Here is a 56,993-nt window from a genome sequence, read left to right on the forward strand (position 1 = left end):
CCTCGAACAGCCCCTTAATATCATTTTCAGATTTAAAGCCCACAGCACTGCCCTCAATAGCTTTAAATATTTTGTCTAGATCTGTATTAAGGTTTTCGTTATCTTTGGCAGTTTTAACCACATTTTGAAACAATTGGCTCGGTAATATGAAAAAGCCTTTAGCGTCTACCGTATCAGGGCGAAAATCACAATCAGCTTCTTCATCTGAAATTTCAGCATAATCAAAGTCTACGTCACCAGCTTCACGCTCAGCTTGATTGAAAAATTCGGTAATATTCTCTGAAATAAAGCGATAGAACAGAATGCCTAAAACATATTACTTAAAATCCAATCCATCTACTGCGCCACGTACATCATCAGCAATTGCCCAGATTTTTCTATGTAATTCTGCTCTTTGTGCTGCTTCATTATTACTATTTGTTAATTCTGCCATACTCCTTACCTCTCCACATTGCTCATATTCCAAAACTGCTAATTCAAAATTGGCGACCTACAAAATACTTATAAAAGCATTTTAACTAAGCAGAAGTAAAATAGCCAGTTACAAGCTCGCTCTCTCCTACTGCTTAATTCCGCTCTGGGCCACACCCTCGATGAATTGCTTTTGGAAAATTGCAAACACAATTATCAACGGAATAACGGCTAAGACAGCACCTGCCATCTGCATCGGATACTGCGTTGAAAACTGACTCTGCAAAGTGGACAAGCCAGGGCCTAAGGTCATTTTGTCAGGGCTCGTGTTCACAATGAGTGGCCACATGAAATCATTCCAGGCAAACTTAATGACAAAGATTGCCAAAGCAACTAAGCCTGGTTTCACAAGCGGGGTCATCACATAAAGGAAAATACCAAACTGTGAACAGCCATCCAAGATTGCCGCCTCTTCTAACTCCTTAGGCAAAGACAAATAAAATTGTCTAAGTAAAAAAGTGCCAAACACACTAAACAAGTTAGGCAAAAACAAAGCGGGAATGCTATCTAATAAGCCTAGTTTCTGGACTATCAAGTATTGTGGGATGATGAAAATCTGGCCTGGAATCATCAAAACTGACAGCAATAGCATAAAGATAAAATTACGGCCAGGGAATTTGATCCGTGCAAAGGCATAGCCAGCCATGGCGCAAAAAATAAGTTGGCAGATGGTTGTGACGGCGGTTGAAATGAGCGTGTTTAGGAAAATTTTCACAAATGGTAAAGATTCAAAAATCGTCTCATACGCAACAACTTTAAATTCTTTCGGCCAAAAAGTCGGTGGAATTTGCACCGCTTCACCATTACCTTTGAATGACGTTAAAACCATCCAGAGAAATGGAAAGATAACTAAGCTAATTCCCAGCAATAAAACAATATGAACCACGATATTGGCATGTTGCTTTGTGCGCATTTTACGCCTCCCCTTTTCCAAATCTACTTTTTTTAATTTAGGCATAAGTCACCCACTTCTTTTGCAAGATCATCTGGATAATTGTCACAATTAAAATCACAAAGAAAATCAGTACCGAAATAGCTGCTGCATAGCCTTTGTAACCATATTCGAAGGCTGTCTGGTAGTACAACATAACTACGCTTTGGGTATCTGCAAAGGCTGGATTTTGTGGTCCTATCATCATGTAAATTACATCAAAGACCTGGAAGCTTCCGATAAAGCTCGTAATTGTCACGAAAAAGATCGTCGGGCTTAAAAGCGGTAAAGTTAGACTGAAAAACATGCGAATCTTGCCAGCGCCATCAATCTGCATACTTTCATAATAAGTCTTGGAAATATTTTGCATACCCGCTAGCAAAATAACCATGTTGTACCCAACGCCCATCCAAATACCTACTACAGCTATACAATACAAAGCTGTATCTGCATTAGTCAGCCAATTATGGCCTTCTAAGCCGAATGCTTGCAATATGGCATTCAAAATACCCATACGCTCGTTAAACATCCATTTCCAAATCATGGCCACTGCGGCTGACATTGTGACAGATGGCAAGAAATAAAGGATGCGATAAAGGCCTTGGCCCTTTATTTTGGTATTTAACAAGGCAGCTAAAGCAGTTGACAAGAATAGGCCAACTGGTACGACAATCAAAACATAACGCAAGGAATTATACAGACTCTGCCAAACAGTTTTGTCAGTTAATAGTTGTTTGTAATTTTCAAGTCCGACAAAGCTCGTCATGTTGAACTTGTTGACATCGTTGAAGCTGAACCAGATATTTTGGACAAAAGGCCAAAGATAAAAGATAAACAAGCCTAAGGTAACAGGGGCAATCATCAAATAAGCAACTGCCCATGTCTTAAGTTTGCCTGATAACTTTCTAGTCATAAAGTCCTTCCTTAGGTAAGTGAAAGGGAACTAGTTTGCCTAGCTCCCTTACATCATGAAAAAGTTACTTATTTTAGTAACTTGTCAGCTAAAGGTTTAAGTGCTTTACAAGCATCTTCTAGGCTCATTTCGCCATTATAGGCTTTGACCAACCACTCAGATTCGAGCTTATAAAGTTCAGCTGCTTTCTTGCAAACTGGTAATGGATAAGCTTTGTCTACATGCTCAATGTAGGCTGATAAATGATAATTTGGACTTGCTTTTTCAAACAAAGCTTTTGCATCATTACGAGCTGAGATAACTACGCCGCTCTCGCCCTGAATTTGCATAGCTTCTTTGCTACCTAACCAAATAGCAAATTTCGTAGCTTCTTCAGTATTTTTGCCCTTAGCATAAACAGCATAGCCTAAACCGTTAATACAGTTAGCTTCTATGCCATTAAAAGTTGGAATCTCTACGCAATCGATTTTTCCCTTAATTACTTCATTACCCGCATATTCAGGCAACATATATGAGCCAGCAAAATTCATGGCAATTTGTTCTGAGCCGAACATAGCGTCAGCATTTGTTTCAGAAAGGGTTGCAGCTGTTGGTGATAATTCTTGTTTGATGAGATCAATCCAGCACGCAATACCGCCTTGGGTCTTAGGATCCATATAGCCTGTTTCTGTCTTTTCTTTGTTGATGATGTAACCACCGTTAGCATAGATTGTTTGGTAATACCAAGTTTGGAAATCGACTGGGCAAGCAAATGGATAAACGCCCTTAGGCAGCTTGGCTTTGAGTTCTTTGCAAAGTTTGACGAAATCTTCGTATGTTAAATCGTCTGTTGGATATTTTACGCCTGCTTTATCAAATAAGCCTTTGTTATACCACAAAGCATTGGTATCAAAGTCCTTTGGCACAGCATAGTTTTTGCCGTCACGAACGTAGTTATTGAGCAAAGCAGCTGAATAATTTTCTTTGAAATCGCTAGCTTTGACAGCTTCTGTAATATCTTGTAGAATGCCACCTTCTAAGTAGCTATCTAAGTGTAAAACGTTGACCCAGAAAACATCAGGTGCAGTTCCGCCAGTAGCAGCTGCTTCTAGTTTGGTCCAATATTCTTTGTAAGGTGTCAATTGAATTTTAACTTTGACATTTGGATTACTTTTCTCATATGTTTCAACTAACTTGTCCATCGCGAGTTTCTGTTTTTTATCCCAGATACCAAATGTCAGTTCAACTTTTTCGCCGCCTGCTTTGGCTTTTTCAGACGAGTTTGTTTTGCCCTTTTGGCCACAAGCGCCTAGACCAACTAATAGTGTTGCGCTAAGCAAACTAGCTAATAATCTTTTATACTTCATATTAATCCTCCCCTTGAAGCTATTTCGCTCTTAAAATAGTTTGCCCCTTAAAACTAGAAGCTAAAACTCATTATTTTTGCATGGGTCTGTCTGCCTCCCTTACTGCTGTTTTTCCCCCCTCAGACGTAATCTTATAAGTACTTGTTGTAAAATCCACTAGCACTTTTGTTAGATCTTTATTTTTATTTTCCACTTCATTAGCAAACACGCTCACCTGCTTGCTACCAGCTTGGTTCAAGAAATGATGCTCTCGTAAAGGCATATAAGCAACTTGTGCATGTAAATCCGCCACCACTTGGCAGCGCTCACGCTGCATTTCTTCAGGCATAGCTTGGCTCTTAAATGCACCATCAATATTAGGATAAGCTGCATCACGAATATAATAAGGTGCTCCGCCGTTTAATAGAGCATACAGCATGTAGTCTTCTTTTTCGTGTTTTTCCATCATCCATGGAATAATTAAGCTGTCATGATAAACCAAGTTGAACAATGGTACTGGCAGGCCATATTTCGGGGCGCCTGGTTTTCTTAGCATGAAATCATAAGGCGCATAATGGCAGAAAACTAAGCTCCTCACAGCCCAATCGTTGACTTCTTCAGAGCTAGGAATGATTCCGTTAGCTGTTAGATAATCAAAGCACTCACAGCGATATTTGTAGCAATCGACTCGACTCATCAAATGTTCTGGATTGTAACATTCATCACCCTCATTACACGTAAATACATCCAAATATGCAGCGTCTAACGTTATACCAGCGTCTTTCAAGCGAGTAAAATTGCGGCGCACATATTGTCTAGCGACACTTGCACATAAGTAAGATTGGCGACCTCCAGCCCATCTTTTGTGTTCATAAATGCTGCCGTCAGATTGTTGACAGGCTTGATTTCTGTCAAAGCTAGGGGCTTTGAAGTAAAAGTCACGATACTGATCATGAATGCCGAATAGATAGCCTGCTTTATGCATAGCTTGAATTAATTGCCGCATGCCCTCAAATCCACCTGCTTTTTCACAAGCTGGATAGAAATCAGGATGTTCGTTGTCATAGCCAGGTTCTGCCCAACCGTCTAAGTGCATATATAGTTTTTTAATTTTACGCTTAACAAAATTTATAGCATCTTGTTCGCGCTCTTTAAATGTGACAAGTCGTTCGTTTTTGGTAGGGGCACTTGGATCATACATGTCAGATTCTGGCTGAATATGGGTCTTAATGCCGCAATGCACAAAGAAAGAACCCACTAAATCAGCAACTTTCTTATTTAGAGCAGCTTTGGCGCTTAAGGAAAGGAAGCGGCCCTCAGCTTTGGCTTGTTTGCGATAATAGGCACAAGCTGTGTTGTAATCGGCATTGGTAAAGAGTACCAACTGAACTACACGCTTATAGGCTAATTGGCCTAAACTTGGCTCAAAACTTAGTTCAACTTCTGTTGGCTCGTAAGCTTGGTGGGTAACTTTGTATTTAGCATTGGCTGCGGTTTTTACAATTGCCATGTAGGCTGTTTGGCCTTTAAATTGTGCAAACCAAGGTAAGTAAGCTGCCTCTGTACCAAAGCGTCCATCAAACGGTAAGTTAGGAAATGTTTCAGGCCAAGTATCTGGAATTAAAAGGCCTTGCATATAAGGGATAACAGTGTAATTAGCGCCTGTTGGTGGCGGGCAGAACTTGTTTGTGTTTGATTCTATTTCAGCTGCCGTCAGTTCCAGAGATGCTGGCCAGTTTAGCGCTTCCAATTTCAGTTCTTTGTCTAATTCACACTCAGGTATAAATTCTAAATAAAAAGTTTCGCTACTAAATTCAAGTGTTATTTTGGTGCTAAAGGTTAATTTCAGTTGTTTGCCATGCCATGCAATATTGCTATATGTCGATTTAACACCTACGCCTGTACCTGTTCGATAGCTTGTATGTTTAATCTGTCTGGCAGCGGTAAATGGTAGTTTCTCACCGTCAATGAGAAGATAAGGGCTTTCGTTATGGCACTGTGCTACTTGACAGCCATTTTGCCAAAATTGCAGGCTCAATGTGTTTTCATCCAGGCTAAAGCCACTTTGCTTATATTCAACCTCCATAAATGTATGCTCCTATACAGCTTCTTTTTTATTCACCTTGCATATAAATAAGATATCAGTCTCTGCTTAAAGTTTGTTATATATTCTGCTAAATAATGTATATAATTGAACAAAAGCGATGAAAGGAATTGGCTCATGACATACGTTGCAAGCTACCTACCAACTGAATTAGCTATTACGGCTATAATTACCGTTCACTATTTTGAATATAGCAAAGAGTTCAGCTTTGCTGGCGAACGACACCCATTTTGGGAATTTATGTATGTAAACAAGGGGCAAATATTAGTCAAAACAGATAATGAACAGCAAATTCTCAAATCAGGTCAGATTATCTTTCACAAGCCCAACGAATTTCACGCTTTGAAAGCCCATAATAATCAAGCACCGAGTATAGCTGTTGCTTCTTTCGTTTCAGCCTCGCCACTCTTAAAGTTTTTTGAGCACAAAGTGCTTTCTTTAAGTCAGGAAGAAAAAGAATTACTTGCCACGCTGCTCAGCAATGCTAAGCAGATTTTTCAAAGTCCGCTCAATATCCCTCAAGTAGAAAAAGTTTGTTTTAGACCGAATCTTTTGCCTGGTGAAAAGCAATTATTAAAAATCAGTCTGGAGTATTTTTTGCTGAAAATCAGGCAACGTAGTCTAGCCCAAGTTGTCGAACATTTGCCAAATAAAAAAAAGATTCAAATTCACACGCATCTAAGCAATTCCAAGCAAGCAATTAATGATGAGTCAGTATCAGCTCCCATTGATCTAATTTGTAGCTATCTGGAAGATCATATTTTCAGCAACTTGTCACTCAAAGAACTATCGACAATTTTTGCTTTTAGCTGTTCCAATATCGAAAGTTTATTTCATAAACACAAAGGTTGTGGTGTTTATGCTTATTTTACCTTGTTGAAGATGGAAAAAGCGAAAGAGTTGCTTAGAGAAAATCGCTTAAGTGTAGGACAAATTGCAATTTTGCTCCAATTTAGTTCCCAGCAGCATTTTTCCAAACGCTTCAAGCAATTGTGCCAGCTTACACCCAGTGCTTACCAACACTCTGTCAACGCTATCACAAAATCAATCAAAGGGGACGATATTTAAATTATCAGCCAGATCATTTTAAATAAAGCATCTGAATTAGCTTATTCAGCAATGAGATCTGCTAAGCATTTTTCATTTCTTCAAATTTTTTAGCACCTCTTGTTCTTAAGACTTCTTTATCTAGTAGATCATCTATTGAGAAAATTAGTTTTTTGGCATCCAACAACTTATTTACAATAACGCTTTCTGCACTTCCTTGGTATATGCAGGCTACTATCTTATCTTCAGCCCCATAAACTCTATGTCTCCCGTATTTTTCCTGAAATAATGGCTTCTTTTAACTGAATATAGGAGTCATAAGTAGGTACAGTTCCTCCAAGAAAATTGCTCTCGAAAGCTTCACTCTTTTTTATATCATTTTTTTGAAGAATCTCGCTAAGTTTCTGCGCATAAATACCATTTTTATTTCTAACAATATAGATTCCATCGTTGTGATCAAATTCATCAAGCAATTCTGAATAATGGGTTGAAAAAATTAATGTTGCTCCATTTTTATTTACCAGCTTATTCATAAAGAATCTTGTAAGTGTAGCTACAATTTCATGATTAAAATGATTTTCAATCTCATCAACAATTAAATATCCGCCCTCTTCAAATACCATCATGGCGTTAATAAATATGTTGATGCCTTTAATTGTCCCAGATGAAAGATATTGTTCAAAAAGAAGTGGATTTGTAACAACAATTGCTTATCGACCATAAAATTTTAATTTTGCTTCTCCAGTATTTTTATCAAAGGAAATGTTCTCAATGTTCGGATCCAAAAAAGCAATTAATTCATGCGGAAAGTTGCCAATTAGTCTCAATAAGTTTACGTTTGTTAACTTAATTAAATCCTTCAAGTAAAAGCGTTGGTTCCTATTAATAGACAGTATGATACTGGTATCATCTTTCAAAAATTCGGCCTTATTATCTCTTTTTTTAGCCAATTGATCAGAATTAAACTTAAACAAATCTTGTTTTGTTTTTACCTTAGATTTTTTCTTTACCCATAAGCGTTCATCGTTGATAATATATCTACTTTCAATTTTATTATCTTTTGTTCTGCTAATTTCTGATTCAAGCTTGCATACACCATTTTTAGGGTCAAAGAAATAGGCTATAATTTCTACATTTTCTGAATCTCGTAAAATATCTTTATTGCTAATATTATTGATAGATTCGTCATTGATAAATTCGATAACAAAAGAAATTACTTTCAGTAAAGATGTTTTACCTGATGCGTTAATGCAACAATCGAAATGACATTATTAGTATAAATACTGTTAAAACATGGCGATACCATTTCGTTATTGTCACTAGAAACTCTCTGTTCTGCAAAGAAATCGATACCAACAGCTTCTTTAAATAACGGTAAGCCTTTCACAACAATTAGCCTTTTTCTTTCAATCTAGCAGTGTACTATCCTATTCCACATAATCTCTACATTCAGTCGAACTCATATGGAAGAAGCGACGGAAAGAAGCAGAAAAATACGCTAAAGACTGGTAGCCGCAGCGGAGAGAAATTTCTTCGATGCCCAAATTACTGGAAATCAGCAAATTCTCAGCTAAGCGCATTCTTTCCCGATAGATGAAATCCTTGATATTCTCACCCATCGTCTCTTTGAAGCTATGGGAAAGATAGGAACGGCTCATGAACACCTCATTGGCCATCTGTTCTAAGCTGAGTGCTGTATCCAAATTGTCCCTTATATACCTAATTACTTTGTAAATTGCTCCGTGATGCTTGGCATGAATACTGTGTACCGCCAGCGCATAATCATAAATAATTTGTTGACCAGTTCTAACAAAATCATCCCAATTTTTAATCTCATGGAACAGAATGCCGTGCTGATAGCATAGCTGGTGAAAAGACACATCAAAGGCGTTTAAGAATATATGATAATGCGCCTGATTCATCGCATTGAGAAATACTCTGCAAAGTCTCCCTTCATTGGGGTGGTCCTTAATGAACAGAGCCTGTTGCAGCATTTTTTTATAAGCTATGTCCACTTTGCCTAAGATCGACAGCTCGCATATTTCTTGAAATCTATATAGGCGTTCATCAGCAACAAAGCCCTGATTTTCCATCAATGAATCCTGTTCGTATTGTTCTGTCAGGCGTGGCAATCAACTCGGTACTCATGGGTTTCACGACTTTATTGCAACTTATATACAGTGATAGCTTGTCGGGTGTTTTAGCCTTTTTGAACGGTTCAATTTCAGCTTCGACTTGGTATGACGTGCGCTTGATTTTAGCTAAAGCGTTACAAGCAAAGTTCAACGTGCCTTATTTAGAGCTGAATTTTTATGGCTATCAGGCTTGCTTAAATAGTTCGGAACAAATTGCTAAGTTGCTTGAGCTTAACATTAAGTCGAATTTTAGGGAAAAAGTTGATAGTCGTTGTGCGCGCCTAAAAATGCTGCCTTACTATCTTCGTCAAACGAGTAAACCGCTTCTCATCTACAGTGTAGCTAGAGAAGAAGTCAACTTGGGTTTAGCAGAAGCTCTCAAGCCATTTGGCTTGGAGTTTGCTGCGCAACTTGATTTAACGGCATCTGAAGAAGAACGCATTGCAGCTTGTCAAACGTGGCACGATGCGCTTGTCTTTGCCGATGAGGAGACTTTGGATTTACTTGATGCAAGTAATGAAAAGGTCTTAATCAGTTTCCCGTGGTATCACACAAGTATTTATGCTGAGCATCTTCCCTTCATGGGGCTAAGAGGTATGGATTACATCTTAGAAAAAGTGATGCATTACACAGCCAAACATTTTATTTTTTGAGATAATTAAAAAGTTCGCATACTTAAAAGCTAATAGTTAACGTCAACATGAAAGAGGTATAAAAATGAAATTCGCTATTATCTATAGTTCACTCACAGGTTGTACAAAAAGAGTTGCCGAGGCTTTGTATGCCGGACTTGACCAGCTTAAAGCTTATCCAGAAATTTCTCAAATTGCAAAATCGATCGACAATTTTCGCAATAAACCAGATGTAAGTGATGCCGATATTGTAGCACTCGGTTATTTTGTTTCCCAAGCTAGTATGGAAGATGATTTGAAAAAGTTCCTACCTAATCTCAAGGGTAAGCGCGTTTTCGTCTTTTGCACTTTGGCTTATTTTGCCGAATCTGAGCATGCTTTCAAGTCCATCCAAAGTGGTGTTAATTTGGTGAAAGCAGCAGGCGCTGAGGTGATTGGTAGTTATGTCTGTAACGGAGCCCTCGCCCCAGACATCATTGCGCGGTTTAAGTCAATTGCAGAAAGCAAGATGGAGGAAAATTGGCCGATGCATCATCACGCTTTTACGCCAGAAAAAGGGCTTCGCTATGAGTTATTCAAAAACCATCCTACTAAGTTAGAATGTGAGCTTGCAAGTGAGCGCTTCAATGAGCGTGTGATTTTGTCGGAGAAAATCCTAAATTTGCATAAGTGAGCTCATAATAAGTTTGTGTTTAATTAAAAAGCACAGCTGAATTTAACGAAATGTACCCTCTTTACTGCTATGTTTCCTGTTTAATGGGCAACGGTAAAGAGGGCATTTTGTATTAAAATATGATATTCCGCTACACATTAAAATTAAAAGTGACAGTTAAGCACCTATCAACACTTACATACTAAATAAATCAGCATGTGAACCCGTACGATTCAAAAACAAGACAAGGTTACATCCATCAATACGATAAACTAACATCCAATCTGGCTTAATATGGCATTCACGAAAGCCAAACAAATCACCAAACTGTTCATGATCTCTATATTTTTCGTCTAGTTTCTCACCATTAGCCAATTTATCCACGATTTTATTCAATAGATTGAGATCAAGCCCTCGCCGCTTTGCCAGCTTCAAATCTTTTTTGAAGCGCTTTGACAAAACGATCTGTAAACTCATCCAAGAACATCTTCCATTGCTTCCTTAAAATTAGCGTAACGCTTATAATTTTCAGGGTGTGCTTGCATCTCAGCATATTCTTTCAAGGTTGCCATAGTGTCAGCATTAGGAACATCTCGGGTAATTTTGAATGGAATAGCCTGTTCACGAACAGCTTGCCTAAGAAAAATTGTCACCGCTGTTGTCAGATCCATACCCAAATCCTTAAGCAAAAGCTGCGCTGAACGCTTAAGATCAGCATCCAAATTGATATTGGTACTAACTTTAGCCATAATCTCTACTCCTTTGTCATGTATTATCATTCATGATCTGAAAGTTATAGTTAAAAGTCAATAATCACACGCTTATTGCGCATATATGGAGCATATTTTACGCATATATCAGCAAAATATCTACTCATCTAAAGCAGCCTGCAATTTCTTAATTAACTCCTGATCAAACTCGTTCTTAATCATATTCAACACTTTGTTGAAAGCTTTTGTTCCCTCAGCTTTGACCTTATAGGCTTGAACATCATCACCAATTTTAACAATCAGGCTATCATCACTAAAGGTTAGCGAATTAGCTCCGTCTATACTTTTTAATACATAAGAAATTACAACTGGCGCTAGTTCCGTTTGCTTGCTGAAATAAGTATTTTGCAATTCCTTCAATGCCCGTCTGAAATCAAAGGCCCTATCTCGAATTTGCTTGTGAATGCTGTTTAATTCCAATCTACTGCTATAAGTTATGGTCTGTGCTTCCTGTTTAATGTGACAATCAATACTTGCATCTAATTTCAGGAAATCAAAACCTAGTAGCATATCTTCTCGCTGTGCATAGGTTAGAGCTGGGGTTGGATTTGGCTGTGTGTTTGTAGTTTTAGGTAGCTTATTAGGCATTTGGCAAGCTGCTAAAGCTGAAACAAGCACTATTAAACTCAAGATTTTTCGTAACTGCATGGCTAACTCTCTTTCTTATGGCGCAGATTCTTATCAAAATAGGCTTTGGCAATCTGTTCTAGCTTATCAATGCGCCCTATGCTGACTACTTTTTTACGAATGAAGTTATTGAGTTGTTGTAAACTAGTTGAGCCGTTTGCTTTGAGCTTGTAACTGTGTAGCTCATCTGTCTGTTTATCTGCAAAGGCAATATATTTATTGTTGAATCCAAAGCTCGCACCATTTTCAAAATAAAGCTCATGCATTTCCCCACCATCAGGAAGCGAAGCAATCTCAAAGTCATTCTCTTTTAATTGCATAAGCACTTTTTTTAGTTCCTCAGCCTGTGTATCGCTAAGTCTAATTTTATAACTTATGGGTACAGGCGGAATTTGTAAGCCATATTCAAAAGCTTGAGCCTTACCATCTAAGCGAAAGCCATAAAATTCTTGTGAGTTTCTATGAGTACAAGCACTCAGACAGATTAAGCAAGCAATTAGCATCCAGGAAATTATTCTTTTCATAATTTTTAGCTCCGCATTCAGCATAATAAATAATAATTTAACTATAGCATAGTCTTAGATTCAGCTCTAGTGTTAAGCGTTTTTGCAAATAAATAATCTGTAAACAAGGCTGCAAAGTTTCAAGCAAATAGTAAAGTTAATAAACTATGTTATAACTACAACATACTTATAAGGGAGGCGCTGCAGGTGCTTGTATTTGAGTGGGACGAAAATAAAAACAAGTTAAATCAGAAAAAGTACGGCATCAGTTTTGACGAAGCTAGAACCGTTTTTTATGACGAAGCAGCTATCGTCTTTGATAACCCTTAGCATTCTGGTTTCAAAGAAAGATTCATTATCTTGGGCATTAATTCTGAGGCGTAAGTTTGCATTGTCTGCCATTGTTATAGAGAAGATGATGACGTTATCAGAATCATATCGGCTCGCAAAGCCACAAAGAAAGAAGGTATCACATATGCTAAACGAATATGATATTGAAAAATTAAATCCTCGGCAAAATCCTTACGCTAAGGAACTGAAAAAACAGGTTACTATCAAAATCTCGCCCAATGTGATTGATTACTTCAAACAAGAAGCTATGCAAACAGGCATTCCCTATCAAACTTTAATCAATTTGTACCTGTTAGATTGTATCAACAAAAATAAAAAGCTCAATTTAACCTGGGAAAGCAAACAAAAATCTGCTGATTAACCTAAAGCATGAACAAATATTAATGGCTTGAAATTCGTTATAGCCAAAAAGGCCGCACATATTCAAAAAGCATATGTGCGGCCTAGTCTTAGAAGAGCATTTTGCCTTAGCTTTTCCCTTACTTCTCAGCGCAAGAAAGGTTGATATTGCCAACATTTGTGTCTAAGTCAATATAGACTTTGTCGCTGCCTGTACCTTCTTGCATAAATTTAGGGTCAATATTGATTTTACCAATATCGCTGTCTTTATGTATGACGTATGTCTTAGTTGGGTCATGCACTAGGCTGGCTTTTATAGCACCTACATCAGCATGCAGTTTCAATTTTTTAGTAATTTGCAAATTACATAAATTAACTGCTCCGACATTACTGTCCACGCTTAAATCTTGAATAGCCATGTTTTCGATACTAACCAAACCAGCATTCATATTTAGATCAACTTTATCAAGTAAATGTGGCACCTCCAAAACAATCTTTGAACCCATATTGCGTTTAAGCTTCGGAATGTCAAAAAATACAAGCTCCTTAATTTCCAGTTTTTTGTTGCCTTGGGTTATTTTTAAGCCACGCTTGTTGCCGGAATACTTAACTTGATAAACATTAGAGCTAGAAGGTCGAATTTCGACACTTGCGGCATGAGCCTCTATTGCAATTTCATCTAAATAAGGTTTTATAGTATAGGTATCTACCTTCTCATAATCATGGTTAGAATCTGAATCGTTAATACGCATGTCATTCATTATTTCTAGGGGTAAACGTCTATATATACTAGAACCTCCATTAATCAAGCCAATTAAACAGCAGGCTATACCGATTACTAAAAGTGTTAATGCTATGCGAATCATCTTGTTGTTTACCACCTTTCGTGTCATTTGTTTTTCCTCACTTTCGCCATAAACGCTACTGTCAGTCGGCGGCTAACAGTTCGTATCAACTGCCAAGCTTTCATTAGTAATGTGACCAAAAATAGCACACAGCTAAGTCCAATCAAGCCTAATCCGACAACGATAGCAATTTCTGCATATGTCGAACTGAAAATTCCAAGTACGCCATAATAAAAGATGCTAGCTAATACCCAAACAACAGCCACAATGCAAGCTAGAATTAACGCAATAATCGAAAAGCTGATAATGCAAGCTAAAAGTGCTATCAAAATGACCCCGATAGCAATAGGAATGCCGATGGGTGCTGCAACTAGGCAAGCTAGAATCAAACCGAAATGGCTTCTTCTACCTTCGATTCTAGTTTCGTGCTTGTTAATAAATTTCTTGCGCTTTTCTTTTTTCTCAGCCTGCTTGATGTCTTCAGTCAGCAATTTACTCAATATTTCAAAAGCTGCATCTTTCGGCGAACCTAATTCTTTGATTCTCTCTGCTTCGCCCTCTTTACCGACTGCATCAAAGCCTTCCTTGAAATAATTCAGCGCATCTTGATAATCAGGTTCTGGCAATTTACGAAGATAACGGGCCAGTTCCGCCATATATTCTTCTCTATTCATCATATGTTTTACCCTCCACAATAATAGCATCCAGTACGCTTCTATACGTTTTCCATTCGCTTCGAAGCATAGCCAATTGCCCTTGGCCCTCTTCCGTTAAATGGTAGTATTTACGGCGTCTACCTTGAATTTCCTCTTCATATGTAGTCAAAAAGCTACTATTGACCAAACGCTTCAGAATTGGATACAGGGTTGATTCTTTGATGTCGGCAACTTGCTTAATTGAGCGGCTGATTTCATAGCCGTAGGAGTCAGCTTTAGCAACTATGGCTAAAATCATGCATTCAATCAGCTGTGCCGAAACACTGTAATACATGCCTGTTTTATCTCCTCCCATATATTTCTTTTCTATATATAAAAAATTTATATATAGAATTTATGCATATAGTATGCCTGTGTCAAGAAATTGTCAAGCCCAAAAAAGAGGACATTTTCATGTCCTCTTTTAACTTATACTTTGTTTTTCTTAATAAATTTCTCGGCTGCCTTTGAATATTTAACCTTGTAGGAGCTCATCTAAAGGTAATTCCTTTCCCTCCCAATCAGCGAAATTAATATTTAATGCTTCAATTTCTGTTTGTTCCTGTTTGCAAATATATCCACAGTTGGCATTGAGATATTACAACAAACTTGCATTTTCACTTCTGGCAATTTCTTTTAAAGCTGTGTCTCGCAAAAATTCAGGAAATGACATTCCCTGTTTCTTAGCATAATCATTGATAATTTCATAAATTGGAGCGGTCAAAGTAATACTTTTTCTAATCGTACTCATAGTTAACCTTTAGCCTCCTTAATACACACTATACTTATGGTGTGCATTAAACAATTTACTAATCCATAAATCCACGCCAACAGTTTGCGCTCAAATCACAGCAAATTTCCCACTATCGTGCCTAAATAATTGCCAATGATATAGCCAAACAGGCCTACAAAGATACCTGGGCCAATCAAGGAAGACCAACCTTGCGAAATTGCCATGGCTGAAGCTGTAGCAGGACCTCCGATGTTAGCATTGGATGCGATAATTGCCTCTTCCAAACTGAAATTAAAGAGCTTGGCTGCACCGAATGAAAAAAGCATATTGAAGCAGACCATGATAAAGCAAAATACCAACAAAAGTGGCGCTGTTTCGACAATCACCTGCAAACTAGCTGGTACACCAATCACCACAAAGAAAATCTCAATTAAGAAATTGCCAACTTCTGGCGCGCCTTTGATGCTTGCACAATATTTTGGGAAAATAGTTGCTAACAGCATCGTAATTGTCGTAATCAAAAGATAGGTATTGCCAAGTAGTTGCTGCAACAAATTACTCGCAAAAGTAGTAGTTGGAATTGTCTTAGCAAAATAATTAGCTAAGCTGTCACTGAAAGCCACAATTGTAACAGATACGGCAAATAATCTGGCTAAGTCTATGGCGTTAATTGATACTTTAACTTTATTAACTGTTTCATTCTGTTCAGCTTTTAGATGGGAAAAATGGCGCTTAAAAAAGCCAATGCGAGGAATGGTCACCAGGATAATAAAATACAAGGCCATATTGAAATTGTCCGCAACTGTCGTAGCTGACACTAACGTCTTATCTAGCTTAAACACTTGCGCCAAAGCTACGAAATTGACGCCACCACCGATATATGAGCCTGTCATCATACCAGCGATATGATTTAATTGTGGGATAAAAGCCTGTAAAAGCACATGGCCCACAACCGCACCTACTATCGTACCAAGGGCGCCAACTATGAACAATAGTAAGCTTCGCCCAGCTTCTTGAAAGATACGGCGTAAATCACTTTGAAAAAGCAGCATCGGTATGGATAAGGGTATGACATAGGTCCAGATATTGTCGTATACCGTTGATTCTAAAGGTAAGATACGCAAATTAGTCAGTAAGGCTGCACCTAATAAGCCAATCACTGCCGCTGAAAGCTTTTGCGCCCATTTGTAGTTTTTTTCTAATTGCAGAGCGATTAAAGTTAAAATTAAAAGTATGGCCCAAATTAGCCAAGTTTGTTCGGCTTGAATTACTGTCTGCATATCTTTCTCCATATTGAAATAATTAACTTGCAGCTAAAATACAAATATTGTCTAATTATATTGATTCTTGTATCCTCTAGCAAGTTACAACTTTGTTAAAGGTCAAGTATTCACCTTTTTGTTTCGCTCGTTACAAATCTAAACTATCCTTGTTTAACAAAAAGTCAAACAAATTTATGGTAAGTATGCCGTTCTCATCCCAATATGGTTTTATGCGATCTTTTACAACTAGAATTTTTTTGAACGAATCAGCGATATTTAGCAAAGATGCTTTTTCTTGATTTATTTTTTCGACGTCAGGAAGACTATATGCTGACTGGACATAATATCTTTTACTGCCACGATTAACTACAAAGTCAACCTCAAGCTGTTTCTTAACATCACAACCATTAGAATTTTCTCTTTTTACGACCATTCCTACATCAACCATATAGCCACGGTATCTTAGTTCGTTATAAATAATATTTTCCATCAAGTGAGTTGCTTCAACTTGTCTAAAATTTAAGCGTGCATTTCTCAGTCCTATATCTTCAAAATATATTTTGTAGGGTGTTCCAATATATTTTCTACCTTTTACGTCATATCTATACACTTTGTTCAGCATAAATGAATCTTCAAAATAGCCGATAAACTTATCGATTGTATTAGCTGAAATTTTTGTGTTTTTTATTGATTGGAAAGTAGCAGCTAGTTTGTTTGGGTTTGTAAGCGTGGAAATACCTGACGCCAAAATATTGAGTAAATCTTCTAATTCAGTAGTTATGCATATATCGTACCTGTGAACAACATCACGTAAATAGACATTTTCTAATTGCCCTTTCAGATAATTCATCTTATCTTCATCCGACTGCATTAAAACCTGTGCTGGTAAGCCGCCATACACCTGGTATTCAGCAAAGGCATCTTCCTTATCGCCAGCGTAAGCTTCGAGAAATTCAGAAAATACCAAAGGCATAACATGCACTTCATCTCCTCTGCCTGCAAATTCAGTGATGACATCTTTAGATAGAAATTTAGAATTACTACCAGTAACATAAACATCAAAATTAGCTTGACGTAAAAAGCCGTTTAATACTTGCTCAAACGATGCCAACAATTGAACTTCATCTAAGAGAATATAAAATTTTTCATTATCATTTGTTTCGCTCATGATATAGTTTAAAAACTTTTTGGGATCAACTAATCTTTCGCCACTGAGAACATCTAAGCTCATTAAATCTTCGCCGATTTTTAATAAATCTCGGCCTGAGTCAAAGGCAAATTTGATGATATGGCTTTCTTCAACACCGCTTTCAACTAAATGGTTATAAAAAAGTTTATTAAGTAGATAAGTCTTTCCACTTCTTCTGATTCCAGTAATAATCACGCTTTATTTCCATAGATACGCGCCTTTCCTATTTAGAATTATTTCCACAACGGAATAAATTCTAAACAAACTATACAAGATGTGGCATTTAAACTCAATCCTATTTATAGAGCGTGATGCTTCTCTTTATTCCATAAATCTAGGTCTTCTCTATTTAGAATTACTTCCATAACGGAACAAATTCTAAATAGCCTATATTACCATCAAAGGCAGGCCTCTAAAATCGCATCTTCAATTTGCTTTAAAGCTAAAGCTGGGAAGTCTTTACGTAGTCTAGGTTCAAGTTGAAATGTCTTATTTTCAACAAATATTTCATCCTGACCTGGCAAAATACGTTCTAAGACATGCACAATTTGCTTACAAAGCGGCAAAAAATCAGCATACCAATTAAGTTAAAGAGAAAATGTCCAACTACTACTGTCATTAATTTGTTCAAAGCGAAATAGTCACTGATACCAATCAGGCAATAAACAAATGGCTCAATTAAAATTAAGAAGAGCAATGAAACTATGACATTAAAAATTAAATGAAAGAGTGAAATTCGTTTAGCCGACAAACTAGCTGTACTTAAACAAGCTAACGCCCCTGTGACAGTTGTACCAATGTTAGCACCAAAAGTTAAACCGACAGCTGCATAAAGTGTAATAACCTCTTTGCTATATAAAACTTGAATAATACCAACAACTGCAGATGAAGATTGCACAACGCCTGTGATAAGCGCACCTGCTAAAGTAGCTAGTAAAGGATAAGCAGAGAACTTAACAATTAAGCTCTGAAATCCATCGACATATTGTAAATCTTGCAAAGCATTTCCCATCATTTCTAAGCCTGTAAACAGCAGGCTCACTATCGCGCCTAGAATCGGATTGGAGGTATATTTTTCGATGTAATAACGGAATTTGCTGCCGGCAAACTTCGTCAAGTTGTCGCCCATCAGATGCATACCATAGAGAAAAAGTGCTAAACCGCCAGCAATGTACTGCTAATTAATTTCTGCCAAGCTTATACCTGTCATATGAAACTCCTATACAATTTTCAAAACACCGACACCCTGTCGGCCAATACAATTTTTATATAAGAAAAAAGCAAATTTTTTCAGCACGTTTTTTCAACACTCTTTAGGTAAGCGTTCTAACAATTCAGCTTCTTCCATAACCTGCTTTAAGCGTTCTATGCAAACTTGATGTTCATGCTTTCTCGCCACGCACTGATAGCGCCCGAACAACAAGATTGAATGATGCGATTGGCGCCACAAGCTAGGTGGCAAAACTTTGGTCATTTTCTTCTCTACGTCTAAAACAGAAGCGTCCTTCTCAACAAACTGGAACCGTTTACAGATACGTTCCACATGTGTGTCCACCGCAAAGGCTGGGATATCGAAAGCATTGGCCAAAACAACGTTAGCTGTCTTTCTCCCCACTCCGCTCAATGAGGTAAGTTCTTCTCTCGTCTGAGGCACTTCACCATTAAATTTGCTAATTAGCTGGCTAGATAATTGTTTGAGATATTTCGCTTTATTTTTGTACAAGCCAATTGTTTTGATATATGCACTAATGCTCTCTTCACTCGCCTCACTCATGGCTTTAGCTTTCGGATAGGCATTAAATAGATCGGGCGTTACTTTGTTGACGGCTTTGTCGGTTGTTTGCGCACTCAAAACAACTGCACATAACAATTCAAAGCTGTTTGTAAAGTTGAGCTCGGAGCGATCTTGTGGATACAGAGTAATCATGGCGTCAACAATTCTACAAATTTCTTGGGCTGTGTACAATTTTGGCATAGCTTCTCCTTGGCTTTTCTGATAATTTTCTAATGTTGCTCTATGTTGTTAAGTTCTATTTCTGTGTCGTTGAGTTCTGTCTGCTTTGCCTAATTTCTAACTAAAAGCAATCAGTACAAGCGCATTAAGAGTAATTCTCCCTGGCCAACTTTAACTTCAGCTACCTGTCCTTTTAATACCTCATTACTGGTGGCATATTGTTCAGCACAATTAATGCAACCGTTAGTAAGTGGGAATTTGGCGCCCGTGATATTAATTTGGCTGGCATCGCCGTTTACAGTCAGTAACGAAAAGTAAGCAAATTTATCACTGATTTTACAGCCAGCTCGGCCAATAATTTCATACTCTGCATAGTCATCCACCAAAAGCACTTGGCAGCCGTGCTTGTATAAATAAAGCAAAAGCGCAATATTAGCCAGACTGTGATCCATGCGCTCACCAATCAAGCCTATCAAAACAAATTGGCGATAGCCTCGTTTAAGCATAATTTTGGCGGCATACATGCTATCAGTGTCATCTTTGGCTCTCGGCAATGTGATAATTTCAGAGGCATATTTTCGCGCAATAGCTATAGCTTCAGTTGCCTTAAAGCTATCAAAGTCGCCCACGATCAAATTAGGTTTAGCGCCTAATTGTTCTTGATGTCGCAAAGCGCCATCACAATAGGCATAAAAGTCTGTCTCAGCAAGATAAGTTTTGCAACTTGCATAATTTTTAATATTGGCTGCGCCCACTATAACGCAGCGCCTAGTTTCTTGCATAGTTTCCTCTCTATCCCATAAGCTGCTTTCAGTTTCTTTCAATTATAACGCATGCCTGTTTACGAAATTGTGATTTACTCCAAGAATTGTGCCTTTCTTGTATACTAACTCCGACGCAAGCTCTCACATTTTTAAGCCTGTCGCTAATAAAATAAGCTCAACCATCTTCAGAATGAAAACAGCTGAGCTATGTTTTACATTTATCTCTTAATGCATGGATTATTACATTTTGCGGCTACCTGGTTTAACGACTGGTAATTTGCCATCACGGCACAATGGGCACTCGCCTGCCTCATAAGCCTTAACTTGTAAGCTGATAGCTGGATATAAGGGTTTGGCTGTAAATTGGCCGTTACTGCGATCAACAATTGACGCAATGCCCACAACTTCGCCGCCTTGTTGAGCTACTACTGCTGCACTCTCCAACGAAGATTTACCCGTTGTGACTACATCTTCTACAATCAACACTTTTTCACCCCGCTTAACCTGGAAGCCACGGCGGAAGGTCATGATATTATTTTCACGTTCGGTAAACATAGCACGTACGCCTAAGCTGCGGGCTAATTCATAAGCCACAATTATACCGCCCATAGCTGGTCCTACCACACAATCCACCTTTACATTTGCTTCAGTCAAACGTTCCTTGATCACTTGGCAAATTGTGGCTAAACGCTCAGGGTACATGCAAACCTGCGCACATTGAATATAGCGATCGCTATGCTTACCAGAGGACAGCAAAAAATGTCCCTCCAACAAGCTATGACTTTGTTTTAATAATTCCAAAACTTGATTTTCCATATTTCCTCCGTTCAGGCACTAAATAATGCCTCTTATTTCACTTAAATCGTTAATTTTTTCCTGCCGCATAAAATTGGCAATGCCCTGAATGATTTTGGGCATAACTGTTAAATCCAAAAAATTAGCTGTGCCAACTTGCACTGCCGTTGCACCAGCCATGATAAATTCAATTGCATCGTTGGCATCCATAATGCCGCCCATACCAATAACTGGCACATTAACTGTCTTACAAACATCACGCACCATACGCAAAGCAATTGGTTTGATACAGGCGCCTGACAAACCCGCTGTCACATTATCAAAGACAGCACGGCGCTTATGTATGTCAATTGCCAAAGCATTGAACGTGTTTACTAAGGATAAGCAATCAGCTCCAGCTTCAACACAAGTGGCTGCCATCGCTTTTATATCCTCAGCATTTGGGGAAAGCTTCACCATGAGAATTTTGTTGGTATGCTGTCTAACTTGTTTGACAATTTCATAAGCACTGTCGCATTTAATGCCAAAAGCCATACCGCCTTCTTTCACGTTGGGGCAAGAAATGTTAAGTTCAATAATTTTAATCGCCGTTTTTTCCAACATATCGATTGATAACAAATAATCCTCAATTTTGCTGCCACCTACATTAGCGATAATCTCTGTCCCTAATGTCTGCATATACGGCAGCTCTGTCTGAACAAATGTCGGTACTGACGGATTTTGTAAGCCGATACTGTTCATAATCCCGCTACTTGTTTCGTAAATTCTCAGGCCAGTATTGCCAGGTTTGCCGTAGTATGTTAAGCCTTTAGTAGAAATACCGCCAAGTACACTCACATCATAGTATTCAGCATATTCACGGCCAAAACCAAAAGTACCAGAAGCAGCTATCACAGGATTTTTGAGCTTTACTTTGCAAATATCAACTTGCATATTCATAAGCACACCTCCTCTGCCGCAAAAACTGGCCCATCCTTGCAGACTCTTCGCATACCCAAATTCGTGACACAGCTACAAGCCAAGCAAGCGCCGATGCCACAAGCCATGCGATTTTCCAAAGATAGATAGACTTTGGCCCGTAAATGTAATTGTTGCAATGCTTTCATCATGACAGTCGGTCCACAACAATAAACATAATCATAAGTATCTGTAATTAAATCAGTGACAAAGCCACGCTGACCGACGCTACCATCATTCGTAGCAATGAAGGTCTGAGACACATAATCTGCACACTCAGCTACACCGTAAACAGTTTTGCGGAAACCTGCATACAGATCTATTTGCCACTTAGACTGTCGATTGGCAGCTTGAGCAGCTTTAGCTAAGTAGGGAAATGGTGCTATGCCAATGCCGCCTGCAACCAGTGCGATTTTGCAAGGTGTATTAGGATCTGGCAAGCGAAAGCCGTTACCCAAAGGTCCCAAAACGTCAACACCATCGCCTACTTTTTTAGTTGCTAACTCACTTGTGCCTTTACCAACCACAGCATATAAGAAAGTCAGTGTATCAGGCGTCCGATCGTAAATACTGATTGGTCTAGGTAACATATTGCGATCACTAAAGCCCTTCAGCATGAAAAACTGACCAGCCTTAACTTCCCGCTTACAAGCTACTGTCAGCGCATAAATTCCTTGGCTGACTGCCTGATTTTGCAAAATTTTGACTTGTTCGTATGCTTGTTTAAGCGCCATAAATATCCTCTCGCATTTTAACAACTGCTTCACGGGTATAGTTAGAGAACTTAGCTTCGCTCTCGCCACCATCTGGGAATTTTTGATAGTACTTTATGATGCCACGCGAGGAATTGACCACGCCGCCGTTAAAATCCTGTAAGTAAGTGCGAATATTTTCCGCCTTAGCACCTTGGGCGCCATAGCCTGGGAGCAGGAAGAATTGCTTAGGGTAGCGTTTGCGAATAGAAGCAGCTTCCTCCGCATGCGTAGCCCCGACCACCAAGCCTAAAGGTGAATAAGGTTCATTGTCTAATTCTTCAGTTAAGCGTAACAGGTCATCGCCAACTTTGTAGTACAAAGGTTCACCGTGGTAATCTAAGCATTCAATATCGCTAGCCCCAGGGTTGGAGGTTCTAAGCAAGACAAAGGCTCCTTTGTCACCACGCTTCAAGTAATCCAAATAAGGTGTTACGCTGTCTAGTCCCATATAAGGACTCAAGGTCACAAAATCAGCTGCAAATTCGCCTGTAAAGTGAGCTTTTGCGTATTCTTTGGCTGTGGCTGCAATGTCACCACGCTTGATGTCACCAATGCTGAGCAATTTATGTTCTTTTAAATATTGCAATGTGCGAATATAAGCACGTAAGCCGGCTAAGCCGTTAGCTTCATAGTAAGCAATTTGTAATTTGTAAATAGCAGCAATATCTTGCGTGGCCTCAATGATGGCCAGATTGTATGCTAAAAGTTGTTCCTCAACACCGCTATATTTTTGTTTGATATAGTCGGGTATATAGTCTAGATGGCTATCCAAACCGACACAGACAAAACCTTTTTTGGCAATTGCTTCATACAAGCGAGCTGTGATTAAACTCATAATTCAACACCCTTTCTATACTTTATGACGCCGTCTTTCATTGTCCAAACTACTTCACCCTGATAGCTCTTATTGATAAAAGGCGTATTCTTGCTCTTGGAATGCAAGTTGGCTGGTTCAATGGTTCGTACAGCATCTAAGTCAATTAAAACTAAGTCTGCCTGATATCCTAAGCACAGGCGGCCTTTTTTGATTTTTAAAATTTCAGCACCTTTCGCACTCATCAGCTCTGACAGCTTTTGCAAACTGATGCCGTGTTCAAGCACCAAGCTAGTGTAAAGTACGGAAAACGCTGTTTCTAAGCCTACTAAGCCAGGCGCGCCCTCTTGTTTGTCCTGTTCGCTATGCGGCGCATGATCAGTCCCGATAATGTCAACTAAACCATTCTTAATGCCCTCAATTAAAGCCAATCTATCTTTGGCATGGCGAATAGGTGGATGGACTTTGTAAGGATTATCTGAAAGCGCTAAGTGATGAGGAGTAACTTCCACAATCACGTCTGTCCCCTTAGCTTTAGCTTGTGCCACCAGCTCTAATGATTTAGCTGTACTCATGTGACAGAGGTAAAGTGACGCTTTCAGTTTTTCTGCCAAAAGTAAATCACGCACCAACATACTTTCTTCGGCTAAGCCGCTTTCATCTGGTGCAAAAGCTGGATTTTCCTCATGCACTTGCACTAATTTGTCGTTAGCTTTGGCAGCTTGCAAAGCCTTTAGCATCACTTGATCAGAGCTAATGCCACGTCCATCATCAGATAATAGGAGACCATGGCAATTAGCAAAATCTGTTAATTCTTTTCCCTCTAAGCCATAAGTCACTGCCTGTGCTTGATAAACATCGATCAAGTCTAATGCTTTAGCCCGTTTCATGATTTCCAGCTGTTTCTCTGCTGTATCACAAACTGGCTTAGTATTGGCCATCAAATTGACTGTGGTGTAGCCACCAGCTAAAGCAGCTTTAGAACCTGTTTTTAAATCCTCTTTGTAAGTCAGACCTGGATCGCGGAAATGGGCATGTAAATCGACAAAGGCTGGCAACAGTGTTAAGCCATTTACATCAATTATCTCTGCCTCTAGGTTATCGAAAGCTGTTACAGATCCGATAGCCAAAATTTGACCGTCTTTTAAGAGTAACGAGCCAGCCATATTCATTACGGCATCTACTAAGTGGGCATTTTTAATGACAGTTAGCACTCTTGGCCTCCACATTTATATAAGTTGTCGCAATAGTGGCAACGGTAAATTACGGTTTTAGGATTCATTAGGTGGAAATGTTGTTTAATATTTTGATGATTGCTTATGCAACGTGGATTTTTGCATTTGATAAAGTCGTAAACTTCGTTCGGAAATTGTACTTTGTATTTGTTGACTACCTGCTCATCTTTGATTTCATTAATGGTAATTTGTGGATCTAGCAAGCTCAAAATACTGTAATCAAGCTCTCCAGCCTGTTCGATTTTTAAAATGTCTTTTTTGCCTTCTTTAGCCGAGCTAACGTTCATCAGCAAAGCAACACTGTAAGGTGATTTAGCTAAATCTAACAATTGGTAAATGCGGTAGCCTAAACCAGCTTTGATATGATCGATAACAACTCCGTTCGTAATACTATTGACTGTCAACATTATTTTACCTCCAATAAGCGCAAGATAAGTGCCATACGTACGTACATACCATTTTTAACCTGATTAAAATATTTGGCGCGTGGATCTTGGTCAACTTCTTCAGCAATTTCATTCACACGCGGTAGTGGGTGCAGAATAATCATGTCTGATTTAGCTTTGGCTAGTTTTGCCAAATTCAAGATGTAACTATCTTTCAAGCGAATGTAGTCTGCTTCGTTGAAGAAACGTTCTTTCTGGACCCGAGTCATGTACAAAATATCTAGTTCATCAATCACTTCATCTAGGCTGCTAACTTCTTTGTACTCCAAATTGTTTTCGTTCAAGAAAATACGCAAGTAATCTGGAATTTGTAATTCTTTGGGCGAGATGAAAATGAATTTGTTACCCTTAAATTTGCTTAGCGTTTGGACTAAGGAATGAACTGTACGACCGAATTTCAAGTCGCCGCATAAGCCAATCACATTATTTTCCAAGCTGTGTTTGTGCTCGTAAATTGTCAGTAAATCCGTTAATGTCTGAGTTGGGTGTTGGTGTCCACCATCACCAGCGTTAATAAAAGGTACTGGGCTAACTTCTGCTGCTAAAGTGCCTGCTCCCTCATGCGGATGGCGCATAGCAATGATGTCTGTATATGAGCTCACTGTCCGAATGGTATCTTTGAGGCTCTCGCCTTTAGTTGTCGATGAGACGTTAGGCTCTGGAATAGTCACAACTGAGCCACCTAAGCGTAACATAGCTGCTTCAAAGCTTAAGCGTGTCCGAGTAGATGGTTCAAAGAACAAAGAGCCTAAGACTTTGCCGTGACATAAGTCAAGATATTGTTCTGGCTGTTTAGCGATTGCTTCGCCTAATTTTACAATGTCCAAAAGCTCACTTGCACTCAAGTCAGCATTCGTGACTAAATTCCTGAATTTTCGCATGTTTCCTCCTCGTTTTCTACATGTCAACTTCATAAGCTTTGCAAAACGGCATTGCTCGTCGGCCAACTTCTATGACTAATAAAAAAGGGAAATGAAAAATCATTTCCCTCTGAATTAAATATAAGCTCATTAAATAGTGAATTAAGAAAAAATGTTGCTTTATAAAAGCGTTTGGCTCTCTATGAAAGTGATGGGTAATAAAAAAGCCAACTACCAAAGGAATAAGGAAGTCAGCTTCAGAATAATTATCATTACAATCAATGGAAAAAGGGGGAATAGTATCTAGTGGCTGTAATCGTCTGATCAAGCTACAATTCAAACGTTGCCTGTTCGTTCTGTTCATGCCTTATCCTCCCTGCACATTGCTGATCATTCTAACTAAATATGGCTTTAGTTGTAAAGGATATTTAATAGTTAGCTCTATTTTTTCACTTGTTGTCACATTTGTTGCGGGTGTTTTGACACTGCTTTCAAGCCTTAGGCAAAATTGCAATTGATTTAGTCAACCAAAAAGCCGCCAGCGGAGGGTGCTAGCAGCTTAGAAAGCTGTTATTAATAAAATTCTAATTTCTTCATACAAATTCTCCCTCGTGTTTGTTAACTTCAAGTGCGCTATGTTTAACAAGCAAAAATAGACTTTGACTAGTGCCAAAGCCGCAGTTTTAGTGGAATTTGCGCAATTTTTACGGCTTAATTTTAGTTTGGAAATCTCTTTTTCATCTACGTTTCAGATTAGCAGCCTGTTCCATCCAAAGAGCAAGCTTGCCCTTTAATTACATCCGCTTCTGTTCTTTGCTTAAGGCCAACTACAGCTGGATTTAGGCTAACTGTCCCATCTTCTAACATAAAGCACGGAATGCCGATACTACCAGCTTTTTTCGCCTCTAAAAAAGCTTCTAACTTATCTCGCAAGCTCAAAAACTCACGCAAGTTCCTAACGTTTGCACCAATATCAATTATTTGAAAATTGGCATTGTCCTTAATTTGTTCATCAACAAAGACGCAATCAGGACACGTCGGCATACCATATACTTTGATCATATTTCACCCTTTCTTGAAACTAATTCAACGAGCTAAGGTCATTGAAATTAATTCAGTAGAACTAGCCCTATTCTCTAACAAACAGACCAATTTAACAAGTAAAAAGCCCTATGACACTAGGCCATAGGGCAAAAGGAAGTTAGACGCTATTTTCTTCTCTTAAAGTAAAGCCAAAATTAAGAAATTCAAAGCAAACAATGCTGTTGCTAACCACAAAATCGGATGAACCTCTTTAGCCTTGCCTTGAGTAACTTTAACTAAGCAATAACTGATAAAGCCAAAGGCGATACCATATGAAATGCTGTATGCAAAGCCCATGAAAATGGCAGCAAAGAAAGCCGGAATTGCTTCGGCCAAATTCTTCCAATCAATCTCTTTCAAAGCAGATAGCATCATGACGCCCACCATAATCAAAACAGGAGCTGTTGCTTCAGCTGGCACAATACCAACTACTGGTGCTAAGAAAATGCTCAAAGCAAATAAGATAGATACGACAACAGATGTTAACCCTGTACGGCCACCAGCACCGATACCAGCAGCTGATTCTACGTAAGTTGTTGTGTTAGATGTACCGAAGATAGCACCGATTGATGTAGCGATAGCATCTGCGAACAAGGCACGATCCAATTTGGTCTTAAAGCCACTTGATTTAAGCATGGAAGCTTCATCTTCAGCGCTAAAGATACCTGATACACGGCCTGTACCAATGAAAGTACCGATTGTATCAAACGTATCTGACAAAGAAAAGGCGAAGATTGTCATCAAGATTTTCAATAATTTGCTTGGGTCATTGAACAAAGATTGCAAACCAGGGTTACCAAATGCAGCGCCGAAAGTGATGCCTAATTCTTTGAAGGCCTGTGTAACACCATTAGATATGCTCAATTTGTCAATCTGCGTTACACCAAATGGAATACCCAGCAAAGTGGTTGCTGCGATTGAGAAAATAACGGCGCCCTTGACTTTAAGCACAAGTAAAACAATGGTAATTGCAATACCTAACAAGGCTAATAAAACATGTGGGGTATTAAAGTTGACTAAGCTAGGCACGGCAGCAGAATTGGCAACAACTGTCGCATCTGCTGGTGTTTTACCTAAGAAAGCATAAGTACCAGGATTAGCTGTAAAGCTTAATAAGCCTGCGTTTTTCAAGCCGATATAAGCTACGAACACGCCGATACCACCACCAATTGCATTTTGCAAGCTGCTTGGTATGGAGCTTATCAATAATTTACGGATCTTACTCACGGTAATCAAAATGTTGACGAGGCCGCACAAGAAAACCATTGCTAGAGCTTCTTGCCATTTGAAGCCAAGGCCGAAGCAAACGGTGTATGTGAAGAAAGCATTCAAGCCCATGCCAGCAGCTTGAGCATACGGAACATTAGCAAATAGGCCCATGACCAACGTGCCGATAATTGCAGCGATGATAGTGGCTAGGAAAACGCCACCAACTGGCATACCTGTTTGTGACAAAATGGCGGGGTTAACGAATAAAATGTAAGACATTGCAAAAAATGTCGTTACGCCAGCGACAATTTCGCGTGAAATTGTGGTGTTGTTTTCTTTTAACTTGAAGAACTTTTCCATGAAAAATAACTCCTTTTGCCTTGCGGGCGAATTTATACCAAAAACTCGCGCAATACAAAACAAAGCTATCGTAAAACCAATAGTCAAACGAGCATAAGGCGTTTGGTAGAAACTTTGGGACCATACCTCCCAGATTATATTGGCAAGTTGTTTGAATACTTGGCAATATTAACATCAATTAATTAAAGTCGCAAGCTAAACCAATTCGATAACGCCACAGGCCTTTATAATTTCCGACCAATGCTTTTCCCACTACTTTGGGATTATTATATTGCGAAATTCCTGCAATTTTATTGATAATTCTAATCGTAATTTGTTTGTATAGTTATTTTATTTGTCTAGTTATTTTATTTGCCGAGCTACTTTATTGGTAAACTCAATCTTCCATTGCATAAGCTTCAGCCTTCACCTGTTCAAAAGGTACAGTTTCTAATTTGCCAGCCTTATAATCTTCCACATCTTGCATTATTTCGTAGCGCAGCATCAATTCTACAATACATCAATTCTTCAATATTATCTTCAATTAGTTCACGTAAATAGTAAGATTTAGTCCTACCAGTTTCAGCCACAAGACGCTTCAATTTTTCGTTAGTTGCATCGCTTAATCTTATTGTTGTTACCATGCAATCCTCCGCTCATATTGCATTCATGCAAATACAGCATAAAACTAAAGCTAAAGCTAAAATTTCGCAAATTCTGCCAAACATAAATCCAGCTTTACTAAAAATTAATTCTAGCAGCCGATAATTCCCTGCTTGAAATATATTTTTGTGCTAAGCAAGTTCGCTTATTTTATTTTAAATTTAGGCATAAACTATGGACTTAAACAACTTACTTAAAGAATAAGAAGGGCACTTAACTTGCTAAGCAATCTGCGACGATGCATATAACAAGCAATCTTTTACGTTTTTAGAATAGAAGGAGTTTTTTCAAATAATTGCTAAGCATATAGCGCAAAAATTGGAGCTTGCTCCAGACTCAATCATGACAGGCGATGAAGTTTCAGATTTGACTAATCGCCAGCTAGCAATTCAAGCTCAAGATTGCAGTATTTTCGCTGAGATTGACCCCAACCAAAAAGAGGATATTATCGTGACTTTGAAGTCGAATAATAATGTTGTGGGCTATATGGGCGATGGTATCAACGATGTGCTGCCATTCAATGTGCCGATGTAGGTATTTCGGTTAATACAGCCCAAGATACAGCCAAAGTGGCTGCTAAAATCATTCTCTTGAAGCAAGATTTGCAGGTTTTGATTGACGGCATAAAAGAGGGTCGCCGCACCTTTGCCAATACCCTGAAATACATCTTCCTAAGCAAATTCTGTTGACCAATCTGTTGACTTATTTTCCGTCTCTGCAAATTGCCAGCGATAATGTGAACAAAGAATGAGTAAATGACCCAGTTAGAATGGATCTTGATTTTATTAAAAAGTTCATCTTCACTTTCGGCATAATTTCGTCTGTTTTTGACTTTATAACTTTCTTTATCCTCTTGTTCGTCTTCCAAGCTTCACCTGTTAGCCTCCATACAGCTTGGTTTGTTGAAGCTGTCATATCAGCCACGCTCGCCATGTTAATTGTTAGAACGCCACGGCCATTTGTAAAATCAAAGCCCAACCAAAAGCTCTTTTATTCTATCGCGCTAGTCGATGCATTGGTTGTCTATTTACCATTTTCACCACTAAAAGACATGCTCGGTTTTGTTGAGCCAGCTCCTAGTTTGTTGTTAGGTATTGTTTTGATTGTCTTAGCTTATGTGCTGCTCCTAGAGCTAGTAAAGCAGAAATTTTATAAACATAATAGTTTGCAAAGGCACTTCTTTTTCCTGAAAAAGTTCTACTAGCACTATCTAAAAAATCCACCTGCCAGACTACCAGACAGATGGATTCTGCTTACACTACAAGCTTGTTTCGACATTACTAATACTTAAAGCTGGACCAACCGCCATCAACAGGCAAGGCAACGCCTGTGACGAATGAAGCTTCTTCTGAGCCCAAAAAGATAGCAGCTGCTGAAAGTTCATCCCCCTCACCAGCTCTAGCTATCGGTTGAATATGCTTCACCTGCTCTTGGAACTCGGGTGTATCAAACAAGCCCTCTGTTAATTCAGTTCTGAAAAAGCCTGGGCAAATAGCGTTGACCGTGATACCTTTACTACCTAATTCAGCTGCCGCTGCCCGCGTGTAGCTGATAACACCAGCTTTGGTGGCATGATAAGCAGCTTGTCCACGGCTAGTGCCCATAAGTCCGTACACGGAAGAAATATTGATAATTCGGCCATAGCCTTTAGCAATCATGGCTGGCAAATAAGCACGGCTCACTTTGAACACTGATGTTAAATCAGTAGCTACCGTGAAATCCCATGCCTCATTAGTCATAGTATCCACTGAACCACCCTTACTAGATCCAGCGCAATTTACAAGAACATCAACTTTACCAAAAGTAGCCAAAACCTGCTCTGCCGCTTGCGTAATTTGTTCATCACTCGTAACATCGCACACAACCGGCAAAGCTCTGACTCCATAGCTTTCTAACTCTTTAGCTAAGCTCTGAAGGCGCTCAAATCTTCTGGCGCTGACAGCCACATCTGCTCCCTGTTTGGCAAAAGCCACGGCCATGTAGCGACCTAAGCCCGACGAAGCTCCTGAAACTACAACTACCTTACCTTTGTAATCAAACATTTTCATCCCTCCCAATTTTTACGCACACAAAAATTCTCTATACAAATTGTGACTCAAATCACATTTAATTACAATCCATTAAGGCCTTTGTTCTCTTCCAAAATACTTAAATAATAAGTAGGTTCATCAAATAAACGATTCAAAATTTCAGAATACTGTTTTGTTGGTATATCTCCATCTGCATAGCGCGTAAATGTATGCTCGCCCCAGCCTAATAGTATTGATAGAGGACGTTTGCAAATTGCATAGCGTTCAGGAATTGCTTGAATCTTTTAAAGTGAGATAATTCCGTTCTCTTTACGATAAACATCATAAAGCGCTTTCAAATTAGAATCACCAATTTCTGGAACATCTACATACGCTCCACATTTGGCACATTTGGCTTCCTTACCAATATTGCGGTAGTGAAAGTAACGGATTTTCCAGTCATTTTCTTTTCTTCTACGATGTACTGAACATCGTCTCTGCATTCTTCGCAAAACACACTACTTACGTTCATCATAACTCACCCCTTAAGCTCCTATCGAAATAGATAATCAATCAGCTTGCTTCGCTCTCTATACTAATTAGTACATTTTACAGATGCCATCTAAAAATTCTGGTACTTTTTCAAGTCTTTGAAATTAACATATTCAACGCCATTCAGTTTTGGATAAGATTGGCCTGTGTAAATAATTTTAGGATTCTTGGCAGTTTTTTCCGCTTCCACAAAAGATAGTAAGTGCCTTGAAAATGACCTATTAGGAGTCATTGCCGTTTTTATTTCAAATGGATATAAAATATCTTCTTTCCTTACAATCAAATCAACTTCAACTCCCTTTTCAGTTCGCATATAGAATAGATTAGGATTTTGGTTTTCATTCAGCCGAGATTTTAAGACCTCAGAAACAATTAAATTTTCAAAAAGATTGCCTCTTAATGGGTCTCTATTTGCTTGATTTTCCGTTTTGATTCCTAATAAGTATGAAGCCAAGCCTATTTCAGTGAAATAAATTTTAGGGGATTTAATCTGGCGTTTCGCAATATTAGAAAAATAAGGTTGCAATTTATAAACGATATACGAAGCTTCAAGCACCGATAACCATTCAGATAAAGTCGTAGATGAAACCCCAACTTCTCCTGATAAAGCAGCAAAATTTACAACTTGGCCCACTCTACCTGCAAGCAAAGTTAGAAATCTGAGAAATTTATCCAGGTTCTTAATTTCTAACATAGCACGTAAATCTTTTTCGACATAGGTATTCAAATAATCACGATAATAAACTAGGCTTTCTCTCGCATTTTCCCTATATAGTTCCGGCATAAAGCCCTTAATTAATAAATTATCCGTAGATAATCCCTCTAAGACCCCTTCCTCTGCAAGTTCAGCCATACTTAGCGGCAGTAAAGTTAAAATACTGGTTCTGCCTGCTAATGATTGGTCAATCTCTTTTTGCAAACTTGGTTGGTGACTTCCCGTCAGAATAAAGCGGCCGTTCTTAGCTCTATCTTCATCAACCATAGCTTGTATCGCTGAAAGAAGTTCAGGCACGCGTTGAACTTCATCGATAATTAGTGGTTCTTTATAGGTTGCAAAAAAGCCTCTGTAATCTTCGATGGCTAACATCCTATTAACAGGATCTTCTAAATTGACATAAGTGTATTCTTTGAAACAATCTTTCACCAATGTGGTTTTCCCAGACTGTCTAGGTCCAATTATTGTTACCACAGGCACTTGCTTTGTAAGTTGAATTAATTTGCTCGCTATTTTTCGTTTGATCATACATGGCTCCCCTTAGATAAATTTATTGTGCGAATTTAGGGCGTTATTTTCAAGTTATGCTTGAATAAAACGCCCATTTTGCTAAAAGAAGCTTTTCTTCACCTGAAGCAGCCAATTGTTTCAGTCCCCAAAGTGCGCTTACTTCCTATATTTAGGCATAATAAATGCACCTCCTTAGTTGGTTCTATTCTTAGACCAAATTCAGAGGTGCAATTCCGTAGCTAGAAAGTTATTTAACTAGATGATTAAATTACATAACTAAAGCCAAAGCACCAAATGGATCCCAAGGTTCCAATGCCTTTGGTTGTTCAGTTAAGGCTGCTTGATATTCAGCTGGTACGTACTTCTTGTCGACCATGATCTGATATGTGTATTCATCAAACCAAGCATCTGTCATTGAGTAAATACCGTCTTTACCAGCATCCTTACCCCATGAGTTTTCAACCTTCCAGTTCAAGATCTTGCCATCTTCTGCAAGATCAACACCAGCTAAGACCATAGCGTGAGTTAAGAGTGAATCGCAATAATCCAAGCGCTCTGCCTTGTTCAACTTAGAGCCATTGCCAACTGTTAAGTCGTAATTATAAATGTCTAAGTCCATGATACCATTCTTGCTGAGCAAACGTTTGCCAACATCGCAACCGAACCAAACTGGATGACCATCTTTGATTGAAGCGACTGCTGCTTGTTTCAAGACCTCAATTGGTACGTTCAGATAGCAAATTGGAGCTGCTTCCTTGACTGTACCTAAGAATTTGACTGTGTAAGTATGGCCATATGGCTTATCTTCAGTTGGAGCATTGATCAAGGAAACCATGTCCTTCAAGTTCCAACCAACATACTTCTCAAAGAACTCTTGTGGTGTAGTTTCAGGCAAGCGAACGAACTTCTTATCCTTGTTACGATAGGAATATGAGAATTTTACAGGTGGCTGACCTAAGCATTTAACTAAGAGATTGTAGACAGCATAGAGCATATCTGTCTTTCTTTCTCTTAACTCAGTAGCTGTTTTGCCCTCTTTTTGGTGAGCTGTTCTCAATTCATGAGCGTAGCTGCGCAATAAGCTGGTCAAATAAGTATCCATGCCACCTGAATTAGAAGAATGGAAAGTTTCAGGCATCAATTCTTTAGGTACGCAACCATACTTAGCTAAAATACCCTTGAACATATCCCATTGGCCACCATCTTGCACTGGAGCTTGCAACAAATGATTGATCAAGCGTGAATCTTTTTTTTCATCCAAGGTCTCAAGAATAGATTCTAGGAAATAGTTAGCTTTCTCAAGTTTGTCGTAGAAGAAAGTATAAGCCTGAGAAAATTCGAATGTTTCCATGTTGAAATGTTCCATAATACTCAAGCGAGCAACATTCAAAGCAGAGAACATCCAGCAACGGCCAGAAGCTTTTTGGTTTGTGATTTTACCAATCTTAGGCTCTTCGGAGAAGACAAAGTTATGGCGACGGATAGCGTTTTGATTAACAGAAGCTTCATATAAGCCAACTTTAGCAATTGCACCTGCTACTGCTTGGCTCTGTAAATCTTTACCATAACGCTCTTGAAAAGCGGTTAAAGTTTTTTGATCAATATTAAGCATATGTTTATCCTTTCTATGTTTGCTTTAGTAAACGATTATAAACTGTTTGTTTAGATACTCGCAAGCTTGCTAACAGCTTCAAAGAAGCGCTTAACCCCAGCTTCACCAGCTTGATTCAGCTTGTAAACGCCGGCATCTTCTAGGCAGCCTTTGAAGACAAGGCCTGTTTCTTTAGCCAAAATAGCCTGACCTGTTTCAGATTTGAAAGCTTTAGCGCCATACTTAGCCAATAATTCTCCTGCCCACTTAGCATGAATAGCCAAGCGTGGATCATTCTCACCTGTCTCACCTTTAGCAAGCAACACTTGCAAATCGTGAAGTTCGCTCTTTAAGCGAGCTGGTAGGACAGCCAAGCCCATGACCTCAATCAGGCCGATATTTTCTTTTTTGATATGATGCTTATCAGCATGTGGATGGTAAACGCCCAAAGGATGCTCATCGGTCGTTAAATTGTTACGCAGAACTAGATAAAGTTCATACTTACCCTCATGTTTCCTTGCAATTGGCGTGATGGTGTTATGTTTCTCTAGATTTTTGCCCTCGCCTGTACTTGCATAAATATTCAACTCAGCATCTGTATATGTCCGCCAAGCTTGCAATATCAAGCTAGCCAGTTCAGATACAGGCTTTCTGGCTTTGGCAGATAGGCGAATGACACTAAGTGGCCAGTTAAGGTATGCCACTTCTACATCAGGGTATTTAGCCAAACCAGGCAGATTGAAAAGCACTTTTGCCCTTTGCATTGGGAAAGTGTAATGTCCGCCTTGGAAATGGTCATGTGAAAGGATTGAGCCACCTACAATTGGCAAATCAGCGTTGGAGCCGATGCAATAGTGTGGGAATTGATCGATGAAATCGAGCAAGCGTTCAAATGTTAAATTGCAAATTTTCATCGGGCGATGTTCTGCACTCAAGACAATACAATGCTCATTGTAATAAACATAAGGTGAATATTGGAAATACCAGCGCTCATTAGCTAATTCTAATGGCAAAATGCGGTGATTGCTTCGACCTGGATAGTTAAGGCGACCAGCATAGCCCATAGACTCTTTGCAGAGCATACATTTAGGATAAGAACTGGCTTTTTGTTGAGCAGCCTGCTTAATTGCACGTGGATCTTTCTCTGGTTTGGACAAGTTGATTGTAATATCAAGTGGGCCATACTCTGTGTCTGTCTGCCATTTGACATCTTTAGAGATACGATAGCGGCGAATGTAGTCACTTTCCTGACTAAAATGGTAGAAATAGTCAGTGGCTGCCTTGGGTGACTCAGCATACAAAGCTTGGAACTTGCGCTTAACTTCACTTGGGCGAGGCAAAAGGCAATTCATCAGCTGACTGTCAAATAAGTCACTCAAGACAACAGAGGTTGTATCAACTAAATTTAAGCTGTCAGCTTCAACTAGTAAGCCCTGCAATATATCAGCCAAGCTTAACTCATTGAGTTCAGCTAGCTCTGTTTCTGACAATTCAGGGGCCTGATAATCTGTCTGCTTAAAAACAGCTAACAAGCGATTAAGGGCATAAATTTCATCTTCGTCACTTTCTAAGAGTTGCTCGCGCCTACCATAGGCAACTAAAGCGGCTAAATAATAATTCAAGCGATCGTCCATGTTACTCCTTAGGTTCATTCACATTCAAATGAGGTGTTTTTTTGCATAAAAGTATATGCACGAGTAATTGTATATCTTTTTCACCTAAGTATAAATAAAACCAACATGCCTACTTTGAACTGCACTACCTGAATTGCTTCTTTCTTAGTCCAGCTTCTTTCGTAAAATAAAGTAGGCCTCACCACTTACTGAGCGATTGACGGAATTTGTCCTTACGCTCCTCTTCTAAGTCTAAAATATTCCACACAATCCCTTTCAAAATGACTAGCATCCCCACAAAATAAGCCATCTTTATTGAGTAAAGTTCTTCGTAATTAGCTAATTTATGCCATTTTAAAATTGCAAAAACTAACGCCAATGCTAGATGTAAATAAAGAACCTTGTAGACAAAGCCGAATATGTAGGCACGCCTGATTGCTTTCTCACTTGTAAGGCTGCATGCCTGTTTGGCTAGATAATAATTACTACACAGATACAAGTCCAAACAAGCTACTAGCAAAATTGAAGAAATATGTCTAACTGGCCAGATAGCGCTCGAAATTAGCAAAGAGAGCATGATAATTACATTACCTTCAACTAAAGCACATTTTGCTTCTTTATAATTAAGCTCTGGCTCATTCTGGTAACAAAGGATATACATATTTGGCCCCTTCGTTTATTAAGATTTACTAGATGAATAACACCCTGACAATAAATTCACCTTAAGCCCAACTTCTTGCAGTTAGTTTTACCATTTGTTAACTCTTCAGAATAATAAATGCTCAATTAGGGAAAGTCAATCCATTTCATTAACAGCTAATTCATTTTAGCTTGTTTACACAGATTACCCACACCATCTTTATGCCATATGAACAACATAAGGCCATTTAAGCCAGATTATCTCCCTTTGTTACGCTAAATACACCACTTGTTTACATCTTTCCATACACGAAAATTTTGGGTAATGTTACAATTAACTCGAGTATTGAGGTTTGAAAATGAAAAAAGTGGCGCAAACAATTTTGAAACACAGCAAGTTAATCATTGCCATTTATGTTGTTTTAGCAATTATTTCTGTTTTTGGCATGTTGCAAGTCAAAGTCCAGTACGATTTGAGCCTTTATCTTCCACCTGAAAGTAATTCGACTGTTGGCTTAAAGTATTTATCTAACGAATTTCATGATGCAATTCCCAACTTGTATGTCGCAACACCTGTCAAAGATCTTAAGGCAGCCTTAGCTTTCAAAGAAGAACTAAAAACATATAACGGCGTTGTATCCGTGCGCTATCTCGATGACATAGCTGACATTAGCCTACCTTTGAACTTGCAAAACCAAACTTTCGTATCTAACTACTACAAAAATGGTTTAGCGCGCTATGAATTAGTCGTTAAGAGTGAAAATTACGGAACTTATATCGCCAAAATGCGCAACGACTTTCAGCCCCGTCCCCTCTATCTAACTGGGCAAGCCCTCGATATGGGCAGCGCTAACACGGCAGTTAAAAGTGAAGTTAGTCGCATCATGTTATTTGCCGTACCTTTCGCCCTCTTCGTTCTCTACTTAATTAGCTCAAGTCTGTTTGAACCGCTTCTATTTGTCTTAACAATTTTTGCCGCCGTGCTCTTTAATATGGGCAGCAATTTCTTCAAAGGCGATATTTCTTTCATTACGCAATCAATCGCTGGTATCATGCAATTAGCAGTTTCAATGAACTATGCTGTATTTTTGCTCCATCAGTTCAAGGAAGCTATCAATGAGGGCAAAGATCTCTTAGAAGCACTTGAGTTAGCCATTCTCCGCAGCTTCTCTAGCATTACCTCATCAGCCGTGACAACGTTCTTCGGTTTTGTGGTACTCGTTCTCATGGCTTTCCGTTTAGGCCTCGATATGGGCTTAGTTTTGGCCAAGGGTATTATCTTTAGCTTGATCTGCGTCATTACACTTTTGCCTTGCTTAATCAAGGAGCTAGCCCCTTTAATTAAGAAATTTTCCTTTAAGCCAGTTTTTCGGGCCGAGCGTTTCCAATTCTTGCCCAAAATTGCTAAAGCGGTGCGCTATCCCTATTTAATCTTAGCCATTTTATTGTTGCCATTAGCTTTCATTGCGCAAAAGCGAACAGATATTTCCTATGGCATGGGTAATTTGCCAGAAAACTCGCAAGCTTATAAAGATCGTGCCATCGTCGAACAGAATTTCGGTCGCTCGCTATTATATGCAATAATAGTCGACCGTGAAGACTCAGCTAAAGTGCCAGATTTAGTCAAAGAAATTAAGCAGCTAAAAGATGTCAATGCCGTTATAAGTTACAGTGAAATGGTAGGACCAGATGTGCCAAAGCAGGTGTTGCCAGCTAATTTAATTAAGCAATTAGTTGCAGCAAATTATGAGCGCATTATTGTCCAGAGTAAGCTTGTGCCAGATAGTCATCCAGCTTTCAAATTAGCGCGCAATTTGCGCAAAGTTTGCGCTAAGCACACAGAGCATCCTTTCTATACAGTGGGTGAATCCTTCTCGCTTTTGGACATGAAAGATACAATCGAACGAGACAATATCATCATCAATTACTTCATCATCATCTCAGTAGCTCTGGTCTTGCTCTTAACCTTCTCCAACTTCACGCTACCGCTACTAATTGTCTTGACTATCGAATTTTCTATCTGGCTTAATTTGGCTATTCCCTACTTCCAAGCTACACGCTTGAATTTCATCGGTTATCTCGTTGTCAATACTTTCCAACTCGGCGCTACTGTCGATTATGGTATCCTATTAAGTGAAAAGTATCTCCGCTATAGAAAGCTAGGCTCCAAAGAAGATGCCTTTAAGCGCTGTATAAGCGAAGCTACAGCTTCCCTCTTAGCACCTGCGCTCATTTTAAGTGGTTGTGGCTTTATCCTATCCGTCATTTCTTCGCTCCAAGCTGTAAGTGAAATTGGCCAGGTTTTAGGCCGCGGAGCTTTGCTTTCGCTATTTAACGTGTTAATTCTCTTGCCGAATTTGCTCTATCTGTTCGATTGGCCAATTCAGCACAGTAATTTTAATCTCATGACTATTCATACTAAACTTAAGCAAAAATTGCATCGCAAACAGAAAGGTCAGGCCTGATATGAGTAAATTGAAGCATAAAACAAATTGCAAAAAGCAAACTAAGGGAGTAGAAACGACCAACCAAATAAATTTACGCTACAAAATCTTGGCCTTTATCCTCGCCTTGTTGATGATTCTCGGCCTATTTAGTAGCCTGCCACTCTTTGCCCTCAATGAAACAGAGGCAAAAGGTGCCAAGCAGATAGATGAAGCAGCTCTTAAAAAAGCGAAGGCCAAACTCAAAGATGAAGTTGCCAAGTTACCATACACCAAAGAAGAACTGATTTATGTCAGTTTGGATCCTAATAATAAAGCAGACAGTAAGTGCCTAACGCCAACAGTCTACGTGGTCAATTATTTCGAGGCCAAGCAAGATTGCACTGTCACTGATTTTGGCAACTATGCAGAAGTGCACAACTTACAGCCAAGCAAAGAATGGAACGTCAGTAAGGAAAATGGCCAAAGTAAGATTGAGTTCAAATTAAAGAAAGGCGAATTTTTCTATTATCAGGGTCAGCTAAATGATATTGCCTTGCCTTGGCAAATTGCCTATCAATATACTTTAGATGGCAAAGTGCTAAGTCCCGCTGAAATTGCACACAAAGATGGGCATTTCAAGTTGGAAATGAGCATCAAGCCAAATCTAAAAGCCGACACATCATTCTATGATAGTTACATCTTGCAATTACAATTTGCCCTGCCTTTGGCTAATTTCAGCAACATCAAAGCCAAAGATGCACAAATTAGTATTGCAGCTAACAAGACAAATGTCGTTTTCATGCAATTGCCTAAGCAAACTAAGACCTATGTTATCGAAGCAGATGCTAAGGATATTAATCTGCCAAGTAGCAACCTTACTGCTCTGCCTATCACGTTTGACTTAGAGGCAGATGGTTTGTTAGGCAAGCAGATGGGCCAACTTAAAGCTTTGGAAAATGGCATTGGCCAACTTAACAGCGCTTCTAATCAGCTGAACAATGGTTATAGCAAGCTGAGCAACGGTATTTGTGAATTAAATATCGGCAGTCAAAAATTAGCTAATGGCGGTATTGAACTTGGCGATGGTGCCATCAAATTTAGCTCTGGCTTACAGCAATACCAAGCTGGTTTACAGCAATATTTAGCTGGTGTCGGGCAATTAAATTCAGGTATGCAAGAAGTCAAAGCCGGCTTATCCAAAGCTGAATTACAAAGTTATATGTCCTTACTGCAAGATTTGCAAAAATATCTGACAGAATTGCCAGAGGGCAAAGAAATTAGCTTAGAAGAATTAGAAACAAAACTGGACATTTTAACCGATACGCTTGAGAAATTCTTAACTCTATTAAAGCAAAACCAAGACTTACTCTCTAAAATATTAAGCTTGAAAGTCCCACCACTGGACGTTGCACAAATGGAAAAAGCGCTTAACGGTATTACTGAAACGGTAAACGAGCTAGCTAATATGGTCGATAAGTTACCTGACATACTTGCTTTGCCTAACAGAAATGGAGTTACACCGAAGCCAAATAGCGCTTCTAAGCCTGCTGTGACGCCTTCTGCGAAGTCTGCTGAAACACCAGATGGGAAGCTGGCTGTGAAACCTGATACGACACCTTCGGTTAATGCCGTGACTCCTGATGTGAAACCTTCCGTGGCGCCAGATGCAAAGCCTTCAGCGGCGACTGATACTAAGCCTTCCGTGACACCTGCTGAAACACCAGATGGAAAGCTGGCTGTGAAACCTGACATAACGCCTTCCGTAGAACCGGATGCAAAGCCATCAGCGATGCCTGATACTCAGCCTGCTGCGAAACGTGATATGGCACCCTCCGTGACACCTAACGTGCAAGCAGAAGCAACACCAAATGGAAATTCAGCTATTACGAACGAGGCTAAATCTGCTACCAGTGAAGCCAAAGCTGTTATGTCAAACACTGCCTTTACACCAACAAGCTTTGCCACACCTAAAAAGCAAACTTTTGTAGCCACAAGCTTGAGTAGCCTAGGTCCTAAGCCTAATCCACCTTTTTCTTTGCATGATCTCAAAGCAAAGCTTCACAATTTGGCTACTGAGCTCAATAAGCTCCAAGCCCAAATGAAAGAAATAAGCAGCTTTGTGGAAGCAATCAAGAAACTAAAAGCCAGTTTGCCTGATAAGGCGCTGAATGTAGAAGAGCTAATTACTAAACTCAACACGACTATTGAACAGCTGAAAAAGGCTAAAGAGCTAATTCACAAATTAAGAGCTGAGAAAAATGATGCAAAATTGCCAAGTGCCAAGGAGATTGCTGAAATTCTAGATAACATTCCCAAACTGATTGACGGGTTAAATCAACTGGCTGACGGTAGCTCAAAGCTCGCTCTAAACGGCGCCATCTTATCTGAAAAAGGCGGCGAATTAGTAGCTGGAGCCAATCAATTAACTGGCGGTATCTTAATGTATGTTGATGGTACATTTAAGCTATCTAAAGGCGTCAGCAAGCTAGCTGACGGTGCCATCAAGCTAGAGCAAGGTTTCCAAGCTTTCCAAGCTGGATTCAATAAGTTAAGTCAAGCTACAAACGGTATGAGTGAGACGGCTAAGCAAAAGATGACACAAATGATCAACGATTTATTGGGTCAAAATTTCAGCGCCCATTCTTTTATCTCAGACAAAAACCAAAAGCACACAATCAGTCAATTCGTCTTTATTTTCCCCGGCACAAGTGCTAGCGAAAATGCAAAAACGCCTGAGCCAAGCCAACAAGCTGAAAGTTCCTCAAGCAATGCCAATGTTGCGCCCAATAAAGATAGCTCATTCTGGCAAAAATTAAAGGCCTTGTTTAAGCCTGCAAGCAACGATTAATCTAGGGCTTGGCCCACAAATAGTGATTATGCCTGTAGGCCTGCAAACATTAGTTAGGCTTTAGCAAGTTCAGAGTAGAGTTAATCTTACTGAAATATACGAATGTTATACTTAGCTGATATTGTCATTTTAGGAGCAAATTTATGCTTTTTACAAAACTAACTAAGCGTAAACTTAGTCTAATTTTAACATGTAGTATCTGCCTCAATTTGCTTGCAGCTTGCGAACAAAAAAGGAACGTTGAACCAACGAATTTACCGAGCTTGCATGCCGAAAGCATTGACCTAAACAGTGTTTACAAGCCAACAGAAAAGGATGAGGCAGCTGAGTCTATGAATGATGATGCAGAAAAACGTATGCAAGAATTGGAAAAGCTCATCACAGCTTATCTGGCCAAAAAAGATTTAAGCTCCGACCACCTGGCCATCGAATTGTATAACTTCAAGCGTAAAGAACATTATGCACTCAATGCCGACAAGTATTTCACAGCCGCAAGCACCTATAAATTTCCTTTAGCCGTTATTTACTACGACCTCATGCGGCAAGGCAAGGTGCAAAAAGGCAGCCAATTCAAAATTACGGAAGCTGAATTAGCCGAGGAAGATAGCGCTTACAGACGAAGTGCCATAGGTAGCATTATCTGTGTTGAAGATCTCCTAAATCCCATGATTTTGCATTCAGACAACACAGCTGCCCACGTCCTATTTGAGGAATTAGGCGGCTTTCAGCGTTACAAAGAAATGGTATGTGAAACTATCAGCATTAACAAAGATCCGAACTATATAAGCGAGGGCAATAAGATAAACGCCCAAATTCTCAGTGCTTTTGCCAAAAAAGTCTACGAAAATCAAAGTGATTACAAAACTCTATTAGCCAACATGCAAAAGGCTGAGCCTATCCATTATTTGAACTTCTTGCCAGCTATGCACAATATCATGTGGCAAAAATATGGTTCATATGCAGAAGCATTAAATTCAGTTGGTCTCAAATTAGATGGTCCAGAGCAATATTCCTTGGTTGTGTTGACCAATTTAGGCCGAAATGGCGAGCCAGTAGTCGGTGAACTTGGTGCCTTAGTCTACGCTTTTTACCACCCAGATAAACTAAAAGCAGATGAAATCATCAATAAAGCCGAGCACTTCGTAGCTTATTATCAACCAGCATCTGATACGCAGCCAGTTGCAAATCATGCCCAATTTGACCAAAGCGTCCCTGTTAATAACATAAACGAAACTCCTAATCCAAATAATGGAGCAGCTGAAGCTGAGGTTAAAGTTGACGGCACTTCCGAACCGCTTGTTGATAACAAAAATGAAGCTGTTGATAAGGATAGCAATCAGAAGGCAGATGCTACTGAATTTCAAGTAGAAGAAGTAGCAAATGACACAAACGAGCAAGCTCAAGCTGAAAATGCCGCAGCTAAAGACGTTACAGATGGAAATTCAAGCACTGCTTCTGATACTCACGATGCTGCTAGTAATAGCAATGACGCTTCTAGTAATAACTAAGTAGTCGTTACTGTTTGTTTAAGCCTTTGACTTAACTTTGCCTCAAATCTGTTATATATTTAAATTGTATAAGCAATTATCTAAAAGAAAGTAGGCCTAACATGGCGGAATTAGAAAAACCAAATGAAGTAGCTGAAGAAAATAGCGTAAAAGACGCTACAAGGATTGCATCTAATGCAGTTGTTGAACAAGTTAAGGATGCACCAGCTGAAGCTGTACACGACAAAGCTGTATCTGAAAATAAAGAAGCTATGCCAGGCACTACAACCGACACTAGCGTAGATAGTAAATCTGAACCAGAAGGTTCACCAAAAGAAAAAGCTAACGCACAAGAAACTAACGCTACAAAATCAGAAACAAAAGTAGAAAAAGAATCAACGCCTGTTTTTACAAGCTCAGATGTAAGGACTGAGTCTACCCATTCTGGCTCTTTCTTCTTACGTCTATTATTCATATTAGTAGCTGTCATTGCTTTGCCACTCTGTTTGGCTTTCGCTTTGACTGGACTTAGCTTGATCTTAGCTACATTAGCGCTTTTCTTTGCTTGTTTTGTCGCAGTAACTGGTGTCTTTTACCATGACTTCTTGACTTTTTTCCAAATAAACTCACTTGATAGAATGATAAGCTTTGATGCTATCCCTTATCTTCAGCAATATTACGATCTGTTACCTGAGCCATATCGCTTTGCTCTAGCAATTGTTATCGTGATTTTAGCTGCATTCTTTGTGCTGGGATTGGCTTTCCTCTTCCTAAAATTGGCTAAGTCAATCTGGCATGGCATGGGCAACTGGCGTTGGAAATTAAGCAAATAAAATTATATGTTGTCGCACAAAAAGCTCACTTGCGCACACAACAGATGGGTGTCAAAAGCCCGTCATCAGTACGTTAGGCGTACTAAAAGCTAGCTTGGCTATAAGTGCAACTTAACACATGGCTCATCGGCACGCAAAATCTCTAATTGATGAGCAAAAAAGCAACTCCCAATTATGTATCCAGACTGTTCTGGTCATAACTGGGAGTTTTATTATTAAGCTAATTTTTCGTGCTTTTACAACAAGTTATTGACTTGCAAATGCTCATCCAACCAAGCTGTTAAAGCTTTGATTGGCACTCTAACCTGACTCATCGTATCACGCTCACGAATTGTCACAGCCTCATCCTCAGCTGATTCAAAGTCGTAAGTTACACAATATGGTGTACCAATCTCATCTTGACGGCGATAACGCTTACCAATGGACTGACGGCTATCAAATTCGCAGCTGAAATGCTTAGCTAAGTCACGATAAATTGGCATAGCAGCATCTTTCAGCTTATTGCTGAGTGGCAATACGGCAACTTTAATCGGAGCTAAGGACGGATGGAAGTGCATGACCGTTCTTGTTTCGCCATTCTCTAATTGTTCATCTTCATAAGCTGAACACAACACAGCCAAAGTCAAACGATCAGCGCCCAAAGATGGCTCAACAACATAAGGAATGTATTTCTCATTTGTCTCTGCATCAAAGTAGCTCAAATCTTGTTTGGCAAAAGTCTGATGTTGCTTAAGGTCATAATCTGTGCGGTCAGCAATACCCCAAATTTCGCCCCAACCGAATGGGAACAAAAATTCAGCATCGCTGGTAGCTTGTGAATAGAAGCTTAATTCTTCTTGGCTGTGGTCACGGAAACGTAACTCATCGGCTCTTAAGCCCAAATCAAGCAAGAACTTGTAGCAATAATCTTTCCAATATTTGAACCACTCCAAAGACGTACCTGGCTTACAGAAGAACTCTAGCTCCATCTGCTCAAATTCACGCGTACGGAAAGTAAAATTACCTGGTGTAATTTCATTACGGAAAGACTTACCAATCTGACAAATACCAAATGGTAGCTTCAAACGCATAGCTCTCTGTACATTCAAGAAATTAACGAAGATACCTTGAGCTGTTTCTGGCCGCAAATAAAGCTCCGTTGCACTGTCCTCTGTTACACCCTGATGTGTCTTAAACATCATATTGAAGCGGCGAATTGGCGTATAGTCTAACTTACCGCAATTTGGGCAAACGATATTATAAGTTTCAATATATTGACTGAGTTGCTCGTTGCTAGCACCTTCAATTTGTAAATCAGCTAGTTCCGGTTGAGCCTCAGCATTTGCTTTAACAAAGTCCTCAACCAAGTTATCAGCTCTGTAACGGCTCTTACAAGTCTTACAGTCAATCAATGGGTCATTAAAATTGCCAACGTGACCTGACGCCTGCCAGACAGTTGGATTCATCAAGATAGCGGCATCCAAGCCCACATTGTATTCATTCTCAAGATTGAAACGTTTCCACCAAGCAGCTTTCAAATTGTTCTTGAGGAGTACGCCCAATGGGCCGTAATCCCAAGCATTGGCTAAGCCACCATAAATATCAGAACCAGGGAAAACAAAGCCACGTGTTTTGCAAAGTGCGACTAACTTCTCCATGGTTAAGCCATTTTTGTTTTGGCCTTTAATCTTCTCAATAGGCATATGTCAAGCTTCCTTACTCGTCGTATTCGTTTGAATCTGCATCTTCGTCATCAAGCTCAGCACTGATCATATCTTCCAAGCTCTCAGTGTTTGCTTGATCCATAACATCGGAATTAGGCTCTGGCTCGTTCTCAGCTTCAGCAGCTGGGGCTATAGCTTCAGTTGGCTTGACGAACGTTTCAGCATTAGCTTTCTCTTCCATATCTTGGAAGCGTTGCTCACGTTCTTGACGCTTACGCGCTACTACCTCTGGCTTCAAAGGAATAGCTGGACGTACTGGTTGCATAACAGCAACAACTGTATCATCAGCGAACTCTTCACAGGCTACACTAACCTCATTTTTGCTGTCAGTTTTCAAAAGTGGCAGACCACCGTTCACTAATTGGCGACTGCGTTTGGAAATAGCAATTGCTAAGCAATAACGATTTTCGACATGTTTGAGTAATTTCTCAATAGGTGGATCAACTAACATCTTTTCGCTCCTTCTGACACGTACACTAAGTTAATATTATAATTTTTCTAAAGCAATAAGTCAAAGTTTCGACGTAAATTGTGCTTGACAAGTTTCGACGTAAATTGTGCTTGACAAGCTTCGACGTGCATCTTGCTATTAATCAGTGATAATTTCACCCCTGTAACTAACCAATTAAAATTTCAGCTCTGCTTATTCAAACAGAACAAGCTAGGCGCGTAATAATTAATTATCCTAGTTGAGCTTCTTTTCACTTCGCTTATCACTGTATAATTAGTATACAGTTTTAATAGTCGGAGTAAATTAAATTGAAAGTTGCAGCTTTAATCGTCGAATACAATCCTTTACATAACGGTCACTTATACCAAATCAAGGCCGCACGTTCTTTAGTTGGGCCTAGAGGTACCATCATTGCCATCATGTCTGGCAGCTTTTGTCAGCGGGGCGAGCTTGCCTGTTTAGACAAAGGGACACGGGCCAAGCTGGCTGTCGAATTAGGCGTTGATTTGGTGCTGGAGCTACCTGCCTTAGCTGTCCTAGCCTCGGCCAATTATTTTGCCAAAGCGGCTATCAGCCTAATTAACAGTTTGAATTGTGTCGATTATGTCGTTGTAGGCATCGAAAGTGAACAGCCGAATTTGCTTCAAGCTCTAGCTGAATTACTTAGCGAACTTAATCCTGACGTAAGCTTAGGCAAAATAAACAACCCCTCTGACTTTGCCCTAGCTCTAAAAGCCAAACTTAAAGCTGGCCAGGCTTATCCGCTTGCTTTAAGTGATTTACTCGGAAGCTCCCCCTATCTTGAGCAATTAAAGGCCAAACTAAATACTGACTGTAAGTTAGATGACCTTAATAATGAAATAACTGATACATTACAAAAAGCCAATAACATTCTGGCCTTAAGCTATCTACAAGCCAAATTAACCTTGCCTAAGCCTAGCAATGCCTGGCAATTCAAGTTCTTAAAGCGCCAAACTGGACCTGACTTTAATAGCGCGCATCAAATTCGTAAGCTTATCCAAGCCAATACTGGCTCTATCAGCAATCTGTTGGCTAACTTACTGCCTTATCTGCCAGCTTTGAGTCTGGCCAAAATCATCCAAGCAGCCCAAGCTGAGGCGCTTATGACTGAAGCTAATCTAGCCGAGCCACTTCTAGGCGAGTTAGCTAAAACTAGCTTGCTTAGGGATAAAGCCGCCAAGCAAATTGATGTTAAAAGATTAGATGCTACAAGCTTCGACGTTGCAAGCTTAGACATTAAAAGCTCAAGCACGCCAACCTTAACTAATAGCCAAATTAGCTTTGCTAACCGCTTTCAAATAGAAAGCAAACAACTTGCCAAATATCTGTCTAGCGAAGCTATAGATATGCCCAAATTGCTAGCTAACGAGCTGAGTCACAAGAGCTTAACTCTGGCTAATTGCAAACGTAAATTGCTATTAAATTTATTAAATTTGCCGAATTATTCATTGGCAGAATTGAACGAATTAACTAGCCACGCTCACTATCTCCGCGTCCTAGCATATAGTAATTATCCTGGTCGGGCTTTGTTAAAGCGCTTATCACAAACAGCTACTTGTCCAATCATCATGCGTTTCAGTGATTTTTATGAAAAACAAAATTACCCTCTGAGTGAAACGGCTTTTTACGAAACGGCTGATGCAGATTATCGGGCAACTAACTATTACGCCTGTCTCAGTCACAATCCTAACGCTTTGGATAACAAGCTAGTTCTCACGCCGATCAAGGTTAAGCGAAAGAAGCATCAATAAAGCCCCTAACTCTGTGCTATGTTAAAAAGACATAGCACTTAAAAAGTCACGAGCTTTTTTAGAATAGAGGCTTAATTTCTAGAGCTTTATTTCTGAAGCTTTATGCTGACGCCTGAGACTTAATTTATAAGCTTTTCCTCGCTAAATATTTGGCTAATGGGCCAAAGTAGAACACCAACAATGCCAGCATATAAACGCACTGCCAAATTGTCACAATTAACGCCATATTGCCTTCCTTAAAGTCGAATGTAAATGTGAAGCCATTACCCACAAAGACAAGCAAAACTAAAGGTAAAGCTACGATCAGTAGGCCACCGAAATTGATCAGTATGCGCTTAAAGCCTTTCAATTGCCTGACTAATTCTGTTTCCAAATCGAAATCAAATTTGGCCGTATAGGCTGCCACAATTAAAGCACTCACCAATATGGAAATTTGCAATGCCAAAGTATAGGCAATAATCAAAGCAGCTAAGCTAAATTGCATGCCAAAGCAAAGCAAGCAAACAACGACGCCAAGTATGATCATTGCTTCGATAATGGCACAATAGTAAATAAAGCCACGTTTCAATTTCACTTGTAAATACGTCTGCATCTTCAAAGGCATAGTTCTATAAAAGATGAAGTTACGGCCATCACGCAAAATTTCAGCATTTGCCATTGAACTCAGATTAGTCAAAACTAAGGCAAAGGTAATAGCAATAAGAATGCCAAACACCGCCCCATTCTTGAAGCTAACCTCAGCCAACGCCGTCTTATTCTGCGCAATGAACTTAGCAACATCAGCCAATTTAAAGCCATTTTTGCTAGCAGCTCCTATACCACCAATAAAGAAGCAGACAACTATGTAAAGCGGCATCAACAAAGGTGTTAATGTAAAGTTAGTAAACAAGTTTGGGGTTCGCTTAACTAAGCACTTATCAACGTAGGCCAAACTCTTATATGGCGAACGCACTTTCAATTCAGTCTTAATTTCTTGCCTAGTCATTACCTTTTTAGCACTATTACCAGCACCCTGTAAGCTTCTGATAATTGGCAAATAATTAGCGCTGGCATATTTGAATAAAGCAACCAAGAGTAACTCTACCACTATAACACTTAAGGCTAGGTATAAATAAGCCGTAACGGTATTAGCGCCAAAAATTTGTTCGGCCAAAAAGCCCGGCAAACTAAACAAGTTAAAAACGTTAAGTAAAATTTTGCCCCAAATCGAATTGGCTGTCATAAAAGTGTTAGTAATAGCTAAAGCAGAACCTGTGTTTTTGCTAAAATTGGCAACGAGCTGCGAGCCTGCACCAATACAGATGAAGAAGACAAGCATCACGCTACTAGCTACTTTAACAAAGCGATCACGATTTTTGAAAAATTTCACCTTGCTGATTAGGAGAAAGAGCAAGAAGAGTAAAACGATTTTGGATGAAATACAGCAGAGAATAACGTAAATCACACCTCTAACAACTAGATCAGCTGAATAGTGACCGCTCCAAGCCGCGCCTAAGAACAAAGCCAAAAATATTGGTAAATCTAAAAGCATATTGCCATAGGCAAATTGCCAGAATTTGGCTTTGACCAAATCACGATCCTTAAATGGCAAAGTCATGTAATAAATGACATCATCACTCATAAATAACATGCTTATGCTACTTGTAAAGGAAAGGAACAAAGTCGTCATAAACAGTGTCATGGTGACCATCTTAGCTAATACAAGCGGCCCTGCAGCTTCGCCCATGCTTAAACCAAGCATGGCAAATAAAAAGGCTAAAAAGCAAATACCTAAAAGCAACTGAATGACTTTGGTTGGAATAAAAGCAAGCTTTCTTTTAATGAACTGCCAAATAGAATTGGTTTGTAATTTCAGAGCCAAATTGCTTCTGTTTTCTGCCTTATTAGAAACGGCACTTTTGGTAAAAGCATCCATCTCGCCGTTAAAAACGCTATATAGCAAAGCTCGGAAGGGGGTGCGAACTTTTAATATTTTCTTGTCCATTTTCTGATCCTTTATCTACCTGGAATGAATATTAGTGCTCTTAGCTGCCTAAAATCACTCAGCTTGGGCTACTTCTACACTGTCCTCGTTGTTGGTCAACTCTAAGAACAGGTCTTCTAAGGAAGCATCTTCATTCATATTGGCTCTCAGCTCAGCAACTGTGCCAACGAAAACAATTTGGCCTTTGTTGATTACGCAAATTCGGTCAACTAATTTCTCGGCCACTTCCAAAACGTGGGTTGAGAATAAGACGATATTGCCTTTGTCTGCATGTTCACGCATCTTCTGTTTCATCTCAAAAGCTGAGCGTGGATCCAAGCCAACCATCGGTTCATCCAAGATCCAAACTTTCGGATTGATTAGTAAGGCACCCATGACCATCATCTTCTGGCGCATACCATGGGAATAGCTGTTTATTTCTGAAGCTAAATCTTTCTCCATGCCAAAGTTAACTACCAGTTGATTAATTCTTTCCATGCGTTCTTTGGCTGGCACTTGATAAACGTCGGCCATGAAGCGCAAAAACTCATAACCTTTCAAGCGTAAGAGGTTGTCTGGGCTATCGCTGACATAAGCAAACTCGCGTTTGTAGTTCTCTTGATCTTCTTGCAATTTTTTGCCATTGATTGTAATTTCGCCCTCATCTTGTTGCAAGATACCGACGATCATTTTGAGCAAGGTACTCTTGCCGGCACCGTTCGGGCCCAAGATACCCATAATCTCGCCATCATTAATCTGCAAATTCATATTGTTGCAGGCTTTCTTCTTGCCGTCATAAGATTTGCTTAAATTACGAATTTCAATCATAAAAACCTCCACTACAACGCACTTTAAGCGCCATAGTCTTAACCTCTTTTAGTTCATTATTGTTTAATATCGTTATGATATCACTTTTACGTCTTAAAGCAAATTACAGTAGCTTAAAGCTTGTTGACAATCATGTTACAAGCAAAGTGAAATGTAGGCGGCCAGTAGGTCAGCAACTTTTTCTAGGGACTTTTGCAGAATAGCAGACAAAAAGAGAGGTCAAAACTGAAATGCTTCATCAAAGTTGGGACAATAAATAAAAGACTTATGCAAGCATGGACTGACATTAAAGATTTTTGCGTGTCAGTCCTATTCGTTTTATTTTAATTAAGTCTTTTCAACTATTTTTCAAAAAGCTCAATATACGGTCCTCATTCCCAGAAGCACTAATTTTTTTATTCTCAATTTCTGAAAGCAAATAGGCCGTATTGCAAGTTTTAAACATAAGCTCTATATCATGAGTTATGAGTATAACAGGTGTTTCGTTGATTTTCGCTTTAATGGCATCAGCAACAAGATCATTCGTTTATGATCCAATCCTGCCGTTGGTTCATCCAGAATTACCAGCTTTGAATCTTTAAGAAAAGCTATAAGAAGTGCCAGCCTCTGCTTTTCCCCACCTGATAGATCATGTGGATTCAAAGTTCGTTTATCCCACAATTCCATTTGGACTAAATATTTTTTAACCTTGGCTAAATACGCTTGATCTTTAAACTTGTTTTTAGGAATAAGCTCCTTTTCAACTTTCAAATGCTTTATAAAGCATAGGAACTAAATAAATTTCAAGGCTATGAATCGGTTTAAAAATGCTAATTCCCATGTTTCTAGCCTTTAAGCCTTCCCTGATGGCTGATAAATACTCTTTGTATTCAGGTATAAACCTAAAAAATATAGCCACACCTATGCACAATGTATTTGGTAAATGAATGCTTCTTAGAGAATATATCATTGTTGAAGTTCCAAAGCCTGACAATATAGTGGCCAATATCCATATAGGAAAAAATCTAAGTATGATAAGTACCATAGCATACAAAGCACCTATCCAACCATACATAGAAAACTGATTTGAAGTCAACGATACTAATCCAAATAAGGCAATATAAGCTAAAAAAGTTGAAAACGCTAGGAAAATAAAATCGGCGTAGCTGGTATTACCAATACGCCGATTATTTAAAGAATCAAATTTCTAAGTGAAGCCACCTAATGACTCCCTTGTATTCTCTCACGCTTGAAATTTATGCTTTCTCAGCTTGTTCTTCTAAGTAAGCTAAGCGTTGCTTCATTTCCGCTGCCACAATCATATCTTTGACTTTCATCAAACGAGTCTGATTAGCCAATTCGCTCTCTGACAACTTACTCTGAATTTCCTTAATCATAGCTTGCAAATCAGGAATCATCACATGCTCCAAGGAATTAACACGCCGTCTTGTGCGTTCAATTTCAGCTGCCATCAACTCAAGGCTCTTTTCTTTCTCAGCTAGTTTAATCATGGTTGGCAAAACTAAAGCTAACTTATCTACAGCATCGTCCAACTCACTAGTAGTTGTAGCTAAGCTGTATGGGAAGCTTTGACCTTCTGTGCTAGCATTGATTGAAGTCAAAGGTTCAAAGCAAGGTGTTTCGACGGCCATAATGCGCTTAACACTAACTTTAAACTCCAAGCTAGAAGCATTTTGCAAACTTGCTTCTTGTAATTGCTTAGGTCCCATCGTAGCACGTGCCAAGCCCATCGCTGAACTAGCCTGTGCAAGCAAACGTTCCATCTCATGGCGCATGGCCAAAGTGTCATCGACTAAAGCCAAGAAATTTTTCATCAGGCCATCACGCTTATCTTTGAGCATAGCATGACCTTTACAAGCAGTTACCAGTTGCCGCTTTAACCGCATCAATTCCATACGGTTGGGACTAACCCTTTTATTTGCCATTTCTTGCTTCCTTTCTTAAAAGTTGTTAGATAGCCGGCTAAAAGCTAACTCCTAGCCGGTCAATATAACTAATCTTTCTTCTCGATGTAGTACTTATCGATGTACTCTTGGTGAATACGTTTCAACTCTTCCTTAGGTAAGATACTCAAGAGCTCCCAACCAATGTTAAGTGTTTCTTCAATGCTTCGCTCAACATTATTACCTTGGTTGAGGTACTTTTGCTCAAATTGCTTCGAGAACTCAGCAAACAACTTATCTGTTTCAGACAAAGCACTTTCACCTAAGATAGTTGCCAACTCCAAAGCTTCCTTACCACGCGAATAAGCTGCGAACAATTGGTTCATCGTATCGGCATGATCCTCACGTGTCTTGCCTTTACCAATACCTTTATCTTTCAAACGAGACAAAGATGGCAGAACATCAATTGGTGGGGTAATGTTGGAATTGTGCAAAGTACGATCCAAAATGATCTGGCCTTCTGTGATGTAACCAGTCAAGTCAGGAACTGGGTGTGTCTTATCATCATCAGGCATAGTCAAAATAGGCATCATGGTGATTGAACCTTTGTTGCCACGCAAACGACCAGCACGTTCATACAAGCTAGCTAAGTCTGTGTAGAGGTAACCTGGATAACCACGACGGCCAGGCACTTCCTTACGAGCAGCAGAAACTTCACGCAAAGCATCAGCGTAGTAAGTCATATCAGTCATGATGACCAAAACCTGCATGCCAAGGTCAAAAGCCAAATATTCAGCTGTTGTCAAAGCCAAACGTGGTGTAGAAATACGCTCGATAGCTGGCTGATCAGCCAAGTTCAAGAACAAAACTGTTCTCTCGATAGCACCTGTCTTTTTGAAGTCTGAAATAAAGAAATCAGCCTCTTCAAATGTGATACCCATTGCAGCAAAGACAACGGCGAATTGCTCATCTTTACCAAGAACCTTAGCTTGTCTAGCAATCTGAGCTGCCAAAGCAGCATGTGGCAAACCAGAAGCTGAGAAAATAGGCAACTTCTGACCACGAACTAGAGTATTCAGGCCATCGATAGCTGAAACACCTGTTTGAATGAACTCATTCGGATAGTCACGAGCAGCTGGATTCATCGGGCTGCCGTTAATATCTAACATTTTTTCAGGCACTGGCTCAGGGATATTGTCGATTGCTTTACCAGAACCGTTAAAGACACGACCGAGCATATCACGGGAAACGCCTAACTCTTGGCCGTGACCTAAGAAGCGAACTTGATTGTCTTCAATATTGATGCCTATGGCACTCTCAAACAGCTGTACTAGAGCGTTTTCACCGTTAATCTCAAGCACACGGCAACGTCTAATCTCACCGTTAGCCAGCTTTATCTCGCCTAATTCATCATACTTAACGCCAGAAACACCTTTAACCAACATCAAAGGGCCGGCAACTTCTGCTATTGTGCGATAATCTTTAGCCATATTCACTCCTTTAATATTTGCTGCTTAAGCTGCTAATTGATTGCTTAAGTTCATTTTGTAAGCGTTCATAATTAGCCTTAATTCCAGCCTCAGGCACCAATTTGAAACGACCGATTGGTTCCAGCTCAGGTAAGCTCTGTAAGCTATGCAAATCAACGCCACGCTTCAAAGCCTCTAAGCCCTCATGATATAGCGTAATGATCAAATCAAGCATATAGAACTGTTTCTGGAGAGATGTGTAAGTATCAATCTCATCGAATGAGTTCTGGTGCAAGAAGTCTTCACGAATCATACGGCAAATTTGCATCTTGTACTGGTCGCTAAGTGGTAAGGAATCAGAACCGACCAACTTAACAATCTCCTCTAACTTAGCTTCATCTTGCAACAATTGCATAGCTAAGCGACGATTAGCTGACCATTTAGCATCAACATTTTCATCCATCCAACCTAAGACTTTGGAATCATACAAGGAATATGATTGCAACCAGTTAATAGCTGGGAAGTGACGACGGTAAGCCAAAGCTGAGTCCAAACGCCAGAATACTTTAACAATACGCAAAGTAGCTTGTACGACTGGGTCAGACATGTCACCACCTGGAGGCGAAACAGCGCCAATAGCTGTCAAGACGCCCTCTTTGCCTTCACTGCCTAAGCAAGTAACCATACCTGCACGCTCATAGAACTGAGCTAGACGTGAACCTAAGTAAGCTGGGTAACCTTCTTCACCAGGCATCTCTTCCAAACGACCAGACATTTCACGCAAAGCCTCAGCCCAACGCGAAGTTGAGTCAGCCATGATGGAAACAGAATAGCCCATATCACGGTAATACTCAGCAATCGTCATACCTGTATAAATAGAAGCTTCACGAGCAGCAACTGGCATATCGGATGTGTTAGCAATCAAAATTGTCCGCTCCATCAAGCTCTTACCAGTCTTTGGATCAATCAGCTCAGGGAACTCATTCAAAACGTCCGTCATCTCATTGCCACGTTCACCGCAACCAATGTAAACAACAACGTCACTAGCTGCCCACTTAGCTAATTGGTGCTGAGTAACTGTTTTACCAGAACCGAAAGGTCCAGGGATAGCAGCTGTACCACCCTTAGTAATTGGGAAGAAAGCATCGATAACACGCTGGCCTGTAATAAGTGGCTCAGATGGTGCTAACTTCTCAGCATATGGACGAGGCTTACGCACTGGCCATCTCTGCAGCATTTGTACTTTATGTTCATTACCTTCACTATCTTTGAGTGTAGCAATATCATCAACAATTGTGTGTTCGCCAGCTGGTACAACTGAAACAACTTCCAACTCACCTTTTAGTGTCGGTGGAACCATAATATAGTGCTTGATCAAGGATGTTTCTTGCACTGTACCCAAAACATCACCAGCCTGCACTTTCTGACCAGCCTTAGCTACTGGCTCAAAAGCCCACAATTTTTCTCTATCCAGCTTATCAACTTTAACGCCACGCTTGATATTGTTACCAAAGCGTTTGTACATGACATCAAGTGGTCTTTGAATACCATCGAACATGTTACCCATCAAGCCTGGTGCCAAATCACAGGCTAAAGGATAGCTTGTGGAAACAACAGGTTCACCTGGGCCTAAGCCAGCTGTCTCTTCATAAACCTGAATGGAGGCCAAATCACCGTGAATTTCGATGACTTCGCCGATTAGTTTTTTATCGGAAACCTCAACAACATCGAACATTTCAGCATCTCGCATGCCAGAAGCAACTACGAGTGGACCTGAAACTTTGAGGATTTTACCTTGACTAACTTTCTTTGCCATAAATACTCCTTAATCTCCCAAGTGATCTACTTTTGCTCTTTCTTGTTAATGTCAAAGCCAATAGCTCGACGCACAGCTTCATGCAGATTGATCTCTGCTAATCCTGAAGGCTTTGCGGAACCTGGGATTGGCACGATAACGGGCAAGGCCTGATCTTTGTAATGCGCAATTACATGCTGGCAAACAGGCACGAGATCCTCTGTCAGATAAATTGCGGCATATTTTTCACTTTCACAAGCCGTCCTTAAGAGTTCATCTGCTTTTTGCTCAGCTGTCAGGGCTAAGACTTCCAGCCCCAAGCCTGCAAAGCCAGCTACAACACTCGGATTGCCTAGCACAGCCATTTTTCTAATACTTTCCTGTGCCATATCTTAGTCCACCTTTCTCAGAAGTTCAGCAGCCTGTGTATTTTTATCACTAGACCTTAAAGCTAACATCAGTTGCAAGTTCTTCACTTCAAACATATTCTCCAAATAAAGGCCCGCCA

General features: G+C 39.6%; 61 protein-coding genes and 1 riboswitch (2 of these 62 cut by a window edge). Of the genes, 12 read left to right on the forward strand and 49 right to left on the reverse strand.

Translation table 11 applies throughout. The features are described 5' to 3' along the window. The 5 genes from PYS62_RS06685 to PYS62_RS06705 all read right to left on the reverse strand — a co-directional run. On the reverse strand, nt 1-304 hold the start of the coding sequence (locus PYS62_RS06685) for an N-6 DNA methylase (protein ID WP_390085794.1). It extends 317 nt beyond the left edge of the window; only the first 304 of its 621 coding nucleotides appear in the window; the start codon lies at nt 302-304; its stop codon lies beyond the left edge, outside the window. A 255-nt stretch (nt 305-559) separates the two neighbouring features. Continuing rightward, nucleotides 560-1,384 carry a carbohydrate ABC transporter permease gene (locus tag PYS62_RS06690; protein WP_066713334.1) on the reverse strand — a complete coding sequence of 275 codons (825 nt, stop codon included), beginning with the start codon at nt 1,382-1,384 and terminating at the stop codon, nt 560-562. Nucleotides 1,385-1,421: 37 nt separating this feature from the next. After that, a complete protein-coding gene (locus PYS62_RS06695; RefSeq protein ID WP_066713332.1) occupies nt 1,422-2,315 on the reverse strand; it encodes a carbohydrate ABC transporter permease in 894 nt (297 codons plus the stop codon). A gap of 68 nt (nt 2,316-2,383) precedes the next feature. Beyond that, nucleotides 2,384-3,661, reverse strand: coding sequence for an ABC transporter substrate-binding protein (locus PYS62_RS06700; RefSeq protein ID WP_066713330.1), 1,278 nt, complete (start codon nt 3,659-3,661; stop codon nt 2,384-2,386). Nucleotides 3,662-3,731: 70 nt separating this feature from the next. After that, complete coding sequence (locus PYS62_RS06705) at nt 3,732-5,726, reverse strand: endo-alpha-N-acetylgalactosaminidase family protein (RefSeq protein WP_066713327.1); 1,995 nt, start codon at nt 5,724-5,726, stop codon at nt 3,732-3,734. 135 nt (nt 5,727-5,861) lie between these two features. Between PYS62_RS06705 and PYS62_RS06710 the strand changes: the two genes are divergently transcribed. Further along, a complete protein-coding gene (locus tag PYS62_RS06710; protein ID WP_066713324.1) occupies nt 5,862-6,812 on the forward strand; it encodes an AraC family transcriptional regulator in 951 nt (316 codons plus the stop codon). Nucleotides 6,813-7,051: 239 nt separating this feature from the next. On the opposite strand, the gene PYS62_RS06715 is transcribed toward PYS62_RS06710, so the two are convergent. The 3 genes from PYS62_RS06715 to PYS62_RS06725 form a co-directional block, all read right to left on the reverse strand. Then, nucleotides 7,052-7,414, reverse strand: coding sequence for an AAA family ATPase (locus PYS62_RS06715; protein WP_315573531.1), 363 nt, complete (start codon nt 7,412-7,414; stop codon nt 7,052-7,054). Between the two features lie 87 nt (nt 7,415-7,501). After that, entirely contained in the window at nt 7,502-8,041 is a 540-nt protein-coding gene (locus PYS62_RS06720) for an AAA family ATPase (protein WP_315574212.1), read from the reverse strand. A gap of 177 nt (nt 8,042-8,218) precedes the next feature. Then, nucleotides 8,219-8,884 carry an AraC family transcriptional regulator gene (locus tag PYS62_RS06725; RefSeq protein ID WP_315574199.1) on the reverse strand — a complete coding sequence of 222 codons (666 nt, stop codon included), beginning with the start codon at nt 8,882-8,884 and terminating at the stop codon, nt 8,219-8,221. A gap of 2 nt (nt 8,885-8,886) precedes the next feature. Here PYS62_RS06725 and PYS62_RS06730 point away from each other — a divergent pair, with 2 nt between their 5' ends. Both PYS62_RS06730 and PYS62_RS06735 read left to right on the forward strand, forming a co-directional pair. Continuing rightward, nucleotides 8,887-9,579: an iron chelate uptake ABC transporter family permease subunit gene (locus tag PYS62_RS06730; protein WP_066713318.1), complete on the forward strand. Its 693-nt coding sequence runs from the start codon at nt 8,887-8,889 to the stop codon at nt 9,577-9,579. A gap of 64 nt (nt 9,580-9,643) precedes the next feature. After that, nucleotides 9,644-10,231: a flavodoxin family protein gene (locus PYS62_RS06735; protein WP_066713317.1), complete on the forward strand. Its 588-nt coding sequence runs from the start codon at nt 9,644-9,646 to the stop codon at nt 10,229-10,231. 174 nt (nt 10,232-10,405) lie between these two features. Here PYS62_RS06735 and PYS62_RS06740 read toward each other — a convergent pair whose 3' ends face one another. The 4 genes from PYS62_RS06740 to PYS62_RS06755 form a co-directional block, all read right to left on the reverse strand. Further along, nucleotides 10,406-10,687: a type II toxin-antitoxin system YafQ family toxin gene (locus tag PYS62_RS06740; protein WP_066713315.1), complete on the reverse strand. Its 282-nt coding sequence runs from the start codon at nt 10,685-10,687 to the stop codon at nt 10,406-10,408. Then, nucleotides 10,684-10,959 carry a type II toxin-antitoxin system RelB/DinJ family antitoxin gene (locus tag PYS62_RS06745; RefSeq protein WP_066713313.1) on the reverse strand — a complete coding sequence of 92 codons (276 nt, stop codon included), beginning with the start codon at nt 10,957-10,959 and terminating at the stop codon, nt 10,684-10,686. The genes PYS62_RS06740 and PYS62_RS06745 overlap by 4 nt, the downstream gene beginning before the upstream one ends. 120 nt (nt 10,960-11,079) lie before the next feature. Further along, nucleotides 11,080-11,628 (reverse strand): hypothetical protein, encoded by a 549-nt coding sequence (locus PYS62_RS06750; RefSeq protein ID WP_066713311.1) that lies wholly within the window; start codon nt 11,626-11,628, stop codon nt 11,080-11,082. Nucleotides 11,629-11,630: 2 nt separating this feature from the next. Continuing rightward, a complete protein-coding gene (locus PYS62_RS06755) occupies nt 11,631-12,131 on the reverse strand; it encodes a hypothetical protein (RefSeq protein WP_066713301.1) in 501 nt (166 codons plus the stop codon). Between the two features lie 186 nt (nt 12,132-12,317). On the opposite strand from PYS62_RS06755, the gene PYS62_RS06760 reads away from it, so the two are divergent. Next, the gene (locus PYS62_RS06760) at nt 12,318-12,440 is read left to right on the forward strand and encodes a BrnT family toxin (RefSeq protein ID WP_315574200.1); all 123 of its coding nucleotides are present in this window, start codon (nt 12,318-12,320) and stop codon (nt 12,438-12,440) included. Between the two features lie 145 nt (nt 12,441-12,585). Further along, nucleotides 12,586-12,822, forward strand: a complete 237-nt coding sequence (locus PYS62_RS06765) for a BrnA antitoxin family protein (protein ID WP_066713298.1) — start codon at nt 12,586-12,588, stop codon at nt 12,820-12,822. Nucleotides 12,823-12,940: 118 nt separating this feature from the next. Here the strand turns inward: PYS62_RS06765 and PYS62_RS06770 are convergent, their stop codons facing one another. From PYS62_RS06770 to PYS62_RS06865, 20 genes are all read right to left on the reverse strand, one after another. Beyond that, the gene (locus tag PYS62_RS06770) at nt 12,941-13,693 is read right to left on the reverse strand and encodes a DUF4097 family beta strand repeat-containing protein (protein ID WP_066713295.1); all 753 of its coding nucleotides are present in this window, start codon (nt 13,691-13,693) and stop codon (nt 12,941-12,943) included. After that, entirely contained in the window at nt 13,690-14,322 is a 633-nt protein-coding gene (locus PYS62_RS06775) for a DUF1700 domain-containing protein (RefSeq protein WP_066713292.1), read from the reverse strand. The genes PYS62_RS06770 and PYS62_RS06775 overlap by 4 nt, the downstream gene beginning before the upstream one ends. Next, complete coding sequence (locus tag PYS62_RS06780; RefSeq protein ID WP_315574201.1) at nt 14,312-14,656, reverse strand: PadR family transcriptional regulator; 345 nt, start codon at nt 14,654-14,656, stop codon at nt 14,312-14,314. The genes PYS62_RS06775 and PYS62_RS06780 overlap by 11 nt, the downstream gene beginning before the upstream one ends. A 282-nt stretch (nt 14,657-14,938) precedes the next feature. Next, complete coding sequence (locus tag PYS62_RS06785) at nt 14,939-15,091, reverse strand: hypothetical protein (protein ID WP_156422946.1); 153 nt, start codon at nt 15,089-15,091, stop codon at nt 14,939-14,941. A gap of 95 nt (nt 15,092-15,186) precedes the next feature. Beyond that, the gene (locus tag PYS62_RS06790; RefSeq protein ID WP_066713286.1) at nt 15,187-16,353 is read right to left on the reverse strand and encodes a DUF819 family protein; all 1,167 of its coding nucleotides are present in this window, start codon (nt 16,351-16,353) and stop codon (nt 15,187-15,189) included. Nucleotides 16,354-16,483: 130 nt separating this feature from the next. Continuing rightward, nucleotides 16,484-17,719: an ATP-binding protein gene (locus PYS62_RS06795; protein ID WP_156422945.1), complete on the reverse strand. Its 1,236-nt coding sequence runs from the start codon at nt 17,717-17,719 to the stop codon at nt 16,484-16,486. A gap of 337 nt (nt 17,720-18,056) precedes the next feature. Then, nucleotides 18,057-18,695 (reverse strand): Na/Pi symporter, encoded by a 639-nt coding sequence (locus tag PYS62_RS06800; RefSeq protein WP_315574213.1) that lies wholly within the window; start codon nt 18,693-18,695, stop codon nt 18,057-18,059. Nucleotides 18,696-18,827: 132 nt separating this feature from the next. Continuing rightward, complete coding sequence (gene nth, locus PYS62_RS06805; RefSeq protein WP_066713280.1) at nt 18,828-19,499, reverse strand: endonuclease III; 672 nt, start codon at nt 19,497-19,499, stop codon at nt 18,828-18,830. A gap of 110 nt (nt 19,500-19,609) precedes the next feature. After that, on the reverse strand, nt 19,610-20,260 hold the full coding sequence (locus PYS62_RS06810) for a thiamine diphosphokinase (protein WP_066713277.1): 651 nt from the start codon (nt 20,258-20,260) through the stop codon (nt 19,610-19,612). A gap of 222 nt (nt 20,261-20,482) precedes the next feature. After that, nucleotides 20,483-21,058: an orotate phosphoribosyltransferase gene (gene pyrE, locus PYS62_RS06815; protein WP_066713275.1), complete on the reverse strand. Its 576-nt coding sequence runs from the start codon at nt 21,056-21,058 to the stop codon at nt 20,483-20,485. An 18-nt stretch (nt 21,059-21,076) separates the two neighbouring features. Next, nucleotides 21,077-21,970 carry a dihydroorotate dehydrogenase gene (locus PYS62_RS06820; protein ID WP_066713344.1) on the reverse strand — a complete coding sequence of 298 codons (894 nt, stop codon included), beginning with the start codon at nt 21,968-21,970 and terminating at the stop codon, nt 21,077-21,079. Between the two features lie 2 nt (nt 21,971-21,972). Further along, nucleotides 21,973-22,728 carry a dihydroorotate dehydrogenase electron transfer subunit gene (locus PYS62_RS06825; protein ID WP_066713271.1) on the reverse strand — a complete coding sequence of 252 codons (756 nt, stop codon included), beginning with the start codon at nt 22,726-22,728 and terminating at the stop codon, nt 21,973-21,975. After that, nucleotides 22,718-23,587, reverse strand: a complete 870-nt coding sequence (gene pyrF, locus PYS62_RS06830) for an orotidine-5'-phosphate decarboxylase (protein ID WP_390085789.1) — start codon at nt 23,585-23,587, stop codon at nt 22,718-22,720. The genes PYS62_RS06825 and pyrF overlap by 11 nt, the downstream gene beginning before the upstream one ends. Continuing rightward, nucleotides 23,581-24,777, reverse strand: coding sequence for a dihydroorotase (locus tag PYS62_RS06835; RefSeq protein ID WP_156422941.1), 1,197 nt, complete (start codon nt 24,775-24,777; stop codon nt 23,581-23,583). Before PYS62_RS06835 ends, pyrF begins: the two co-directional genes overlap by 7 nt. Beyond that, nucleotides 24,771-25,205, reverse strand: coding sequence for an aspartate carbamoyltransferase regulatory subunit (locus PYS62_RS06840; protein ID WP_066713264.1), 435 nt, complete (start codon nt 25,203-25,205; stop codon nt 24,771-24,773). Before PYS62_RS06840 ends, PYS62_RS06835 begins: the two co-directional genes overlap by 7 nt. After that, nucleotides 25,205-26,125 carry an aspartate carbamoyltransferase gene (pyrB, locus tag PYS62_RS06845; RefSeq protein WP_066713262.1) on the reverse strand — a complete coding sequence of 307 codons (921 nt, stop codon included), beginning with the start codon at nt 26,123-26,125 and terminating at the stop codon, nt 25,205-25,207. Before pyrB ends, PYS62_RS06840 begins: the two co-directional genes overlap by 1 nt. A 16-nt stretch (nt 26,126-26,141) precedes the next feature. Further along, nucleotides 26,142-26,468, reverse strand: coding sequence for a hypothetical protein (locus PYS62_RS06850; protein ID WP_066713259.1), 327 nt, complete (start codon nt 26,466-26,468; stop codon nt 26,142-26,144). A 389-nt stretch (nt 26,469-26,857) separates the two neighbouring features. Then, complete coding sequence (locus PYS62_RS06855; RefSeq protein ID WP_066713256.1) at nt 26,858-27,166, reverse strand: glutaredoxin-related protein; 309 nt, start codon at nt 27,164-27,166, stop codon at nt 26,858-26,860. Between the two features lie 159 nt (nt 27,167-27,325). Continuing rightward, nucleotides 27,326-28,756, reverse strand: coding sequence for an NCS2 family permease (locus PYS62_RS06860; RefSeq protein ID WP_066713253.1), 1,431 nt, complete (start codon nt 28,754-28,756; stop codon nt 27,326-27,328). Between the two features lie 60 nt (nt 28,757-28,816). Further along, nucleotides 28,817-28,918, reverse strand: a riboswitch (purine riboswitch). A 281-nt stretch (nt 28,919-29,199) separates the two neighbouring features. Then, entirely contained in the window at nt 29,200-29,379 is a 180-nt protein-coding gene (locus PYS62_RS06865) for a ribbon-helix-helix protein, CopG family (protein WP_082714279.1), read from the reverse strand. A gap of 337 nt (nt 29,380-29,716) precedes the next feature. On the opposite strand from PYS62_RS06865, the gene PYS62_RS06870 reads away from it, so the two are divergent. Both PYS62_RS06870 and PYS62_RS06875 read left to right on the forward strand, forming a co-directional pair. After that, nucleotides 29,717-29,932 carry a hypothetical protein gene (locus tag PYS62_RS06870; RefSeq protein ID WP_156422940.1) on the forward strand — a complete coding sequence of 72 codons (216 nt, stop codon included), beginning with the start codon at nt 29,717-29,719 and terminating at the stop codon, nt 29,930-29,932. A 235-nt stretch (nt 29,933-30,167) separates the two neighbouring features. Further along, complete coding sequence (locus PYS62_RS06875) at nt 30,168-30,602, forward strand: cation transporting ATPase C-terminal domain-containing protein (RefSeq protein WP_066713247.1); 435 nt, start codon at nt 30,168-30,170, stop codon at nt 30,600-30,602. Nucleotides 30,603-30,678: 76 nt separating this feature from the next. On the opposite strand, the gene PYS62_RS06880 is transcribed toward PYS62_RS06875, so the two are convergent. The 6 genes from PYS62_RS06880 to PYS62_RS06905 form a co-directional block, all read right to left on the reverse strand. Beyond that, the gene (locus PYS62_RS06880; protein WP_066713236.1) at nt 30,679-31,440 is read right to left on the reverse strand and encodes an SDR family NAD(P)-dependent oxidoreductase; all 762 of its coding nucleotides are present in this window, start codon (nt 31,438-31,440) and stop codon (nt 30,679-30,681) included. 272 nt (nt 31,441-31,712) lie between these two features. Further along, nucleotides 31,713-31,910: a hypothetical protein gene (locus PYS62_RS06885; RefSeq protein ID WP_315573458.1), complete on the reverse strand. Its 198-nt coding sequence runs from the start codon at nt 31,908-31,910 to the stop codon at nt 31,713-31,715. A 119-nt stretch (nt 31,911-32,029) separates the two neighbouring features. Beyond that, on the reverse strand, nt 32,030-33,202 hold the full coding sequence (locus tag PYS62_RS06890) for an ATP-binding protein (protein WP_066713234.1): 1,173 nt from the start codon (nt 33,200-33,202) through the stop codon (nt 32,030-32,032). Nucleotides 33,203-33,452: 250 nt separating this feature from the next. Next, nucleotides 33,453-34,796 (reverse strand): C1 family peptidase, encoded by a 1,344-nt coding sequence (locus tag PYS62_RS06895; protein ID WP_066713232.1) that lies wholly within the window; start codon nt 34,794-34,796, stop codon nt 33,453-33,455. Between the two features lie 50 nt (nt 34,797-34,846). After that, nucleotides 34,847-36,409 carry a UDP-glucose--hexose-1-phosphate uridylyltransferase gene (locus tag PYS62_RS06900; RefSeq protein WP_066713226.1) on the reverse strand — a complete coding sequence of 521 codons (1,563 nt, stop codon included), beginning with the start codon at nt 36,407-36,409 and terminating at the stop codon, nt 34,847-34,849. Nucleotides 36,410-36,587: 178 nt separating this feature from the next. Then, entirely contained in the window at nt 36,588-37,049 is a 462-nt protein-coding gene (locus tag PYS62_RS06905) for a hypothetical protein (RefSeq protein ID WP_066713223.1), read from the reverse strand. A gap of 337 nt (nt 37,050-37,386) precedes the next feature. Between PYS62_RS06905 and PYS62_RS06910 the strand changes: the two genes are divergently transcribed. The 4 genes from PYS62_RS06910 (at nt 37,387) to PYS62_RS06925 (ending at nt 44,621) form a co-directional block, all read left to right on the forward strand. Then, entirely contained in the window at nt 37,387-39,492 is a 2,106-nt protein-coding gene (locus tag PYS62_RS06910) for an efflux RND transporter permease subunit (protein WP_066713220.1), read from the forward strand. A 1-nt stretch (nt 39,493) separates the two neighbouring features. Further along, nucleotides 39,494-42,301 (forward strand): hypothetical protein, encoded by a 2,808-nt coding sequence (locus PYS62_RS06915; protein WP_066713217.1) that lies wholly within the window; start codon nt 39,494-39,496, stop codon nt 42,299-42,301. Nucleotides 42,302-42,444: 143 nt separating this feature from the next. Beyond that, on the forward strand, nt 42,445-43,809 hold the full coding sequence (locus PYS62_RS06920; RefSeq protein WP_066713214.1) for a serine hydrolase: 1,365 nt from the start codon (nt 42,445-42,447) through the stop codon (nt 43,807-43,809). A 101-nt stretch (nt 43,810-43,910) separates the two neighbouring features. Beyond that, a complete protein-coding gene (locus PYS62_RS06925; RefSeq protein WP_066713212.1) occupies nt 43,911-44,621 on the forward strand; it encodes a hypothetical protein in 711 nt (236 codons plus the stop codon). Nucleotides 44,622-44,857: 236 nt separating this feature from the next. Here PYS62_RS06925 and PYS62_RS06930 read toward each other — a convergent pair whose 3' ends face one another. Both PYS62_RS06930 and rpoZ read right to left on the reverse strand, forming a co-directional pair. Next, a complete protein-coding gene (locus PYS62_RS06930) occupies nt 44,858-46,303 on the reverse strand; it encodes a glycine--tRNA ligase (protein WP_066713204.1) in 1,446 nt (481 codons plus the stop codon). A 13-nt stretch (nt 46,304-46,316) separates the two neighbouring features. Next, entirely contained in the window at nt 46,317-46,775 is a 459-nt protein-coding gene (rpoZ, locus tag PYS62_RS06935) for a DNA-directed RNA polymerase subunit omega (RefSeq protein WP_066713201.1), read from the reverse strand. Nucleotides 46,776-47,083: 308 nt separating this feature from the next. On the opposite strand from rpoZ, the gene PYS62_RS06940 reads away from it, so the two are divergent. Beyond that, nucleotides 47,084-48,547, forward strand: a complete 1,464-nt coding sequence (locus PYS62_RS06940) for a nucleotidyltransferase family protein (protein WP_066713199.1) — start codon at nt 47,084-47,086, stop codon at nt 48,545-48,547. Between the two features lie 124 nt (nt 48,548-48,671). On the opposite strand, the gene PYS62_RS06945 is transcribed toward PYS62_RS06940, so the two are convergent. The 9 genes from PYS62_RS06945 to PYS62_RS06985 all read right to left on the reverse strand — a co-directional run. Beyond that, a complete protein-coding gene (locus PYS62_RS06945; RefSeq protein ID WP_066713196.1) occupies nt 48,672-50,531 on the reverse strand; it encodes a hypothetical protein in 1,860 nt (619 codons plus the stop codon). Between the two features lie 54 nt (nt 50,532-50,585). Then, complete coding sequence (locus PYS62_RS06950; RefSeq protein WP_066713193.1) at nt 50,586-51,338, reverse strand: ABC transporter ATP-binding protein; 753 nt, start codon at nt 51,336-51,338, stop codon at nt 50,586-50,588. Between the two features lie 462 nt (nt 51,339-51,800). Then, on the reverse strand, nt 51,801-52,088 hold the full coding sequence (locus tag PYS62_RS06955) for an ATP-binding cassette domain-containing protein (RefSeq protein ID WP_066713190.1): 288 nt from the start codon (nt 52,086-52,088) through the stop codon (nt 51,801-51,803). Continuing rightward, nucleotides 52,078-52,392, reverse strand: coding sequence for an energy-coupling factor transporter transmembrane component T (locus PYS62_RS06960; protein WP_082714276.1), 315 nt, complete (start codon nt 52,390-52,392; stop codon nt 52,078-52,080). Before PYS62_RS06960 ends, PYS62_RS06955 begins: the two co-directional genes overlap by 11 nt. A gap of 181 nt (nt 52,393-52,573) precedes the next feature. Next, a complete protein-coding gene (locus PYS62_RS06965; RefSeq protein WP_066713187.1) occupies nt 52,574-53,263 on the reverse strand; it encodes a V-type ATP synthase subunit D in 690 nt (229 codons plus the stop codon). A 68-nt stretch (nt 53,264-53,331) separates the two neighbouring features. After that, a complete protein-coding gene (locus PYS62_RS06970) occupies nt 53,332-54,711 on the reverse strand; it encodes a V-type ATP synthase subunit B (protein ID WP_066713184.1) in 1,380 nt (459 codons plus the stop codon). A 10-nt stretch (nt 54,712-54,721) separates the two neighbouring features. Then, the gene (locus tag PYS62_RS06975) at nt 54,722-56,506 is read right to left on the reverse strand and encodes a V-type ATP synthase subunit A (RefSeq protein ID WP_066713181.1); all 1,785 of its coding nucleotides are present in this window, start codon (nt 56,504-56,506) and stop codon (nt 54,722-54,724) included. 26 nt (nt 56,507-56,532) lie between these two features. Then, nucleotides 56,533-56,874 (reverse strand): V-type ATP synthase subunit F, encoded by a 342-nt coding sequence (locus tag PYS62_RS06980; protein ID WP_066713178.1) that lies wholly within the window; start codon nt 56,872-56,874, stop codon nt 56,533-56,535. A 3-nt stretch (nt 56,875-56,877) separates the two neighbouring features. Then, nucleotides 56,878-56,993: the end of a V-type ATPase subunit gene (locus PYS62_RS06985; protein WP_066713175.1), read on the reverse strand. Its footprint extends 1,075 nt past the window's final position; only the last 116 of its 1,191 coding nucleotides appear in the window; its start codon lies off the right edge, out of view; it ends in the stop codon at nt 56,878-56,880.

The organism is Amygdalobacter nucleatus, assembly GCF_029167365.1.
Lineage (GTDB): Bacteria > Bacillota > Clostridia > Saccharofermentanales > Fastidiosipilaceae > Amygdalobacter > Amygdalobacter nucleatus.

What these genes read in the sequence shown, in the direction of transcription:
- PYS62_RS06755 (WP_066713301.1), bottom strand. Translation starts at nt 12,131, where the DNA reads ATGAAAAGAATAATTTCCTGGATGCTAATTGCTTGCTTAATCTGTCTG.
- PYS62_RS06915 (WP_066713217.1), top strand. Translation starts at nt 39,494, where the DNA reads ATGAGTAAATTGAAGCATAAAACAAATTGCAAAAAGCAAACTAAGGGA.
- PYS62_RS06930 (WP_066713204.1), bottom strand. Translation starts at nt 46,303, where the DNA reads ATGCCTATTGAGAAGATTAAAGGCCAAAACAAAAATGGCTTAACCATG.
- PYS62_RS06855 (WP_066713256.1), bottom strand. Translation starts at nt 27,166, where the DNA reads ATGATCAAAGTATATGGTATGCCGACGTGTCCTGATTGCGTCTTTGTT.
- PYS62_RS06860 (WP_066713253.1), bottom strand. Translation starts at nt 28,756, where the DNA reads ATGGAAAAGTTCTTCAAGTTAAAAGAAAACAACACCACAATTTCACGC.
- PYS62_RS06920 (WP_066713214.1), top strand. Translation starts at nt 42,445, where the DNA reads ATGCTTTTTACAAAACTAACTAAGCGTAAACTTAGTCTAATTTTAACA.
- PYS62_RS06715 (WP_315573531.1), bottom strand. Translation starts at nt 7,414, where the DNA reads ATGGTATTTGAAGAGGGCGGATATTTAATTGTTGATGAGATTGAAAAT.
- PYS62_RS06950 (WP_066713193.1), bottom strand. Translation starts at nt 51,338, where the DNA reads ATGATTGAAATTCGTAATTTAAGCAAATCTTATGACGGCAAGAAGAAA.
- PYS62_RS06785 (WP_156422946.1), bottom strand. Translation starts at nt 15,091, where the DNA reads ATGAGTACGATTAGAAAAAGTATTACTTTGACCGCTCCAATTTATGAA.
- PYS62_RS06840 (WP_066713264.1), bottom strand. Translation starts at nt 25,205, where the DNA reads ATGTTGACAGTCAATAGTATTACGAACGGAGTTGTTATCGATCATATC.
- PYS62_RS06850 (WP_066713259.1), bottom strand. Translation starts at nt 26,468, where the DNA reads ATGAACAGAACGAACAGGCAACGTTTGAATTGTAGCTTGATCAGACGA.
- PYS62_RS06735 (WP_066713317.1), top strand. Translation starts at nt 9,644, where the DNA reads ATGAAATTCGCTATTATCTATAGTTCACTCACAGGTTGTACAAAAAGA.
- PYS62_RS06690 (WP_066713334.1), bottom strand. Translation starts at nt 1,384, where the DNA reads ATGCGCACAAAGCAACATGCCAATATCGTGGTTCATATTGTTTTATTG.
- PYS62_RS06975 (WP_066713181.1), bottom strand. Translation starts at nt 56,506, where the DNA reads ATGGCAAAGAAAGTTAGTCAAGGTAAAATCCTCAAAGTTTCAGGTCCA.
- PYS62_RS06700 (WP_066713330.1), bottom strand. Translation starts at nt 3,661, where the DNA reads ATGAAGTATAAAAGATTATTAGCTAGTTTGCTTAGCGCAACACTATTA.
- PYS62_RS06810 (WP_066713277.1), bottom strand. Translation starts at nt 20,260, where the DNA reads ATGCAAGAAACTAGGCGCTGCGTTATAGTGGGCGCAGCCAATATTAAA.
- PYS62_RS06945 (WP_066713196.1), bottom strand. Translation starts at nt 50,531, where the DNA reads ATGGACAAGAAAATATTAAAAGTTCGCACCCCCTTCCGAGCTTTGCTA.
- PYS62_RS06820 (WP_066713344.1), bottom strand. Translation starts at nt 21,970, where the DNA reads ATGCAAGTTGATATTTGCAAAGTAAAGCTCAAAAATCCTGTGATAGCT.
- pyrB (WP_066713262.1), bottom strand. Translation starts at nt 26,125, where the DNA reads ATGCGAAAATTCAGGAATTTAGTCACGAATGCTGACTTGAGTGCAAGT.
- PYS62_RS06780 (WP_315574201.1), bottom strand. Translation starts at nt 14,656, where the DNA reads ATGGGAGGAGATAAAACAGGCATGTATTACAGTGTTTCGGCACAGCTG.
- PYS62_RS06765 (WP_066713298.1), top strand. Translation starts at nt 12,586, where the DNA reads ATGCTAAACGAATATGATATTGAAAAATTAAATCCTCGGCAAAATCCT.
- PYS62_RS06925 (WP_066713212.1), top strand. Translation starts at nt 43,911, where the DNA reads ATGGCGGAATTAGAAAAACCAAATGAAGTAGCTGAAGAAAATAGCGTA.
- PYS62_RS06875 (WP_066713247.1), top strand. Translation starts at nt 30,168, where the DNA reads ATGGATCTTGATTTTATTAAAAAGTTCATCTTCACTTTCGGCATAATT.
- PYS62_RS06890 (WP_066713234.1), bottom strand. Translation starts at nt 33,202, where the DNA reads ATGATCAAACGAAAAATAGCGAGCAAATTAATTCAACTTACAAAGCAA.
- PYS62_RS06865 (WP_082714279.1), bottom strand. Translation starts at nt 29,379, where the DNA reads ATGGTAACAACAATAAGATTAAGCGATGCAACTAACGAAAAATTGAAG.
- PYS62_RS06730 (WP_066713318.1), top strand. Translation starts at nt 8,887, where the DNA reads ATGAATCCTGTTCGTATTGTTCTGTCAGGCGTGGCAATCAACTCGGTA.
- PYS62_RS06900 (WP_066713226.1), bottom strand. Translation starts at nt 36,409, where the DNA reads ATGGACGATCGCTTGAATTATTATTTAGCCGCTTTAGTTGCCTATGGT.
- PYS62_RS06790 (WP_066713286.1), bottom strand. Translation starts at nt 16,353, where the DNA reads ATGCAGACAGTAATTCAAGCCGAACAAACTTGGCTAATTTGGGCCATA.
- PYS62_RS06895 (WP_066713232.1), bottom strand. Translation starts at nt 34,796, where the DNA reads ATGCTTAATATTGATCAAAAAACTTTAACCGCTTTTCAAGAGCGTTAT.
- PYS62_RS06740 (WP_066713315.1), bottom strand. Translation starts at nt 10,687, where the DNA reads ATGAGTTTACAGATCGTTTTGTCAAAGCGCTTCAAAAAAGATTTGAAG.
- PYS62_RS06905 (WP_066713223.1), bottom strand. Translation starts at nt 37,049, where the DNA reads ATGTATATCCTTTGTTACCAGAATGAGCCAGAGCTTAATTATAAAGAA.
- PYS62_RS06960 (WP_082714276.1), bottom strand. Translation starts at nt 52,392, where the DNA reads ATGTATGGTTGGATAGGTGCTTTGTATGCTATGGTACTTATCATACTT.
- PYS62_RS06970 (WP_066713184.1), bottom strand. Translation starts at nt 54,711, where the DNA reads ATGGCTAAAGATTATCGCACAATAGCAGAAGTTGCCGGCCCTTTGATG.
- PYS62_RS06880 (WP_066713236.1), bottom strand. Translation starts at nt 31,440, where the DNA reads ATGTTTGATTACAAAGGTAAGGTAGTTGTAGTTTCAGGAGCTTCGTCG.
- PYS62_RS06775 (WP_066713292.1), bottom strand. Translation starts at nt 14,322, where the DNA reads ATGATGAATAGAGAAGAATATATGGCGGAACTGGCCCGTTATCTTCGT.
- rpoZ (WP_066713201.1), bottom strand. Translation starts at nt 46,775, where the DNA reads ATGTTAGTTGATCCACCTATTGAGAAATTACTCAAACATGTCGAAAAT.
- PYS62_RS06885 (WP_315573458.1), bottom strand. Translation starts at nt 31,910, where the DNA reads ATGCAGAGACGATGTTCAGTACATCGTAGAAGAAAAGAAAATGACTGG.
- PYS62_RS06910 (WP_066713220.1), top strand. Translation starts at nt 37,387, where the DNA reads ATGAAAAAAGTGGCGCAAACAATTTTGAAACACAGCAAGTTAATCATT.
- PYS62_RS06965 (WP_066713187.1), bottom strand. Translation starts at nt 53,263, where the DNA reads ATGGCAAATAAAAGGGTTAGTCCCAACCGTATGGAATTGATGCGGTTA.
- PYS62_RS06770 (WP_066713295.1), bottom strand. Translation starts at nt 13,693, where the DNA reads ATGACACGAAAGGTGGTAAACAACAAGATGATTCGCATAGCATTAACA.
- PYS62_RS06710 (WP_066713324.1), top strand. Translation starts at nt 5,862, where the DNA reads ATGACATACGTTGCAAGCTACCTACCAACTGAATTAGCTATTACGGCT.
- PYS62_RS06745 (WP_066713313.1), bottom strand. Translation starts at nt 10,959, where the DNA reads ATGGCTAAAGTTAGTACCAATATCAATTTGGATGCTGATCTTAAGCGT.
- PYS62_RS06725 (WP_315574199.1), bottom strand. Translation starts at nt 8,884, where the DNA reads ATGGAAAATCAGGGCTTTGTTGCTGATGAACGCCTATATAGATTTCAA.
- PYS62_RS06695 (WP_066713332.1), bottom strand. Translation starts at nt 2,315, where the DNA reads ATGACTAGAAAGTTATCAGGCAAACTTAAGACATGGGCAGTTGCTTAT.
- nth (WP_066713280.1), bottom strand. Translation starts at nt 19,499, where the DNA reads ATGCCAAAATTGTACACAGCCCAAGAAATTTGTAGAATTGTTGACGCC.
- PYS62_RS06825 (WP_066713271.1), bottom strand. Translation starts at nt 22,728, where the DNA reads ATGGCGCTTAAACAAGCATACGAACAAGTCAAAATTTTGCAAAATCAG.
- PYS62_RS06980 (WP_066713178.1), bottom strand. Translation starts at nt 56,874, where the DNA reads ATGGCACAGGAAAGTATTAGAAAAATGGCTGTGCTAGGCAATCCGAGT.
- pyrE (WP_066713275.1), bottom strand. Translation starts at nt 21,058, where the DNA reads ATGGAAAATCAAGTTTTGGAATTATTAAAACAAAGTCATAGCTTGTTG.
- PYS62_RS06750 (WP_066713311.1), bottom strand. Translation starts at nt 11,628, where the DNA reads ATGCAGTTACGAAAAATCTTGAGTTTAATAGTGCTTGTTTCAGCTTTA.
- PYS62_RS06705 (WP_066713327.1), bottom strand. Translation starts at nt 5,726, where the DNA reads ATGGAGGTTGAATATAAGCAAAGTGGCTTTAGCCTGGATGAAAACACA.